This window comes from Marisediminitalea lipolytica, assembly GCF_001758465.1.
GTDB lineage: Bacteria > Pseudomonadota > Gammaproteobacteria > Enterobacterales > Alteromonadaceae > Alteromonas > Alteromonas lipolytica.
This window is the reverse complement of record NZ_MJIC01000014.1, coordinates 403,873-461,543: the sequence shown is the minus strand read 5'-3', so window position 1 is coordinate 461,543 and position 57,671 is coordinate 403,873. Positions and strand designations below refer to the sequence as shown.

Sequence of the window (57,671 nt, the reverse complement as noted above, 5' to 3'; positions counted from 1 at the left end):
CATAACCCGAATATTTTATTGCGGCGAGTCGGTGCTCCTGCCTGACTACCGTGGTCAGGGCGCGGGGGTCGCGTTTTTCGACCACCGCGAGGCGCATGCTAAATCTTTACCGGGCATTACCCATTGCTGTTTTTGCGCCGTCCAACGACCTGAAAATCACCCCGCACGCCCGGCAGACTATGTGCCGCTGGATGCATTCTGGCAACACCGCGGTTATGCCAAATGTGCCGATATCACCACCACTTTTAGCTGGAAAGAGATTGGCGAGTCAACCGAGTCAGCTAAACCCATGACTTTCTGGATGAAAACACTTGAACAGGACTAACCAATGAGCGTATTTACCCTGGCGACCGCCCAGTATGACATCAGTTTTTTTACTGATTGGGCGCAATTTGCCGACAAACTCGACAGCTGGGTAAGCAGTGCTGCAGCACAAGGGGCCAAACTGCTGGTTTTTCCGGAGTATGGCAGTATGGAACTGGCCTCATTGTTTGGCGAAGCGGTTTACAGTGATCTTGATAAACAGCTGCACGCCATGCAGTCTTTGTTGCCTGAGTGGCAGGCCTTACACGCCAGCCTTGCCGCCCGCTACGACGTTTTGATTCTGGCCAGCTCATTCCCAACGGCACGGCCCCAGGGTGGCTTTGTCAACCGGGCAAATCTGTTTGGGCCCGACGGATTGTTAGGCTATCAGGACAAACTGATCATGACCCGCTTCGAAAATGAACAGTGGCATATCAGCGCCGCAGAACAGATTAAGGTTATCGATACGCCGTTGGGGCGCATTGGTATTCATATCTGTTACGACTCGGAATTTCCCATGATTGCCAATCAACAGGTGGCCGCTGGCGCTGACCTGCTGCTGGTCCCCAGTTGCACCGACACCCAGGCAGGTTTTCATCGCGTCCGCATTGGTTGTCAGGCCAGGGCGCTGGAAAACCAGTGCTATGTGGTGCAATCCCCCACCGTGGGAGATGCTGACTGGTCTCCCGCCGTTGATGCCAATACCGGCCGGGCCAGTGTTTATACACCGGTTGACTACGGCTTTCCCGCTAATGGCATTCTGGCCCAGGGCGAAAGCGATGAGCCCGGCTGGGTTTTCGCCACAGTGGATCTCAGCGAAATCGCCCGAATTCGCAACGAAGGACAGGTATTTAACTACCGGGACTGGCCAAAACAATTCGCTCTCCAGGCCCCAGCCAGCAGTAGCGATTAATTTTCGTTCGAAAGTTTTAGGGTTAAAGCGCAAGAATGCATCTAGAACTACTGTAACAGACGCTCATCTGCGGGCGTCATGCAGTAGAGAACCGGTATTAATGCATAAACACTATTTCACGCGACTAACCGTTATCCTCGGGAGTTTACCGCTTTTCCTGTCGATAGCCGCCACAGCTCAGCAACCGGCAACTGAGCAAAAGAATAACCTCATTTCAGGATACGCCCATAGCGATTACTGCCTTTAACGGCAGCATACTGGAAGATCGCGGGATAGGGCTACACGGCACCAGCTCAATTTCAGACTCGGGCGTGGCTTATTCCCAGACCGATTTCACACTAACCTATCACTTTGCCAACAACCGGCTGTCGATGACAGGTTTTATCACCAACCTGGAAAACGAATCACGCAAAAGCAATGTGTTTGTCAGCCCGGGATTTTTAGGCCTGAGTGCCACCACAGGGTATACCCGGCCAAGGACTATCGGACTGAAAATTGATTACCTGTTTGAATAAACCCGGATTTACCAGTAATTGAGCAACTCAAAAGACTGCTCGGCCTGCTCGCTGAATGCCTGATAAATCCGCTTTCGTTGTGACCCTTCGGGAATAAACACCGACAACGGCGGCAGCGGATAAGCATCTAGCAACTCGATCCAAAGCTTATCGAGCGCAGCGATCCCAGGCACGATGTAGGTTTCCCCCCAGGACGTGGTATACACTATAAATACCTCATCCACCGTGGGCTTTAATCGGCTGGAGGTAAAATTAACCACCACCATGCACTTCATGATTTTCATGGGGCTAAGCAGTGCTTCCCGCGAAATGGCATTCACCCGCACCGGTGGAAATTGCGCGCTGAAATGCTTAATCAGCGCATGTAAATCCACATCCGTCACCGGCTCAGTATCGTAGTCCAGTAACATCGTGGTCTCCAAATCTGCAACCCGGTTGCAGACGCACCACAGCATTAGCTGAACGGGAGACTCAGCGTGATAAATGCGGGCTTTTGACTCTTCCTTACCACTTTGCCCCAATAAATCACCGTTATAGGCAGCCCAAATCACGGTGCCATTTTTACGCCGGTGTTGTTTAACAGTTATCACCGGGCAGGTCACCTTGTCGTCAAAGCCTATCCGCAAAAAGTCGAGTTTATGTGGCTTTTTAGAATAAAAGGTATCCAGCCGCCGCCCCAACACACCAATATCTTCGCGGCTGACGGCTTGTTCTTCCAGTTGCAAACGGGCCGACATGCGCCGGTAGCAGTGGATCAGAAAACGGTGGATTTTACGACTCAGCTGAACCAGTTCTGTCAGCGTCCAGTTGGCCGAGTTGTCCAGATGCTGTATTTGACTGCGTGACCAGCCCCATTGCTTTACCAGTCCAGCAATAATGCGGCGTTTAAAGGTCATGTCAGCATCGGAGACCGGCTTACTCAGCTGGCAATTACATTTGATATACAAACATTGTTGCAGCAACAGCACGATATCCGGCTCGTTAGCAGCCTGATAATGGGTGACCAGTTGATCAAACATCAGCGCGTAAGGGTCAATGTTAGCCACATTGCCGGGCGCTTCATCGCCATGGTGCACGCGTTTTTTGAGGAGGTTGCACAGGGGCTGATCGTGTTCCAGGTTTTCTAAAAACACTTCCAGCTTGGCCATTTTAAGCACCGATTTAAATGGCGAATCGATTGCCTTGCCCAACTGCCAGATGGCAGCCCCGAATAACTCTTTAATATCCAGTTTATCCAGATGGCCCAAATCCATAAACCAGGTGGGATCCGGTGAGCCGCCCTCTTCCAGCGCATTTAACAACGCGTAGTATTGCTGCTCAGTGGTAGTATCAGGTGTTAACCACCAGAATGGGGCCTTGCCTGCTACCACGATATTGGTGGTGTAAAATTCGGATTTTAAAAACACAGCCTGGGCCGAACCGGCACTTTCGCCCTCGGCAACACCAAAGTCGTTCTTGCGGACTTTTTCTATGTCGGATAAGAAAAAGTGGACTTCGATGTCATGACAACGCATTGCCCATTCTTCCACCGCGGTAAGCTTTGCCTGCATACAACGTAACGAATCGGCTGATAACTTATTGCCGTCCACGCATACCCAATAATCAAAGTCAGATTTTTCAGACTGAGCAATGGTGCCAATGCTGCCCATTAAAACCAGCGCATCAATGGCTCTCTGGCGTGGCCAGATGCCTTTGGGATCGTCAAACAGGGCTTGTTGATTGGCAAAACACTGAGTCAGCGCCGTTTTTATTTCGTCGCGAAAACTAAAATTATTTAACCCAAAGAACAGCTCCGCTTCAGGCTCAATATAACCGGGGAGTTCGGGATGATTAACATGCAGCAAAAAAGGAATAGCGTGAAACAACGGCCGACGTTCCGGAGGTAATAATGCTATGGCCCGTTCGATCCGGGCTTTGTTATAGCGTAAGACCCGAAGTAATCGAATGGTGAGGTTTTGTTGAACGCTAAGCGATGGCTGTGTACTCATTGCACCACGAATATCCTTAATGACACCTAAAGAATAGCCCCTTTATGCTAAAAAAGCTTGCTAATAATAGTGTGATTTCTGACATAAACCATCATGCTGGTTACGACTGTCCGAGCTGAATATCAGCCTGGCTGAGAGCACGCAATCACACATTTTGTTAAGTCCCTTGCGTAATATCAAAAACCGGCATTTAGTTTTTGATTTTGTTAGTGATTTAAATATTGAGTCAGTGCTATATTCGGCGCCTCGAAACACCAGGTCGACGTTAAAGGGACTAATGAAAAAACAACATGTACTTATCAGTGCTTTTGGTATTGCCTGCGCAAGTACCGGTTACCTTGCCGCCTGGCTGGCAGAATCGCCCGGACCGACAGAGCATCAGCCCATGGTTACAGTGATAAACGAGATGCCCACCGGTTCGGTTCAGTAATCTGGCACTGGCTAAACGATTATCTGAGTTGGGGTATCCGCTGCGGGCAAGCTATAACGTTGGTTCACCGCCCAAGCAGATAACGGTTTACAGCGAAGAGCTTTACTACCGGGAGACCCCTTTTCAGGACAACGAACACCGCGAACGTCACAAGCAGCTTCAGATGTTTATGCAACAACAGGGGTTAGCACCGGCGTCCAGATAAATCCCCGGTTGCAAAAAAGAAAAAGGGGAGCCGCGCTCCCCTTCCATAAAAATTACAGCGCTTGCTTCCAGGCTTTTTCTGGCAAGAGGTAAAGCCCTTTATCCTGTGTGCTGCCCTCACCCACGATGTAGCCAATCCCGGCCGCCATCACCGCCAGGGTCACATCAAACGCATTAAGGCTATCGCCATAGCCCGCGGTTAAATTGAACATCGAACCGTCCGCCAGCAGGAACAGCGTTTTATCACCTAACCGATAAGCGTTTACGTAAGGCATTGGCTCACTGTGAGAGGCATTTTGCTTAAGGTGAGGCACGTCAATTTCCTGCGCAACATGGCCCACATTAAGGATAAAAGTACCGTCTTTCATGCTATCCAGATGCGCCGCGCTCACTACACCATAAGCGCCGGTAGCGGTAGCAATGACGTCGGCCGTTTTTACCGCTTCGCTGAGGTCAACCACTGGCCAGCCATCGTACCTCGCCTGTAACGCCCGCGCCGGGTCGAGTTCAGCGACCTGAACCTGCGCACCGAATGCTTTGGCCGAAGCGGCCACGCCTTGTCCCACCAGACCATAACCAATAACCACCACCACTTTTTCATGCAGGGTTAAATGGGTGGTCTGAAAAAAGGTTTGCCAGGCACTTAACCCCACCATGTGGCGGTTGTGTAACCCTTCTTTCACCGGTAAATCATCCCAGTTAAAAATAGGATAGCGCGGTGCAACGCTGCCTAAGCGGTTAATGCCCGAGCCGGTGGCCTCCAGACCAGCAATAATAGCCGGTTGAATTTCGCCTTCATGCAAGCGTTTGGTGAGATCCGCGCCCATTTCACATAAATGGGTTGGCTCCCAGGCCAGCGCTTTATCAAACGAATCAGACCAGTCCGCATCACTCATATCCCGCCAGGCATGGGCTATCGCCCCCTTGTTTACCAGGTACTCAACCACGTCATCCTGCACCGTGGTGGGGTTACACGTGGTTAGAAAAACCTCACAGCCAGCGTCTAATAAGCCGGCCACCAGCGGTGCCATTTTTAAATCCAGATGCATGTTGCAGGCGAGTTTTACGCCAGCCAAATCGGGTAACGCCGCAATGGCTTTTCGGGTGCGAGGCATGTGGAGCGTGGCCCATGCCAGCTCCGCTTGAAAATCTTGATACATAGACATTACGCGTAAGAAAAAAATAAATAGTAACCGGTAGTGACACAAGGCAACAAGAGCTAACCGGAAAAGTAATATTGTAACTCACTTCAACAAAGAGAAATCGATTTACCAAAAATAAAAATAAAACGGTTTTAACGAACCCAATACGTGCTTTTCAAGAAGCATAAAATTTCAGAAACAAAAAAAACAACACAATATTTTAACAATACACAAAAATAATAATCAGCCCAAACAAATGGTTACATAATAACCAGTACTTTTTTTACACTATTATTGTGAATTCCAGTAACATAAACTTTACAAAGGAAAACGTTTTCACTAATATTCACCCAAGCTTAATCGATTAAGCTAAAACTTAAGTTGTTTGCTAAGTTTCCCTGGCTAAACAGACAACTTACGAAGCTTAGGGTTTGTAGAGAAAGAGAGAACGTAAATGACCACACCATTAAAACCAACGTTTGCTAAAAACCGACTGGCGGCTGCCGTTACGTCAGTCATGCTTGGTGTCAGTTTTACAGCCGTCGCGGCTGATGAAACAAAAGCACCTGAAGATGATGCCTTCGAAACCATTGTTGTCACCGGTACAGTAGGTGGACGCACACAGATTGAATCTGCGGTAGCGGTTACCAGTATCGATGACGAAGTGATTCAGAACTTTAAACCTAACTCTGAAGTTGAGTTATTCCGCCTGATCCCTGGTATCCAGGCCAACGGCGGCAATGGCCCGGGTGGTAATGCCAATATCGCGGTTCGCGGTTTACCGGTAGCAACCGGCGGTTCACCCTTCGTGCAAATTCAGGAAGACGGCCTGCCTACAGTGCTATTTGGTGATATGCAGTTTGGTAACAATGACTACTGGACGCGTTTTGATGCCTCAACAGCCCGGGTTGAATCTGTTCGCGGCGGTACCGCAGCAACCTTTGCTTCGCAGGCTCCTGGCGCCATCATTAACTACATTTCACATATCGGTGATGTGGAAGGCGGCTATGTAGGCCTTTCTACCGGTATCGGCTATGACGAAAAGCGCGTTGACTTTCGTTACGGCGGTTCGGCCTCAGACTCAGTGATCTACCACGTTGGCGGCTATATGAAAACCGGTCGCGGCCCGCTGGATGATGGCTTTAATACCTCTGAAAGCATGCAGTTAAAAGCGAACCTGACCAAATACCTCGAAGATGATGAAAGTTATGTTCGTTTCTATCTGAAAGCCGCTGATACACAAGAGCCGTTCTACACCGGCTCGCTGGCTTATGCCAATATCAGCAACAATAAGATTTCTGATGTCAGACCTTACCCTGGTATGGATGGTCGTTCGGCATCTAACTTCTCTACCCTGAACCAAAGCTTCCTGATCGTAAATAACGAAGGCGGTGTGGAACGGGTAAACATGTCGGGCATTACCACCGAAGCATTAGCATTGGGCAACGAAGTTCACTATGTGATGGAAAACGACATCATGGTGGATAACAAAATGCGCTGGACCGATATGAGCGGTGCTTTTACCGAGCCTTTCCATGGCCCGGGCATGACTTCCAATGTGATTGGCTCAACGGTTAACGGTTCAGTTGTCGATGCAATCCGTTACGCCAATGGCCCGATGGCAGGTGAGTTATACAACAAGCCCTATATTGATACCAACACTAACGTTCGCACTGATATCAATGATGTTGGCAGCTTTGTGAACGACCTGACCATCTCGAAAGAGTTTGCGTTAGATGGTGCTACGTTAAATGCCCGTGCTGGTTACTTCTACATGAACCAGAAAATCGCAATGGACTGGCATACCAACCGTAACTTTCGCGAAGCTGGCAGCAGCAACCCGGCGCAGCTGGATCTGTTTGATGCCGCAGGCAACCAGCTAACCGCCAACGGCCTGGCTGGCTTTAACGACAACTGGGGCGACTGCTGTGCTCGTGTATACGACCTGGAATACACCAATACGGCTCCTTATGTAGCGCTTGAGTTAGAACTGGATGACTTCATTGTGGATGGTAGCGTGCGCCGGGATACCATCGACGCTTCAGGTTATACCGTACAGTCGAGTGGTGAGTCTTTTGACACCGTTATTGATGGTGTAGCCATACCAACCCTGATGGCGGATGGTAAAGAAGAGTACCCGGACTATTCTGAAAGCTATACTTCATACACCTTTGGTGGTTTGTACAAATTTAACGAAGATACCAGCTTCTTTGTGCGTACTTCGAAGGGCAACCGTTTCAACTCAGACCGTCAGACCGTTAGCGGTAAAATTCAACCGGATGGTTCACTAACTCAGGCCGGTCGCGTAGCGGCTGTGGATGAAGTGAATCAACATGAGATTGGCGTGAAAAACCGTGGTGACCTGGGTGAAACCGACTACACCGTTGAGTTTACCTTACTCAAAGGTGATTTTACCCAAAGTAACTATGAGCCAACCTCAACGCCTGCCTGTCCTAACGGCGGCTGTATTCTGGATAACGAATACCGCACGGTGGGTTTTGAATTCTACGGCACGTTACGCTGGGATGCTCTGTCGGTAATTGCTAACGCTACCTATACTGATGCCGAGCAAAAGCCAAATGGCGGCACCTGGGGTCCGGCTAACGACATCCCTGAATTAACCTATGCGGTAACGTCTTCCTACGAAATTTCAGACCAGATCAGAGTGGGTCTGAACATGTCCGGACAGTACGGAAACCGTAACGGTGCCGGAGTTGAGACAGAAAACAAACCTATCTTTGGCGGTAACATTTCTTATCGCCCTACTCCTAACCTTGAATTCGCCATCATCGGGCAAAACCTGACCGACGAATTTGCCCTGCGAGGTTTAAGTGGTGTGGTAGATGCCGATAACGGTGTGATTTCTGCGCAACCGGTGTTAGGCAGAAACCTGAGTGCATCAGTGAGACTATTATTCTAATGGTAGAATATTAGCTATAGTCGATGAGCAGGTAGCAGTTTTGCTACCTGCTTTTTTCGATCGGCGGGAGGAAAATTGACCACGCAAGTAAACGCCTTGCTCGCAAGTGGGCAAACACAACAAGCAATAGCGCAACTGGGTCAGAAGCTTGAAAACAACCAGGCCACCGAATCGGAATGCCTGCTGCTAGGTCAGCTGCAGTTCGAGGAGCAACTGGTCCCCGAATCAATCAGCGCATTTGAAGCGTTTTTATTACATCAACCGGACAATACCGACGCCTTATTAGCGCTCGCTCAAAGTCAGTTACTGGCGGGTTTTAGCGCCACCGACACCTTCGCCACAATCACCCGGCTCAATCCGGCCCTGCGCAGTGCCTGGCATGGTTATGCACTGGCAGTCGCATCACAAGGTAATGTAGTAGAGGCACAGCAGTTCCTGGAGTCGAAACTGCAAGCGCACGCGGACTGGGTGGAAGGACATAAACTGCTAGCCACACTCAAATATACCCAGGGTGATGACGCCACTTTTTTAAACAGCTTCCAACAGGCAATCAACCAGCAACCGCAACATGCGCAACTCCACCAGCACTACTTTAATTTATTAGTGCAGAACAAAGACTGGGATAAAGCACAGCAGCTCATTAAAAACATGCGTGAGCAGCCGGCCCTTAGCCGCTTTGCTACGATAGCCAGCATTATTCTGGCGATTGAATCAAACCAGACAGAGCAGCTTAACCCGCTGCTACAGCAAGCTCAGCATATTGATGATACCGCGCTGGATTTAGCTCTGGTCAGATACTTTATAAAACAACAACAGTTTCAGACCGCTGAAAGCATCGCTATGCGTAGAGTCGCAAAGTCCTCAGCACTGGTTTTTATTCCCTATTTGTCACTTATCTGGCGGCTGACCGACAGCCCCTACTTTGCCTGGCTCGAGCATCATGATGAACTGGTTAAATCGATGCCGGTTCATTTGAGCGAAAACGAACTTATTGAGCTGAAAGCATGCCTGAACAAGCTGCATTCCTCACGCTCTCCTTTTATCGAGCAATCGGTAAGAGGCGGTACGCAAACCGATCAGCATCTTTTTTTACGTCACGAGCCAATTTTAAGAACCCTAAGAGACAAACTAAAACAGACTGTCAGCCGTTACGTGGCGCAGCTGCCTGAGCATGACGAGAAAACCCATCCGTTATTAGGCAAGCCCAGAGCGGCGGCCATTGATGGCAATGTAAAATTCTCTGGCAGCTGGTCGGTAAGGTTGCAACGACAGGGTTATAACGTTAGCCATACGCATCCAAAGGGCTGGATAAGTTCTGCGCTGCATTTACAGCTCCCTGGAATGAGTGATCCGGCCGCACCCGACGCAGGCTTCATCCAGTTTGGCACACCGCCGCCGGAGCTTAAGCTTAACTTAGCCCCTACTTTAAAAATGAAACCGGTTGTAGGTAACGTGGTGTTGTTTCCCTCCACCATGTGGCACTCCACCGTCCCCTTTGAACAAGGCGAACGCCTGGTGGTTGCTTTTGATGTGCAATCTCCGGCCCGTTAAAGAAGATAAACTATGAATAGTAATCCCTCGCAAAGCATTCAAAAAATTGTCATCGTCGGCGGCGGCTCAGCTGGCTGGATGACCGCAGCCTCGCTAAGTAACGTGCTAAAAGGTAAGTGCGACATAACCCTTATCGAATCCGATGAAATTGGCATTGTTGGTGTTGGTGAAGCAACCATCCCGCCTATCCGGGTATTTAATCAGACCCTGGGGATCAGTGAAGCCGAATTTCTGCAGCGCACCAATGGCACCTTTAAACTGGGGATCGAATTCGTTAACTGGGGCAGCAATGGCTCCCGTTACTTCCACCCGTTTGGTACTTACGGCCGTCAGTTCGATACGGTATCCATGCATCATTACTGGCTCAGCGCGCACCAACAGGGGCAGGCCAAACCGCTGGATGAATATGCCATGGCATGGCATCTGGCCCGCAAGGGTAAATTTATTCACCCGTCCGGCGATCCTAAGAATGTACTCTCCACCTTTGAATATGCCTACCACTTCGACGCCGGGCTGTACGTTAAGTTTTTAAGAGACTACGCAGAACAACGGGGCGTAAAGCGTATTGAGGGTAAAATCAGTCATGCGAGCAAGAACAAAGACACCGGCTTTATCTCCTCGGTGTCGCTTGAAAATGGCCAGGTGATTGATGGCGAGTTTTTCATAGATTGTTCCGGCTTCCGTGGTTTGCTTATAGAACAGGCACTGCACACCGGCTATGAGACATGGTCGGAGTGGCTGCCTTGCGACCGGGCCTGGGCCGTACCCACCGCAAGCAATGCAGACCCTATTCCTTACACCCGCTCTACCGCACACACGGCCGGCTGGCAGTGGCGCATCCCACTGCAAAACCGGGTCGGTAATGGCCATGTATTTTCCAGCGCTTTTATCAGTGAAGAACACGCCCGCCAGCAACTACTCGACAACCTCGACAGCGACACGCTGGCTGAGCCGCGGCTGATTAAGTTCGTAACCGGCAGGCGCAAGCGGTTCTGGAATAAAAACGTGGTAGCCATAGGCCTGGCCAGCGGCTTTATTGAACCCTTGGAGTCCACCAGCATTCATCTGATACAGGCTGGCATTGCCAAACTGCTGGCGTTGTTTCCTGATAAATCGTTTAACCAGCGCAGCATTGACGAATACAACCGTATCGCCATTGCTGAGGTTGAGCGGATCAGAGACTTTATAATCCTGCACTATAAACTGATGGAACGCCGCGATACCGAGATGTGGCGTTATTGTGCCGACATGGATGTACCAGACGAACTGGCAGAAAAAATAGCGCATTTCAGAGAGTTCGGGCGCATTACCAAAGGTGAAATGGACCTGTTTGGCAATACCAGCTGGCTGGCTGTGCATATCGGCCAGGGTAACACTCCACAGCGAACCGACCCGCTGGTCCATTATAGCGACGCTGATTACACTGGCTGGCTCAATAAGTTAAATCAGGTTATGACCCAGTATGCCCAACAGGCACCTGGCCATATGGCATACATCAATAACATGACTAAAAGCTAACCACTGCTTAGCTTTAAAACGCAAAAAGGCCGCAATATTACTTGCGGCCTTTTTGGTGGTAACGCCATATCAGCATCAACAGTTTATTACTTTAAAGGACTAACCCGGCCCTGGATAGTTGGGTTATCTTAGCGGGCCGGGCTGGTCGGAAAGGTTGATTCATCCATGAATCTTGCACCGTCCGTGCAACTCCCCGGAACAAGGGGCACTCTAGTTCCGTGGAGTAATCCTTGCGGTAAATCCGCCACCCGGAGCGAGCTGCATAGTCAGGCTATCGCGGTGAGTAACGGTTTTTGTGACTTTCTTAAAATCTTCGGCAAAACGGTGGGCATTGATGCCGTCCTGGAAGATAACAATGTCGTAGCGACCAGCTGGCAGGAAGTCCAGGTCGATGTTCATTTTACGAGAATGCTCGTCTGTCATCGCACCAACAAACCACTCAGAACCAGAGCGACGGGCAAAAGTAACGTAGTCTCCTATCTGCCCGTTCAGCGCGATAGATTCATCCCATACGCTGGGTACGCTGGCAATAAACTCGGCACACTCAGGGTTATCCAGATACTGCGTGGGGCTATCCGCCATCATTTGCAGAGGACTCTCAAATACCGTAAACATTGCCATCTGATGCACCCGGGTAGTCTGGCTCATGGGGCGGTTAAAGCGGATGGTAAAGTCGGCATGATCAGGAGCTTTACCACTGTATTGGATTTGCTCGTAGGCGGCTGGCCCAACAGCATTAGACATAGCCCCCGGGGTATAATCCATTGGTCCTGCTACCATGCGAATAAATGGCAGCGTGGTGTTATGCTCAGGCGTGCTATCCAGACTCCACTTATTCCACTCCAGGCCTTTTACACCTTCGCGAGAGATAACGTTAGGATAAGTTCTGCGCAGGCCTGCTGGCTTGTAGGCACCATGAAAATCCACTAACAGATGGCGCTTGGCAGCTTCATCGGCAATCTTCCAGTAGAAGTTAACCATTTCCTGATCGTCACGCTGAAAGAAGTCTGGCTTAATGCCCACTGCACCTAACTCGGCAAAGCGGTCCATAGCCTCATCAAACTGCTGCTCCAGGGTGAGCCAGGTTGTCCACAAAATAATGCCCACATTGCGCTCTTTGGCATAGGCAATAATTTCCGGCACATCGAATCCGGGCACTGAGCCCATCAAATCCCCCAGTGGATACCAGCCCTCATCAAGAATGACATACTCAATACCGTGCTCAGAGGCAAAATCCACATAAAACTTATACGTTTCGGTATTCAGGCCTGCTTCAAAATCCACGCCTTTTAAGTTGTTAGCGTTGTACCAGTCCCAGGCTACCTTACCAGGCTTGATCCACGAGGTGTCTGCCACTTTATTAGGGATTGCCAGCTGATAAGTGAGTTGGTTGGTTAGCAGTTCTGCATCGTTTTCTGCTATTGCCAGAACTCGCCATGGGTATGCTCGCTTGCCATCGGTTTTAGCAAGATAATCCGCTCGTTCAACAACAGGTTGGTTGCGGTCGATCCACTCTGGTTCGCCATCGACAACCCTGGTAGGTTGCTGTGGGAAGGTGCCTTTCAGGCCATCTTTGCCATCACCTAATAACCACAACCCGGCATAATCTCGTAAAGCGGTTTCGGTAATTAATACCTTTGCGGAACCTGCATCTACCAGCGTAGGCGTACTCGCCAAATCGGTTGGCTTAATCTCGCCTATCGCCTGATGGAGATAGCTGCGCTCATTGTGTGAATAAAAGCTCTCTTCCAGCGGATAGTAAACCGTGGCACTGGTTGAAAAGTTAAATTCAGCGGTCTCATTCAGCACCGTAACAGGTTGCTCAAAATCGGTAACAAACCGGTAGGCAACGCCATTATCATAGGCTCTGAATTCAACCGTATAGCCATTGGCAAAGGTAACTGTCATGGCCTTATATTCATCAACGACTTCTGCAGATTTTACTCTGACCTCAGGATAAAGCACCTGCGAGTGCGCCTGATAAGAAACATTGTCTACCGCAACGCCTGAGGAAAGTCCCGGTTTACCATCAATAGCTAAATCGATAACCGAAGGCGCAAGTAAGGGTTGCCCATTTAAGTTAATGGAGTAGCTAACCTGCTTGTCCGCATTAACGGTAACGGTGATATCGCCATCCGGCGAGTTAAGTTTATGCACAGAGCCAGCAACAGCTGCTTCAACAACCCCAAGGTTTGTCAGAACAACAGCTAACGATGCAAAAGTTTTCAAGTGGTTGACTGTTTTCAAGATCAACGGTCCTCTAATAAACCTCTTCAGCGATGCATTTCGATGAAGGTTAATCGATTAAGTTAAGATAAAGGTAAAACGTTTTCCCTTTTCTGTCAACAAAGTTTGTTAATTTTAGGTAAAATCATTTACAACTAGAGGAAAGCAGGACTAAGGTATAATTTCAATATGACTAAAAACTCATTGCAAAATCATTTTAGTTTCGCTTAATGCGTAAGCGCTATGCTATCCTCGGCACAGCAAGATGTTAATATTAGGTAAACATCATTTATTTACCCGGCTATCCGAGCAGTACTGAAGGTTAAAAAGTGACAACGATTAAAGATATAGCTAAAGCGGCAAACGTTTCCCCTGCCACTGTCTCCCGCGTGATTAATGATGGACCCAAAGTTGGCCTGAAAACTCGTGAACACGTTAAACAGGTGATGAAGACTATGGGCTATCGTCCTAACATTAATGCCCGGGCACTGGTTAATAAGAAAAGCACGTCACTGGGGTTGGTGCTGGCTGAATTGATGGATCCTTTCTTTGCCACCTACGCCAATGCCATCGAAACGGTTGCCCGGGAATCCAATTCGCAACTCTTAATGAGTTCAGGCTCATCCAGCGCCAGTAGTGAACTGGACGCAATAGAAACCCTGCTTGATCACAGAGTGAAAGCGATGATTGTTCACTCTAAATTCCTCGATGATAAAACGCTGGTCGACATTGCCCGCACGGTGCCGGGTTTTGTACTGATAAACCGTTATATCGAAGCAATCAGTGAACGATGTGTATGGCTCGACAACGTGCTTGGCGGATACAAAATGGCTGAACACGTGGTAAACCTCGGGCACCGAAAAATCGCTGTTGTCAGCAGTGATTTTGACATCGAAGATCCCCGGGACAGACTGCAAGGTATCAGAAATTTCCTGGCCGAACACCACATCCCGTTGCCAGACAGTCACATTGCCATCTCGTCACCAAACCAACAAGGCGGTGAAATAGCCATGCGTGAGCTGCTGGCTTCGCAGACGGAGTTTACTGCAGTGCTTGCCTATAACGATGCCATGGCCTCTGGCGTAATGAATACGCTCTATGACCATAATATGGATGTGCCTAACGACGTATCGGTAATGGGATTTGACGATGTTATTCTGGCTCAGTACTGTCGGCCAAAATTAACCACTATGCACTACCCTATTAGATTAATGGCAGCGACAGCGGCAACTATTGCAATGGACCTAGCTCAGGAAAAAGCGCCATCAGAAGAACGCTCGTACAAGTTTATTCCCACCATTATGGCCCGGCATTCAACAAAGAAAATTTAGCGAATACTGTTTTAAAATAAGGATTTATGCCGGTGTTTTTGCCTGCGTTTTATGGATCTATCTAGTCTTCTTTTGTTGTCTTGCTGCAATAATGATGGGTACAGATTCATGAGGATATTGAAAACCAGAATAATCAAACCAAACCCGATACTGACCGTGAGCCCCTGATAAATCACAAAGCACAGCACAAACAAAAAGCCCAGCAGATGGCTCACTTCCGCTTTGGTCATTTCCGCTCTTATCTGCATTAAGTCCGCATTTTTGTCTTTTAGCTTGATTGACTGGTTAAAATATCTGAACGGTGTTTTGGTCACAATCCATTTAATAACAGCCATGCCCAGTAAAGTATTCACCGTATGACTGCGAACAAAATTCAGGTTTTCGAGCTTCCGGTAAACTGGTGTTTTGATGAGTAGCGCGTTAGCTAGCAATGCCACTACCCAGGAAATAAAACAAATCGCGATCGAGAATTTTATGTAGTGAATAGTCATCCGTGAGTCACCAGGCAAAGTAAAAAGAGAAGTAGCATCCATCCCATCAGTTGTAGTCAGATAACCGTGCTAAACCACAAATAGCAATTACGCGAGAAAAAGAAAAGGACTATTTGTTAACCGCTTAAACGCTGGCAGACACCCTGAATGTAATCGTGAAGGTCACCCCTTGATTTGGCTGACTAACGCAATTGACAGTACCACCCAATGCGGTAGTGATAATATTGTAGATAATATTAAGCCCCAGGCCGGTGCCACCACTGCCACGTGTGGTGGTGAAGAAGGGATCAAAGATTTTGGGCAGATTTTCAGGGCTTATCCCTTTACCGTTATCTTTGTAACACAGGGTAAATATGTCATTTTCCTTTGACACCACTAAGGTAATAGTACTACCGCCGGCCCCCTGAAAGCCGTGGTTGATGGAATTGATCACCAGGTTGGTTAATACCTGCGCAAGTAGGCCCGGGTTCATTGTCACGTTATGATCGTCCTCACAGGTAAATTCAACCGTAACATTAGCTCGGCGAAGAACGGTCGCCAGGCTGAACAGGACTTCTTCTATATAGTGTTTTAGATTAATCTGGCGCTCTTCTTCGATGGTTTGATCGACCGCGACCTGCTTAAAGCTGCGCACCAGTTGCGCCGTGCGATCGATGTTAGTTTTCATGATTTCGGCGATTTCTCCCGAAATATCCAAAAACTCTTCAAAGTCATCCGGGGTCAGAGCACCTTGTTGGTATTTTTTTCTAAGCGCCTGGTTTTCTTCCATAAACTGAGTCACGCTGGTTAAAGTAATACCCACCGGCGTATTGATTTCATGCGCCACGCCTGCGACCAACTGACCAAGACTGGCCATTTTTTCAACCGCAATCAGTTTATTTTGCGCCAGCTTAAGGTTGGCAATAGTCTCAGACAGGTTTTCATTAGATAATTTGAGCTCCTCGTTTCTGGCATGAATTTCATCTTCTAAGGCTTTTTTCTCAGAGATGTCACGAGAGATGACATAAGCGACCATTTCGCCGTTAAGCATGATTTCTGTCACAATGATTTCAGCCCAGAACAGGGTGCCATCAGCTTTTTTATACTGCCACTCCTGCCGTTTCATCCCCTCATCTGAAATCTGCTCAGCGTTAGCCGTAATCACCTCTATTGATGACAAACCATTAGGCTGATACTCCGGAGAAATGTCCAGCGGCGTCAGGCCATAAACCTGAACTTTGCTTTTATAACCAAACAGTTCCAAAAAAGCCTTATTGCAATCAACCAGCTGATAGTTAACCAGCAAACTCAGGCTATCTAAAGATTCGTTAAACAAGGTTTCGAAGGTATTTTTTTGCTCGGCAATTTGCTGTGCCATGGCTTTTTTTTCAGAGATATCACGCCAGCTGACAAACCGCATTTCTTCGCCATTAGCGACCATGCTGGTCATGATGATTTCACACCAGAAAGGAAAGCCGTTCATCTTACGATGCAGCCACTCAAAACTTACCGTTCCCTCTTTTTCACATTGGGCAACTAAGGCCGAACCTTTATCCCGGGAAGACACGCCGTCGTGTTGAAATTCAGGCGAAAAATCATAAGGCGTGAGACCAATGACCTGCTCTTTACTGGTAGCCCCAATCATATTCACCATTGCCTGATTGCAATCCACCACAACGCCGTTTTTTAATATAGATAACCCGTCGGGCGAATTCCTGAAGATCAATTCAAACTCGTTCTGGTGCACTTTTACTCCAATTACGTTGGTGATGTTGAGCCTGATAAAGCGTGAAAAAAGAATGGTTAACAGGGTAATGTCACTTCAATAACTCTAGCAAAATTTTGCCAGTCTGCATGTACGGTGAGCTTTACCATGGCACTTACCAGTCTACGGCACTATTTCACATTAACGGGCTCTTTGGCACAACAGAAAATCTGGAATTTAACTGATCCGGGTATGGCAAATGTGTTTATGCCGCAGGATCAGGGCCCGACCATGATGCGCCGTATGATTGATCGCCTGATCAAACAAGAATCCTCTAGCTGAAGTTACGGAGAAAACGGTATTGAGCAACACGAGTATTAAAGTCAGGGTTAAGGCTCTGCAGTGGGAGTGCGACAACGTAATAAGGATCACTTTAGCGCCCCTGGAAGGGCTGTTACCGCCGGTTGAAGCCGGCGCGCATGTTGATGTTACAATCCCCGATGCACCCACCCGCCAGTATTCCTTAACCGCGGGGGGTACGCAAAAATCCTACGGGGGGTTGCTCGCAGCACATTCATGCGTCATGCTGATTTGCTGCTCCCGGGCAAAATCAGAGCGACTGGTTATTGAATTATCCTGAAGCTGAAAGCCAACGAAAAGGTATTTCCGTTGGCCACCCGCTACCTGGTCAGCTATTGATTTCCACGGGATGTTTTAGCAAATAAGGCTTCAAAGGCATCTACGGTTAATGGCTTTGCGAACAGATACCCCTGCGCATATTCAACCTTAAGCTCCTTGCAATACCTTGCTTGCTCCTCGGTTTCTACGCCTTCTGCCACAATCAGCAAATCCAGCTTATGGCCTACATTCACAATCGCTTCCATCAAGGCGCTATCATAGGCTTTCGACGGCGCATCTTTAAGGAAGGTTCTGTCTATTTTCAGATGACTTACCGGAAACTGCCTTAAGTAGCTCAGCGAGGAATAGCCAACACCAAAATCATCAATGGAAATCTCAACGCCTTTTTGCCGTTGCTGTTTAAGCGCTTCCAGCACGTCATTGTCGGCTTTAATTAAGATGTTTTCCGTTAATTCAATACCAATATCCTGTGGCGTAAGGCCGTGGCTTAATCTACAGGCATCCAACCGGGCAAAATAATCGGGCTCTACCAGTTCTCTGGCAGACACGTTTATATCAACCCGGAGATTAATCCCCTTCTTCTGCCACCGCTTAACCTGCCCGCAGGCCTGTTGCATTACCCAGCGCCCGATTTGCACTATCAGATCCGTGCGCTCAGCCAGCGGAATGAACACCGCTGGAGACACATTTTCTCCGCCGTGCGCTGGATGCCATCGCAACAATGCCTCGCAGGCAGTTATGGTGCCTGTCATCAAATCAAATTGCGGTTGGTACAAAAGCTCAAATTCGTTATTGACCAATGACTCGTGCAGCTGCGCCGACAATGTTCGCACTTCCTGCAACTGTTCACTCAGGGCAGCACTGAAGAACTCATAACGATTGCGCCCTTTGGCTTTGGCATCATACATAGCCAGATCGGCATTCTTGAGTAAATCCCCGGCCTCATTGCCATCACCGGGAAACATACTAATTCCCACACTCAGGGTGATACGCACATTTTCGCCGCCCAGCTCGAAGGCATCGTGAAAACAGTGGGTTAATTTTTCCGCCAGAAGCGCCGCACCCGCCTCATCAAGCGCATCGCTTACCACAACAAATTCATCACCACCAAAACGGGTGATTAGCCCCTTCCCTGCCAAACATTGCTGCAAACGCAGGGCAACGCCACGTAACAGCTCATCGCCCCAGCTGTGTCCAAGCGAATCGTTAACCTCTTTAAACATATCCAGGTCTAGAAACAACAAAGCAAATTGTTCTTTTGCCAGCGCTGCGCTGGTAATTCGACTCTGCAAGGTAGTTTCCAGATGGCGCCGGTTGGGTAATCCCGTCAACAAATCAGTAGAGGCCATTTGCGCCAGTTTTTCCGTAGCGGCATGCTGCTCACTCAGGTCAATATCGATACAGAACATCTCGGGCGAGTCGGTATGGGTTTTCAGCATGACATGAGACGAAAACACATGCACGGTGCTGCCGTCTTTATGCATCAGCGGTAGCTGTGCTGATGGAATGGGTATGCCTTGCTCCAGCCACTGACTATGCAATCGCAAGACTTCTGCTCGCATTGGCGGCGGAATAATAAGCGCTTCAAGCTTCTGTCCCAGTGCCTCGTCACGGGAGTAGCCATAGATATCTTCACTGGAATCATTCCAGTAAATGACATTCCGGTGCTTATCATAGCCCTGAATGGAGACTTTGGTCAGTGAGCAGATAAGCTCGAGAAACTTCTGCTCAGCTGCATCGTAAGAGTCGTCGAAGTCTGTCTTTTGCCAATCTTTTGAATGCATTGTTTTCCCGTGGAGCAGCAACCAATTTCAATAAATTTGAGTTACATCGTACGCTAATAATACAAACCTTAGCTCAAAATAGAACAAAAATGCCCCTGATATGTTAATAAAGTAAAACGCGGCTCGTCTGGCGATTAGCCATTATGGTCTGCCTAAAGAAAAACGAGCCACAAAGGGCTCGCTTTCTATTACTACAGGGTCGTTCGATTTTGTGCGATGAGTCCCCCCCTATAAAACACTGTTTTTAAGGGAGAGGTACGCTTAACCCTGGCTCTGATTTATTTGGCACCAGCGCCCGTTATTCAAATCCAATAACTAGGCTTTGATTAACGATGAAACGATACGCCGCGCACGATTCGGTGCCACATCCACGTGGATATCGATGGACTTTTTATCCGGGAATCGCTTCATGTTCCGATACTGCGCTTCGATAACTTCTTTGTCTTCATCAAAGGTGAACTTGGTCTGTGCAATCACTTTTTCCATTATCTCGTCAACATTTGAGCTGGGGTTACTGGCCATGGTCCAGAAATAAAAACAGCTCTCTTCGGTTTCCGGGGTCAGCCCGTGAAACCCGCGCATATGAAAACCACCTCGTTGTGGATCGCGTACCGATTCACTGTTGTGATCGACTGCACCGGTCCAGATTTCCAGATGTGACGGGTAAAATACAATTTCCTGCCAGCGATCGATGGACTCCCCAAACGGATACGCAGCGCTGTAGGTGTGAGGTGGCGCAGAATCCAGCATATGCCGCACAACCTTTACACTTTCGCCGTCCTGGGTCACTTCCATGGGCGCATTCATGTGGATCTTAGCATTACCACCAATGGTTTTAAGGTGTACATAACCCAAATGACTCAGATCCAACAAATTATCGTGAACCAGCTGATACGGCGCATCGTAATGATACACATCACCGTCGAAGTAATATCTTGGATCGCCATGAATTGGATACGGTGGTGGTTCGTTGGCGGGTTCACTGGTAATTTCGCTGCCAAACCAAATCCATACAATATCGTCCTGCTCTTTAACCACATAGCGGTGAATCTTCGCCCGCGATGGGATCTTGTCCTGACCTGGTATTTCGATACATTTTCCTTCGCCGTTAAAAAGCAATCCATGATAGCCACAGCGCAAACCAGTCGCCTCTACCGTGCCCGATGACAGCGGTAAAAATCGGTGGCAACACCGGTCTTCGAGGGCGTGAACCTGGCCGTCTTCGGTTCTGAACATCACTACCGGTTCATTTAACAACGTTTTGCCTAAGGGTTCCGCTTTCACCTCTTTGCTTAACGCGGCCACATACCACCGATCCAAAGGGAACGAATGGCGTGTGCCACGAGTTGGAGTTTCTTTGTCATCAGGATGCTGAATTTCAACAGTCATAAGCGCCTCTGTGTGGGTATTTAAAGTTCGATAGAAAGTGAAGATGACAAAGCCCGCGAGCAGCATGGGGTAAACTGCTTATGCTGTTGCTTCTCTTCTTCTGTAAGGAATGCGTCGCGGTGGTCAACTTTACCGTCCACCACGTTAAGAAGGCATATGCCGCATACCCCCTGCTCGCAACTTGCGTCAATTTCGATCCCCGCCTCATCCAGCGCTTCAAGTGCAGTCTGCTGTGCACTCACCTGGATACTCCGCGCGGATTTTGTCAGATGCAGGGTAAAGCTCCTGTCAGGCGTATTACCACTTACGTCATTGTGAAACATCTCTTTATGCAGTGATTCGGCAGGCCAGTGTTGTGCCTCAGCCAGCTCAAAAACCAGATCCATAAAACCAGCCGGACCGCAGGTATAAACGTGTTGGCCCTCCCGGTACTTACCAATCAAATCGTTAAGTTGCTGGCGGGTAGTTTGTCTGTCAACAGATGGTATAAGCACGGACTTACCCTTGAAGGGCTCGCTAAGTAAGTCTGACTGAAACGCCACCTGCTCCGCGGGTTTGTGTAAATAACAAATGGTGAAATCCTGACCACGCTCGGCCAGGCTGTATGCCATAGACAATAACGGCGTGATACCTATTCCCGCACCAATAAGCAGAACCGGGGCCGAGTGATCCCCAAGCTCAAACAGGTTGCGTGGTGCAGAGATCTCGACAATCTGACCGGCTTTGAACTCCCGGTGTATCTGCGCTGAGCCGCCACGGGAATTAGCGTCGTTAAGCACTGCGATGCTGTACACATTTTTGGCAGATGCAGCGCTACAAATGGAATACTGCCGGACTAAATTGTCATTGATTTTTACGTCGATGTGGGCGCCAGCGGTGAATGGTGGCAACGCCTCCCCGTTTATCGGAGAAAACGTTAATTTCAATACCGAATCAGACAACTTTTCATATTCAGCGACAATTACACTTATCATTCCACCCTCACAAAACCAACATATCGTTAACAAAAGTTACTCAATTAATAGTTGATATGTCAACCGTGTAAACTATATTTAGACCGAATAAAGAAGTAATATGTTGAATTTATGAGGTTTAAAATTAATGCCTGAAGAAAAATCCACTCACCACTTACGGCTCGATCTGGAGCGCTATGTACCGGGTTTAATTACATTTCTGGCCAACAAACTGTCTGCCAGCGCCTCAAATCTATACCGTAAAGAGTTTGGTGTAGGGATAGTGGAATGGCGGATTATGGCGCTGTTAGCAGTAGAGCAAAATATCACCGCTAACTATATCTGTAGTGTGATCGGGCTGGATAAAGCCTTAGTAAGCAGAACGGTTAAGCAGATGAAAAGCAGTGGCTTTATTACGCTGGAAAAAAGTAGTACTGACAGCAGATACTCGCTGATTGCGCTCACCAAGGAAGGCATAAAGCTCCACAACGATATTATCAAAGTCGCGTTAGCCCGGGAAAAACGGCTTTTAGAAGTCCTGTCGGATGACGAAAGTGACATGCTAATTAACCTGCTGCAAAAACTGAATAAGCAAGTAGGCGCCTTAAAGTAAGAGAGCCGGTTTATTCCTGTTAACAATCAATCATTAGCCCTATAGCGCTGATACTGTCTCACCGTCTCATAATGAGACACCTAAACCACTCCCCCTGTCTCATTGTTAAACGCCCTGCCGGGCAACTCATCGCAAAATAACCATAACACTTTGTTTTAATTGAATTATTAAATTCTGGAACGATTACTGCTATTTGTTAACCAAGTGTGAAGCATGTTCACACCAGGTTAATTAAAATATTAGAATAATGGTAAGAGGTATACGCTCTTACTGGCCGGGCCGGGGTGTTATTTCTCTTTGCATTGCTCACCTAAGCTCAGCAATCAGTATGCATAAGGAACTCACTATGACTACAAGTGTTATTGGCTTTTATGTCGCGCTGGCCGCCTGGGCCGCCCTTGGTATTTGGGGCTATACTGCGAAAAAATGGCTGCCCTTCTTTCTTTTTGGCCTGGCCTTTGCGCTTTACCTGAATGGTCGCTATGTCCTCACCGGCATCGAGAATGGTATTACCCATATGGCCGGCGTTTTCGATATTGTTGCGCATACCGGCGTTGCCGACGGAGAGAAACCGGCTACCTTAGTGCCTTGTAGCACTGGGGACAACAATTGCACAATCTCGCCAGAGTACAATACCCACCCGGCCTGGGTGGTGGCTTTCCACGAACGTTTCATGTCTGGCCCAAGCTGGCGCGGCCCGTTACTAATTGGCCATATTCTGATGAACACCATTGCACTGGTGATCATCACCTTGCAATTGTTCCGCCCCGGCGGCCAATTTCCCGCGCACAAAATGCTGGGCCGTATAGCGGTAGTCTCGGTAGTAATTAGTTTAACCTGCGCCGGCATTCTCAATGCAGAACTTATTGATGTACCCGGCTATGGTGGCATCTGGGCCATGACCGGCCTGTATTTTCTGTTGCTGACGCTGGTCGTTCCCATGGCCATAGGCGTTTATAAAATTGTGCAAGGCGATGCCGAAGGCCACCGCATCTGGATGTGGCGCACCGCTGGCGCAATCTGGGGCTCGTACTGGATATTCCGCGGCATCATGATGCTAATCGATCTGTTCGTTAAAGATACCGTCGGCCTTACCTTAAGCGTTTCTGCCTGGACAGCAGGCCTAATCGGCATCGCCTCAGCAGAAGCCATCCGCCGCTATCTTGATAACAAGAACGGTGTGCCCAATCTGGCCACATCCCACGGGCGTTCATTAGGTACCGCCTGAGCATCGTAATCTCTTTACCCTACACAATTGAGGCCACCAGCCAGTGACTGGTGGCCCAACGGACATCACAGAACAGATACGAATTCTTTGAGGATACAGACATGTTAGACCGTGTAACCACAGCAACTGAAACGACTACCGCCAGTTACGATCTGTATATTAACGGGCAATGGACAACGGCTACCAATAGCGCCGTGTTCGACGATTTTGAGCCTGCCACAGGCGAGATTATCGCCACTGTTGCCGACGCAGGGCAAGCTGATGTCGACGCTGCAATCAGTGCCGCCGCCGCTGCACAACCCGCCTGGGAAGCACTCCCGGCAGCTGAGCGAGCAGCTTACTTTTATCGTGCCGCCGAGTTATTCAGCGAAAAACAACAGGCGTTTGCCGAAATGTTAATTGCCGAAACCGGCTCCGCCTTTGGCAAAGCCATGTTTGAGTGTTCATTAGTGCCTGTGGCACTGCGACAAGCCGCGGCATTAACTACCACAGCCATTGGCGAAATCTTACCGTCCAATGTTCCCGGCAAAAGCAACAAGGTGATCCGCAAAGCAAAAGGGGTTATCGGCGTGGTATCACCATGGAATTTCCCGCTGTACTTATCCCTGCGTGGTTTTATTCATGCCCTGGCACTGGGTAACACCATTGTGCTTAAGCCGTCAGAAGACAGTCCGGTATCAGGCGGGCTGTTGCTGGCTGAGTTACTTAGCGAAGCAGGATTCCCTGAAGGTGTATTCAATGTTGTCACCACCAGTCGCGACGGCGCCTCCATGGTCGGTAATATCTTTGTTGAAGACCGTCGTGTAGCGGGCCTCACCTTTACCGGCTCGACCGCAGTGGGTCGTTCACTGGCAGCGGCCTGCGCTAGAGTGTCTAAATCCATCATGCTGGAAATGGGCGGGAAAAATCCGATTCTGGTGCTTGAGGATGCCGATATCGACCGTGCCGTGGATATCTGTTTCTTTGGTGCATTTTTGCATCAGGGTCAGATTTGTATGTCAGCCGATCGCATTATCGTTGCCCGTGGCATATACGATCAATTTTTAGCGAAACTGGTGGCTAAAGCTAAGCTTTTCTCCCCTTCTGCGCCCCATGAGCCAACCTGTGTAATCGGCCCAATCATTAATAACCGCCAGTTACAGCGCATTGTTAATCTGGTGAACGAAGCCAGCGCCCAGGGCGCCACCATTCACTGTGGCGGCAAGGCCGAAGGCCCTTATTTCCAGACTACAGTCGTCTCTGGCGTTACTGCACAAATGCGGATCTGGAATGAGGAAATCTTCGGGCCGGTTACCTGTGTCGTGGCGGCCGATGATGTACAGCAGGCCATTGCGATGGCCAACGACACCGATTACGGCTTATCTGCGGCCGTGATCACCAGTGATATTTTCGCCGGCGAACAGATAGCCGGGCAAATTAACGCTGGCATGGTGCATGTTAACGACTCCACCGTACATGACGAACCTCACTGCCCGTTCTCAGGCCTTAAAGCCTCGGGCGGCGGCGGTAAATGGGGGCCGAAAGGCGCTATTGATGCCTTTACCAATCAACGCTGGATCACCAGCCAGCATCAACCTTATCCCTACCCGTTTTAACCATGAGTTTAGCGGGCTGATTAATGCTGGCGTCGTTGTTTCACCTCCGCCAACGGGGCGTGAAACAACACAACACTCAATAACGATAAAAAAGGTTATCACGACTGGCACGCTGCCTGGCGCGCCGGCGTGGGCACCTCTACGCCAAAAAATGAGGAATACAGATGAAAATAACACGCAACAATAATAACAACCGTGGTTTAGCAGGCCTCTTGTCCATCGCCCTTTTGCTGGCCGCGGGCAGCGCTTCGGCACAATCTCAGGAAACCGGCTGGTATCTGGAGCTGGGACCCGCCCATGTTGAATTTTCGGAAGCCGCGAAAGTGGCGGTGGCGGGTAACCCCATTCCGGATTCAGACGCTATCCTGTCGAACAATCAAACCGTGGCGGCGGGTCTGGGATATCGCTTTGACAATAACTTTTCGGTAATCGGCATCATTGGTGTGCCGCCCACCACCAAACTCAAAGGCGCAGGATCACTCGCCGGAATGGACGTTGGCGAAGTCACCTACGGGCCTGCCTTCGTTGCCCTGAATTACCATTTCCCTACTACCGGTGCATTTAAACCTTATATTGGCGCTGGTATTAACTACACCGTCATCTTTGATACCGAAGATGGCAACGACATCAGCAATTTTGATGCAGAAGATACATCAGGTGCCTTGCTCAGAGCCGGTTTTGAATACCGCTTTAATGAAAATCACGGTTTCTTTGTGTCGGCCAATAAGATTTTTATTTCTACCACCGCCACCGGTACGGTGCCGGCTTTTGGCGGCGCACCGGTGAAAGCAGACATCGATCTTGATCCGCTAATCATTCACGCGGGCTGGGTACTTCGTTTTTAACTACAGGCTAATATACGTTTCGCAAAATAGTTTCACCAACTAGAGGTTGCCACAACCTCCTTCTGGCTGGCCCATACCTACAAAAGTGTATGGCGCCAGCTATTTTTTTACGATACATTAACAACTCATTAATTTATTAGCAGTCGAGGAGCAGCCATGCACGCAAGTATGTCGCTGGTGCGCCAGGAATTTCAGAACGGTGATCATACGCTGGCCAGTATGCTGGAGACACCCGTGTATGAATCCTGGCTGCGCTGCCTCGCGCAGAAACTGCCCATGGACGGTCCGGTGGATTATGATTTTATGTCTACCGACCAGCTCAAAGATGTCCTGCCCCGTTGGCAGCCGCTCATCAACAGCTCACGCAAACACCTTGATGCACTGCATAAATCCATTAGCGGGGCTGGCTGGTCGGTGTTATTTACCGACCAACAGTGCAATGCCCTGCGTGTGTATCAGTCTAAAAATGTTACCGAGCAGCGCATTGTTCAGGCGTTTCGTCAGGGCGCTAAATTATCAGAATCGAATATCGGCACCACCGCAATGTCTTGTGCGTTGGCGGCCAAGCGTTTTGTGCGGGTATGTGGCGAAGAACATTACCGTTCAGCCCACCGTAATTTTAACTGCGCCGCCGTGCCAGTGTTTGATGCCATTGGTCGCGTATGCGGTACGGTCGACATTACCAACGAATCGCCATTAGCGGATGTTGGCGCTTATTATCTTTTAGAAGCTTGCGCCCGCAATATTCAGATAGAACTTATACGCGCAATCCCGGATGCCATTGTAATACAGCTGCGCGCTGGCCATCAGCCCGTGGGGGCTGACCATCTTGTCCTGGCTTTTTCTTACGACCAGCAACTGGTTGGCGCAAATTATATTGCGCAGCGTTTTTTGCGACTGGATTTACAACATCAACAGGTTCAGTTTAACGACTTATTCGTCGACAGTTTTTCCACGCTCTTCGATAAAGGCCTGCTAAAAGGTTATCCATTTTCCCTGACATTACTGGGCGGCATCAGCCTGCAAACCGAAGTCCTTGATTTACCTGGTCAGTCCGGAGCTTCGGTGCCGGTATCAACTACCGTCGGTAAAGTGATTGATCAGTCACCCGCGCGAGACTATGGCGATAGCCGGATACAAACGTCAGTGGATAAAAGTCTGCGGGTAATAGGCCGGCTACCGGTGTTGTTACTCGGTGAATCCGGCGTGGGTAAAGAGGTTATCGCCCGCGAACTCCACGATAATAGCGCGGCTGCCAGCGGTGCCTTTGTTTCTCTTAACTGTGCCTCCATCCCCGAAACACTCATCGAGAGTGAATTATTCGGCTACGAAAAAGGCGCCTTTACCGGGGCTAATCGTGATGGTCGTATTGGTAAAATTCAACAGGCCAACGGTGGAACACTGTTTCTGGACGAAATAGGCGATATGCCAGTTGCCCTGCAAACCCGCTTGCTCAGAGTACTTGAGACCAGAGAAGTCGAACGCCTGGGCTCGGCCAAACCCTTGCCGGTAGACTTTCAGCTGATTTGCGCTACTAATAAAGACCTTGCCGCATCCATTGATTGCGGGGATTTTCGGCAGGATCTGTTTTACCGGATTAACGGCTATGAAGTGCGTATTCCGCCACTCAGAGAGCGCCCGGATATTCAGGGCCTCGCTAAACGCATATTGCAGGATGTATCCAATGGCACACGGGAATTCAGTCACGCAGCGCTGGAGTTCATCGCCGCCTACCCCTGGCCAGGCAATGTACGTGAATTACGCAACGCCATCGTTTATGCCGATACGCTGGCTGAACCGGATACGCTCATCGACATGGAAGATTTACCCGATAACCTGCAGCATCAGATGAACGATCAGGCGCAGCTTTCGCCAGCAGAGTCCAATAGCGGCATGATCAACGAGGTTTACGAAAAAACCATCCGGCAAGCAATTGATATGTGTGACGGTAATATCACTCAGGCCGCTAAAAAACTGGGCATCAGCCGGGCGACTCTGTACCGACGTATTGGCAATAAAAGTACGTAACCTAAGACAGTTATGTCTCCCCACTAATTCGTCACATCCTGAATTAGACGTTTCAACCGATGTGAACAGGTTTGACTACGCTACGTTGGTACCGGTTAGTTACAAGCACGACGGATAACAACGTGCTCGTTGTGTAATAAATTTTCCGTCCCTTGTATGGTGGTATCATCGCCAAATAGCATCGGGTCTGAGGCAGACTCTACCCCAACCCAACTATTTTTACCTGCCGATTTAGCGGCGTACAGGCAACTATCGGCAATCGTCATCAGCGATTTAAAATTGATGTGCTGGCTGGTCGCCTGCGGCACCAGAGGAAAACACACGTAGCCAATCGAGCACGTTTGTTTAAGCGTATCCGTTTCACTCACCGTGAAATGACAGGAATTAATAATTTCCAGCATTCTCTGCGCCAACAACGTTGCTTCTTCTCTGTTAATAAACCGGGCCACAGCAACGAATTCCTCGCCTCCCCAACGTACCACATAGTCAGACTGACGAAAAACCTGCTTCATTCGCGTAGCAAGTTGGATCAAAACACTATCGCCCACATTATGGCCATAAGCATCGTTAACCGCTTTAAAGTCATCAAGATCAATCATAAAAACGACAATATCGGCCTGTTCAGGTTTAGCAGCTTTGCCGGCATGCCAATCAAAATATAGCCGCTGAGAATGCTCTAAATCAGTCTCAATATAATTTTCTAAATACCGCCGGTTATGTAACCCGGTGAGCTTATCGGACAGGCTAATAGCCTCTACTTCCCGATAGGCAGCAGACAACTCCAGATTTTTATCTTCAAGTTCCTGGGTACGCTGAGCGACTTTTTGTTCCAGCTGACTATTAATCCGGCGCTGAATCAAGCGCCCGTAGAGTAACAATAACAGCAAGAATACACAGATAATCGAAAAGGTTGCGGTCATCCACAAAATGCGAGATGTCTGCTCAAGCGCCTGCTCTTTTTCGAGCATTTCAATTTTATGGGCGCGGCGCACAAATTCAGCCTGAGCCTGCACTTTAGCAATTCCTTCTACACGTGCGTCATTCAACCGCTGGTCATCCAGCTTTTTCTGTCTTTGCAGGGCTGCAAACGCTTGTTCCAACGAGTTAGTAGCTAAGTGAACCTTTATCTGTAAAGCTTCAAAGTCAGACTCCTGCGCTCGTTCTTTATTTTGTCTGGCTTGTTCAAGACCGGCGTAAATCAATGATAACGCTAAGGCATAGTTTTGTTTCCGGTACTCAAGTTCGGCAGCAATTTCATAGGAATCGACCAGCAGACTGCGATAGTCGTTTTCGCGGGCGCGCTCTATTACTCCATCTATGAGTGTTTTAGCTTTTTCAAAGTTGCCACTGTCCATTTCTAACTGGGCCAGTGATGATAAGGCCCAATCAATATCCCGTGGAGCCTGAATTTTCCGAAACAGTTCAAGCGCTTTCAGGATATAGGGCCTGGCTCGTTCCTGGTACCCCATAGCATTGAGCAAATAGCCTATTTTATTATTGCTGTACGCAATGTCTTTGGGATCGCCCAAGGCAAGATCCAGTTTCAGCGCATCTTCAAAATAGGTTAAGGCGGTGTCCAGATCCCCCATACGCCGGCGCAGATCGCCGATATTATATAATGCACTGGCTACACCCGATTTATCATTGAGTTTTGTTTTCATTTCCAGTGATTGTTGGTGAGCTTCAAGTGCTTCTTCGTAATACCCCATCTTTTCCAGCACAATCCCGATGCTGTTAAATGCCGAACTAATCGCTTCCTTGTCGTCTATCTGCTGAGCAATCTGCATCGACAAGTACACATATTGAAGCGCCTGAGAATAATTGGACTGAAAGCGATAAATCATACCCATTCGGAGATATGCTTCGCCCAGCCGCGGCTGATCGCCAACACTGTTAAAGTACTTTATCGCTTCGGTGAGTTTATCTTGCGCCAGCTCATAACGGTTTCTTTCCATGGCATTGCGCGCTTGCTGAAAAAGCGCCTGTCCTTCAAGGCCTTTATCACCAAGTTGTTGAGCAAGAATGATAAAACGCTCAGCCAGCTCATCAGCTAACTGCATTTTGCCGGCAAAACGTGCATCAACAATTTGCGTGGTCAGCGCTTCGGCTGATTGTGCCAGTGCAGATTGAGCCGCACCGGCCCCCACCAGGAACAGCCAAATCACGCAAAGAAACCACCTGAGAACAGATCGAAATGACATGAAAAACCTTAAGGATATGTTGAGAGCTGTCATATTAATTTATACATGTTGCTGATGATTTGAACAATCACCGGAGGGAATTACTTGATATTTACAAGTATTAATAAATCATCGCCTGCTCCATCTGCAAATATTGCTAGGTAAAACGTATGCTAATAGGAGCGAGAGTCTGTAAACCTCTGGCTGTCGATGTCACTAACTTCAGAAGCTTACCCAGTGCCGGGCATAAAAAAAGCGAACCTTTAAAAGGTTCGCCATTAATAATCAGCAAGTATCAGTCACAAACTTAATTCGAAACTGACAATAAGCCTTACTCTTCAATATAACTATCCAGTGGCGGGCAGCTACACATCAGGTTACGGTCGCCGTATACGTCGTCGATACGGTTTACGCTTGGCCAGAACTTATTACGGGCAACGGTGGGTACCGGGTATGCCGCGGTAGTGCGGTCATAGCTGCGGTTCCAGTCGTTATCGCAGATATCAGCCAGGGTGTGCGGCGCGTTGTGCAGTGGGTTGTCGATAGCATCCCACTCGCCGCTTTCTACTTTGGCGATCTCTTCACGAATATGCACCATGGCTTCGATAAAGCGGTCCAGCTCAAACTTAGACTCAGATTCAGTCGGCTCAATCATCAGCGTACCGGCTACCGGGAAGCTCATGGTTGGCGCGTGGAAACCGTAGTCATTTAAGCGCTTGGCGATATCCAGCTCAGTTACACCTGAAGCTTCTTTCAGCGGGCGCAAATCGATAATACATTCGTGCGCTACGTGGCCGTTACGGCCTTTGTACAGTACCGGATAATGACCTTCCAGTGAACGAGCCACATAGTTAGCGTTCAGAATGGCCACTTCGGTGGCTTTACGCAATCCGGCACTGCCCATCATTTTGATGTACATGTAGCTGATTGGCAGAATTGAGGCGCTGCCCCATGGTGCTGCCGAAACCGCACCACAATCTTTACCAGCACCTTCGATGCTTACCACACTGTGGTTAGACAGGAATGGCGCTAAGTGTGCTTTTACGCCAATCGGGCCCATACCCGGGCCGCCGCCACCGTGCGGAATACAGAACGTTTTGTGCAGGTTTAAATGCGATACATCTGAGCCAATATAACCAGGTGCTGTAATACCTACCTGTGCGTTCATGTTGGCACCGTCCATATACACCTGACCACCGTGCTGATGCACGATATCGCAGATTTCTCGTACGGTTTCTTCGTATACGCCGTGAGTAGACGGATACGTAATCATGGCACAAGACAGGTTATCACCCACCTCTTCGGCTTTAGCGCGAAGATCAGCCAGGTCTACGTTACCGTTTTTGTCACAGGCTACCACTACCACTTTCAGGCTTACCATTTGCGCTGAAGCCGGGTTAGTGCCGTGAGCAGAGCTTGGGATCAGACACACATTACGGTGCCCTTCACCACGGCTTTCGTGGTAACGCTGAATGGCCAGCAGGCCAGCGTATTCACCCTGCGCACCAGAGTTTGGCTGCATAGAGAGGGCATCGTAACCGGTAATATTGATTAGCCAGTCGCTAAGCTCGCTAATCATTTCCTGATAACCTGCCGCCTGATCAATCGGTGCAAACGGGTGTAACTGGCCAAATTCCGGCCAGGTTACCGGGATCATCTCCGCGGTTGCATTAAGCTTCATGGTGCACGAGCCCAATGAAATCATCGAATGATTAAGCGCTAAGTCTTTATCTTCCAGGCTCTTAATGTAACGCAGCATCTCGGTTTCTGAGTGGTAGCTGTTAAACACTTCGTGAGTCAGGTACTCGCTGGTACGCACTAAGTCAGCCGGGATTGACTGGCTGCCCTGCGTAGTAACTTCGGCATCGAGAGCATCAATGGTTAAACCGTGGTCATCACCCAACAGCACATTTAACAGGTTTAAGATATCGCTACGAGTGGTGGTTTCATCCAGTGCAATACCCACTGCGCCTTCCAGATCCGCACGCAGGTTAAGACCAAGTCCTAAGGCTTTTTCGATTACCGCGGCTTTATCATCCACCAGCACGGTCAGGGTATCAAAATAGGTGCTGTGCTTAAGGGCTAATCCTTTTTGGGTTAAGCCCGTTGCCAGAATGTCGGCAAAACGGTGAATGCGGCTGGCGATGGTTTTAAGCCCTTCAGGGCCGTGATATACCGCGTAGAACGAGGCCATGTTTGCCAGCAATACCTGCGCAGTACAAATGTTAGAGTTCGCTTTTTCGCGGCGGATATGTTGCTCGCGGGTTTGCAGTGCCATACGCAGTGCCTGACGGCCGCGCGTGTCTTTACTCACGCCGATAATACGGCCAGGCAACGAACGCTTATAGGCATCACGGGTGGCAAAGAACGCGGCGTGCGGACCACCGTATCCCATGGGTACACCAAAACGCTGAGCACTACCCAGCGCTACATCCGCGCCTAGTTCACCCGGCGATTTAAGCAGCGCCAGGCTCATTAAGTCAGCGGCAACGGCCACAATGCCTTTTTTAGCCTGTACGGCGGCAATAATGTCGGTTAAATCTTTTACTTCACCGGTGGTACCCGGATATTGCAGTAACGCACCAAATACTTCGTGATCGGCGGCTTGTTCAGCCGGGCCGGTGATAATGCCAAAACCAAACATCTCAGCGCGGGTTTCTACCACGTCCAGGGTTTGCGGGTGAACGTCATCGGCAACAAAGAACAGGTTAGCTTTTTTATTTTTCGATACACGCTTGGCCAGCGCCATGGCTTCGGCGGCTGCAGTACCTTCGTCAAGCAAGGACGCTGAGGCCAGCTCTAAGCCGGTTAAATCGATAGTTAACTGCTGGAAGTTCAGGATTGCTTCTAAACGACCCTGGGCAATTTCTGGCTGATACGGGGTATAAGCCGTGTACCAACCCGGATTTTCCAGCACGTTACGCAAAATTACGTTAGGTACGTGGGTATCGTAGTAACCCATGCCAATAAACGAGCGGTTAATTTTATTCTTGGCGGCAGTGGCTTTAAGGGCTGCCAGTGCTTCAACTTCGGTGGCACCTTCGCCAACTTCAATGGGTTTATCCAGACAAATACTGTTAGGTACAGTCTGATTAATCAGGTCGTCTAAAGAGCTGGCGCCCACTTTTTCCAGCATTTGCTGAATTTCGTCTTCGCTGGGTCCGATATGACGGCCGATGAAGTCATTTTTTTGCTCTAACTGAGCCAGTGAAATTGAAGCGTTTGACATAATTTGTTAAGCATCTCAATGGATTAGAGAGTAAATTAATAAAGGGGCTTAATACCGCCCCTTTGTATAATGTGTTCAGAGCGACCTTATTCGTCGTCTTCGATGCTGGCTGCGTAGCCTTCTGCATCAAGCAGCTCTGCGATTTCAGCTTCGTCGTCAGCCTTAATCTTAAATAACCAGCCATCGCCGTATGGGTCTGAGTTAACCAGTTCCGGCGAGTCTTCCAGATCTTCGTTAATGCCCACTACTTCACCAGTGATTGGCGTGTAAACGTCTGATGCCGCTTTAACAGATTCAGCCACAGCAACGTCGTCGCCTGCATTAACCTGATCGCCTACGTCCGGTAAATCAACAAATACCATATCGCCTAATAAATCCTGCGCGTGCTCAGTAATACCTACGGTATAAACACCATCGCCTTCCGGGCGAACCCACTCGTGAGACGTTGCGTAGCGTAAATCATTTGGGATAGTACTCATGTGTATTCCTGCTCTTCGTTAAATTGTTATAAAACACTTTTTCCATTGCGGACAAAACTGGGCTTAACCACTTCTACTTTAACCCACTTTTTACGCATTTCCACTTCTACTGTGGTGCCATTTGTCGCAGGGATACGCGCCATGGCGACAGCATGTCCAAGAGTTGGAGAGAAGGTGCCAGAAGTGATAATACCAGCCTCGCCTTCTTCGGTTTTTACATTAAGGCCTGCACGCAGCACGCCTTTTTCTTTCATTACCAGGCCAACCAGTTTTTGGGTGCCCTGCTCGCGTTTGGTTTCAAGCGCTGCGCGTCCCACAAAGTTACGCTCGGCAGGCTCCCAGGTGATGGTCCAGCCCATGTTGGCCTCAAGCGGCGTGATGGTTTCATCCATATCCTGGCCGTACAGGTTCATGCCAGCTTCTAAACGCAGGGTGTCACGCGCGCCCAGGCCACAAGGTTTAACCCCGGCGTTCAGCAGGCTCTGCCACAACTCCGGCGCTTTATCTTCCGGCACCATAATCTCGTAACCGGCTTCACCGGTGTAACCCGTGGTAGCAATAAACAGGTCTTCGGCCTGTACACCGTAAAACGGCTTCATGCCGGCTACCGCTTCGTTTTGCGCGGTTGAGAATACTTCTGCCGCTTTGGCTTTAGCTTCCGGGCCCTGCACCGCAATCATGGCAAATTCAGGGCGTTCGGTAATGGTTACGGCAAACCCTTCGGTTTGCTTCAGTAACCAGTTCATGTCTTTTTCGCGGGTCGCTGAGTTAACCACCATGCGGTAGTTGGTCGCGTCAAAGTAATACACGATCAAATCGTCTACCACGCCGCCTTCTTCATTCAGCATACCGCTGTACAGCGCTTTGCCTTTTTCTTTTAACTTTTCAACATCGTTTGCCAGCAAGTGACGCAGATAGTCTTTTGCCTGAACACCAGTAACATCCACGATAGTCATGTGTGACACATCAAACATACCCGCAGCCTGACGTACAACATGATGCTCTTCAATCTGTGAACCATAGTGAAGGGGCATATCCCAGCCATGAAAATCGACCATTTTGGCACCTGATTCCAGGTGTTTGTTGTATAACGCGGTGCGTTGGGTTGTTGCGCTGCTCATAGTGGCGAACTCTTAAAGTTAATTCGATAGTTAAAGTATAAGGAGGGGGCGCAAGCACAACAAATTGGAAATTCTTATCAATACATTTAAAATACTTATATACACAAGCTTGAATATCAGAATTCCTAATCTTTATGATGAAGCAACTCTCGCTGGATAACCTGCGCACTTTCGTGGGTGTAATAGAACAAGGCGGCTATGCGAAAGCCGGGGAATGGCTTGGGCGCTCGCAGCCAGCCATCAGCCTGCAGATAAAAAAACTGGAAGAACAACTGGGTAAAAAATTATTCACCAAATCCGGTCAGCGCCATTTGCCGAGTTCCGACGGCAACTGGCTTTATCCCAAAGCCAAGGAAATACTTGAACTCAACGACAGTATTTTCAGGAGCCTCGACCCTACGCCCCTGCGTGGTCGGCTGCGTTTAGGGATCCCCAACGAATTCGCCTCTACCCTGCTCCCCGGTCTTATTGGCGAGTTTTCCAAGCGTTATCCGGATGTCTCGCTGGAGGTGACCTCAGCCCTGAGCCGCGAACTGCTCCACCCGTCACGGCGCAGCGACTTCGACATGATCCTGGCGTTGGTGAATCCGGAACAGGACACCGATGGCGACGTCGTACTGGAAGACGAAGTGGTGTGGGTGGGCGACCCTGCTCATCCGCTGACCAACCAGAGCATCGCTCTGGTGCTGGCCCCCGATGGCTGCATTTACCGCAGCCGGGTAATAAACCACTTAAAGCAACAAACCAAAGCCTGGAAAATCAGCTATACCAATGCTGACTTATCGGGGCTGGTAGCCGCTATACAACAGGGGCTTGGTATTACTGCACTGGCACGTTCAAGTTTGCCAGCCAATTTAACGGTATTACGGCATCCTAATCTGCCACCGCTTGGCGGGATAAACGTCTGTTTGTTTATGCAATCTACCCAGCATCCCGTGGTAAGCCGCACCCTGGCAGATTTTATAACACGTCGATTACGGGAACGATAATCACTTACATAATTGGGGGGTTGGTTTGTTTCGACTATACTTTTCGAAAAACCAGATCGCCAGGACATTATGCTAAGTACACCTATCGACAGCGTGTTGGATAATGAAGATTATTCGTTACTCACCAAAGCCATTACCCAGGAGGAAGCGGCGCAGCTAAATCCGGTGTTTACTTTGCTGTCCGATCACCTCAACACAGACAACGCTTTTTTAGTGTGCCATAACCGTATTCTTTGGAATCACCTCTATCCTGTTGCCGATAGTCAGCTTAGTGACGAACTTATCGAATCCTTACTTCCGCAATTTCGCGCAGAAGAACAATGGCAATGCCCCTCGGGTATTCTTGACTTTGAATTAACAGGCGCAGGTGAACTTGCTGTTATCAGCCAGTACAGCGAAGGCCTGAACCTGCAATTAAGCTTATGTGTTGTACTGGCGCCGGGTTCGCCAATATCGCCGCATATGTTTGAGCAACTTCGCCATTATGCCGCGCTGCTGATAACCCTATGCGAACACATCACCCGTCAGCGTGTAACAGAAGCCAGACTGCAAAAGAAAAAACGACTACGATTTATTTTAGATGCCACCCGAGCAGGCACCTGGGAATGGGAGATTCCCACCGGCAAAGTCCAGTTTAACGAACGCTGGGCGAACTTAATTGGTTACACCCTGGAAGAACTCGAACCACTAAGCATTGAAACCTGGTACCGAATGGTTCATCCCGACGACCGCGAACGCTCCGAAAAACTGTTGCAGGCCTGTTTTGCTGGCCAGACTGAGTACTACGACTGTGAATGCCGCATGCGGCACAAAAATGGCGACTGGGTCTGGATCCACGATCGCGGTAAAGTCATCGACTGGGATGCCAACGGTAAACCTGCATTTATGGCCGGTACGCATACCGATGTGAATGATAAGAAAAAATTCGAACTGGCGCTGGCGGAAAAAGCCGAGTTCCAGCAGCTCATGTTTGATCATCTGCCGGTGTATTTATTTGTAAAGGACACGGATTACCGCATCGTCACCGCCAATCACAAGTTTATTTCGCTATATCCACCAGAACAGCGTGACAGCATTATTGGCTCAACTACGCTGGAAGATTACAGTAAGGAAGATGCCAGTGCTTTTTTACGGCAGGACATTCTGGCCTTTGCCGCAGGGAAAAGTGAAAACGAAGAACAAATCCAGTTCCCCAATGGTGAAATCCGTACGCTGTGGACTAAGAAAATTCGCTTCGAGGATATTCACGGGCAATCATTTATCTTAGGCGTTGCTACCGATATAACCCCCCTGAAAGCCAGCGAGCTGGCTATGCAAATAGCTAAAAATGAGGCCGAAAAAGCCAACCAGGCAAAAAGCGAATTTCTGGCAACCATGAGCCACGAAATCAGAACCCCAATGAATGGCATTATGGGCATGTTGCAACTGGCATCAAACAATACAACTAACCCAAAGCAGCAACAGTACCTCGAACTTGCCAGTAACAGTGCGCGCGCTTTACTGGCAATTCTGAATGACATTCTGGATTTTTCTAAAATCGAAGCGCAAAAGCTGGAGCTCGAATCCAGCAATGTTTATGTCGATACATTGGTTTACCGAATTGTTCAGGAAGTACTGCCAAGCCTTAATAATAAGCCCATCGAATTACAGATCGACCTCAGCGGACTGCCTTTTGTGTATCTCACCGGGGATGAGACCCGGCTTGGACAAATACTGACGAACCTCTTATCCAATGCGATTAAATTTACCAGCGAAGGCAACGTCTGCCTGAGCATTCGCGCTCTGTCTCTCGATAACGATGAGGTAATGCTCGAGATCGCGGTTTCCGATACCGGCATTGGCATGAGCCCGGCGCAGCAGCAAGCCTTGTTTAACCCGTTTACTCAGGCTGATACATCGACCACCCGACGTTACGGCGGCACTGGCCTGGGATTATCCATTGTGCAGCGTTTAACCGAACTGATGAAAGGCAAAATCACCGTTACGAGTGAGCTTAATGCTGGAAGTACTTTTACCGCAACGGTAATGCTGTCAACACCGGTAAGAGCCATGCCCACGCCCAAGGTTGGCGGTGTTTTGATCCTGAGTCCCAAGCACGCTCAGGCAAGTGTTTTGTGCAAACAACTAGCCGCCTGGAAGGTTCGTTTTGTGCTGCTGGAAACCCTCGACGAATTGGCCGAGCTGTGCACAAAAATGCCACCCAATATGGACTGGTTTATCTTAGATAAAGCCTTGTATCCGGCCTTGTCGTTAATGCTGAGCGATGCCAGCAATGCCGCCATTGCGGCACAGCTTCCCACTAACCGCGTTTTGTTTGGCGAACTCCCCGAAACTCAGTTTGCCAACAACGATGTCGATACCTACAAAATACTCAACAAACCGCTGTTACGCCGCGAATTGCTGCAGGTATTTGGTAGTGCCGGGGTACTTGAAGAACCAACGGCCGTAGAGATGCCAGAGATTGATTTTGCCGCGGTCGCAAAGGAAGGCCGAATCCTGCTGGCCGAAGATAACGCTATCAATCGTGAAGTCGCCCTTTGTATGCTCCAGGATGCCGGATTTACGGTAATCGAAGCAGAAGACGGCATGCAGGCTGTGGAACTGCTTAAACATAATAACGATATATCGCTTATTCTGATGGATTGCCGGATGCCGGTAATGGATGGGTTTGCCGCCACCTTTGCGATTCGCAAGGGCCTTGCCGGCGAAGATAAAAAACACGTTCCTATTGTCGCCTGCACGGCAAATGCAACAAAGCAGGATCAGCAGGAATGTTTACAAGCGGGGATGAATGCGTACTTATCCAAGCCGATTCAAAAGAAAACCTTGCTGGCTGCAATCTACTCGATTTTACAGCCAGACTACTCGATTTAATTAAACTGGCTGTTCTCAGACCCAACAGCCAGCTTTCATGAGTGTTAATCAGTCGTAAGATAATCAGGCAGTTTAACCTTACTTCTGGAGAACATTATGTCTGACATCACACTCACTAAGCTCAACGAAAACCTGCTGGTAAACATTTGTGGCGGCTCAAGCATTGCTGCCCCCGAACAAACACCGGTGCCATTGCCATGTCCGGAGCCTGTTCTGGATGACAAAATAACCCTGCCGTTTAAGCCAAAAATGCTGGGTTAATATACTACAACTCCCTGGCCGCCTGTAGCCAGGGAGTGCAATTACTACAGCGCTAAAGGAACCAGTTTACCCAGCGGCGCAGCCAGCGATTCCGGCGGAGAGGTAAACCAGGCCGGGCCAGTGTCGGTAATATACAAACAATCCTCCAGCCTCACACCAAACTCACCGGGAATATAAATGCCGGGTTCATCAGAAAAACACATGCCCGGTTGTAACCTGGTGGTTTCGCCTTTCACAAAATTAACGCTCTCATGGCCTTCCATACCAATGCCATGACCGGTGCGATGGGATAAACCAGGCAGCACATAATCAGGGCCGTAGCCCAGCGACGAATAATAAGCCCTTACGGCATCATCTACGCTTCCAGCTGGCTCACCCACCTGCGCCGCAGCAAAAGCGATTTGCTGCCCCTTGCGCACCGTTTCCCACACCTGCTGCTGTTTTTTATCCGCTTTACCAAAAACAAAAGTCCGGCTGATATCAGACTGATAACCGTGCACCGAACAGCCGCAGTCCATCAGCACTACCGAACCATCATTAATGACCTGCTGCTGTCGGGTACCATGGGGATAAGCACTGGCTTCATTAAACAGGGCAAGACTCCAGGGCTGACTGCCGCCTAAGGCCACCATCGCCTGATTCATCATGGTTTTCACTTCGGCCTGCGACTGGCCTTTTTGCAGGCGCTTATACGCATAACCATAAGCGGCCAGCGTGATCTCGTTGGCCTTGTGCATTAAGGTGAGTTCGTGGTGCGATTTTACTATTCGACAACCCCGGGTCACCGGTTCGGCCGCAACGGCATTTAATCCGGCGTTCGTTGCAAGAATGCCATGGGACACAAAGAAGCGAACCGAGTTTTCAAAGCCAACCCGGCCTTTTTTAATACCACGTTCAGCCAGGATTTGGGTAACCAGCGCAAAGGGGCTTTCGTGTTCCTGCCACACCCGGACATCCTCGCCCACTGCCAAAGACTCACGAATACTGGGTTCTTCAAAAAACGGGCAAACCACACCGATTTCCCCGGACTGAGGGATCACCACCGCGGTTAAGCGCTCGCTTCGCCACCACTGAATCCCCGTGAAATACACCATGGCAGCGCCGGGTTCCAGCACAATGGCGTCAATATCATAGCTTGTCATTAACTGCTGCGCCCGGGCGATACGTTCCCGCCGCTCCTGGGCACTGATGGGTTTTACGTCTGTAGCCAGCGATGTAAGCGAGTTCTCAGACGTTTGCGTACTGGTAGCCTGACTGCCCTTAGCCAACATCAAGCCCAGACTGCCCGCTGAGGCGATTTTTAAAAAGGTACGTTTATCCATATTATTTTTCTTCACTGTCAGATGAACGGGAAACTGCGCTGGTGCTGGCATCAATCTCGATTAGCCGGGTCTGCCGGCCATTCAGGTAAGCCACTTTTTCACCATCAAAATAGGCGTCTTCTTCCAGCATTACCCGAATTTCTTTGCCCCAGCTATCCAGCATCACTGCATTGTTAAGCTCGATACTGTAAAGCGTATTTTTATGCAACGGATAATCGCCGTCGCCCGTTACACCATTTTGCTGATCCCACATTCCCAGCGTGGTACCTGCGGCGTGACCATGAAACCCCAGTGGATGGGTATAGATAGTGGGTTTTAATCCGGCGTCCCGGGCTTTTTGTAAACTGGCCGCCAGTACCTCATTCCCCGTTCGCCCTACAGCAAATTCACCGGTAAAAATATCCTGCAGCTGGTTTGCCTTTGCCAGCGCCAGCTGCAAATAGTCAGGTGCTTTCGTTTCGCCGGGTTTTAAAATATATGCGTGCTGCTGCGTATCCGTGTTTAAGCCAAGATAGGTAATGCCAAAATCAACGTGCAATAAATCCCCCGGCAAAATTACCGTTGCCTTATCCTCGTCAAAGGTGGTTTCATGATCAAGTGGCAAATTATCGCTGCGCTGCACAGACACCGACGGATGAAACCAGGTATCCAGTTTTAATTCTGCGACCCGCTCGCGAAACCACCACACCAGATCTTCGGTTGTAGTGACGCCGGGTGTAATGGTTTGTGCTGAGAAGCCTTCAGCAATGATCTGGTGCGCCACCGCCACCATTTTCTGATACTCAGTGATTTCTTCCGGGATCCGGGTTTCCAGCCAAGCCACCGCCAGTGGTTCTGCTGATACCACCCGCGACCGGTATTTTGGCGGCAACGCCTGCATAAGATTTTCATTGTCGGTAACGGTTAACCCGTCGGCGTGGGCCCAGACAGAAGATTGGTTAACCCCAATGGTAGCTGGTTGATAAGTCTCGATGATAGCGTTGAGTGCCTGCCACTGGTCAGGCTGTTGCTGTTTGTCCCAGGCCCGCTCAAACAAATTACCCACCTTATAGGGTGCCACGGCCAGCGTGTGCACTTTACCGTTGTGATCTTTTACTATCACCAGCATAGTCGTGCGTCTGGCCGTTTGTAACCAGTCGGCCGGTAAAAAGGTTTTTAGCACCGGATCTTCATTATATTCACGACTGATCATCAGCCACATATCAATGCCCGATGCGGTCATTAATCCTGGTAGCAGCTGCGAGATGCGCTTTTCCAGCAGACTGTCCTGCAACACCGCTCGTTGTTTTAAGGAAAGCAGTTGACTGCTGGGATTTGCCTGTACGCTCATGCCCATCAAGCCACACAACAAAATAATACCGCTCAAGACTCGCATAACCTGCATGCTCCTGATAACTCAAATTCAATGGGTTACTGTAAGCGGGGAATTGCGGCGTTGCAATGCTGGCACGACACGGTATCGTGCCAGACAGCTAAACGGTAAGGCTAAAGCGGCAGAATTACCAACCCATGGCCTGGGTGATAAAGCGTTGTTTAATAGCAGGGATTGCATCGGCAGTGCACATACCTACACCCCGAATTAACTTTTTCAGCGGATGACTACCGCCGAAGAGCTGTTTAAAACTTTCCATAGCAGCAATCATTTTTACTGCCTCACTTTTACGGGCTCGCTCAAAGGCGCGAAGCTGACGAGCCTGATAAAACGCCGCGTGCTCTGCTGCCAGCGTTTGCAGACTTTCGGCCAGCGCAAAGGCGTCCTGTAATCCCAGGTTAGCGCCCTGGCCAGCCAGCGGGTGAATTGTATGCGCAGCATCACCAATTATTACCAGTCCGTCACTCAGCCATTGTCTGGCGTAGCGCATTGTTAGCGGAAAATGCATACGTGCACTTTCAACCGATATTTCGCCCACGTCGCCTTCTATAGCCACCTGTAAGGCTTTGGCGAAATCACTATTAGACAAGCTCAGTAATGCATCGGCATGCTGACTATTTTGCGACCACACGATGGAACACAGGTTAGCATCACTTAATGGTAGCAGTGCCAGCGGGCCCTCGGGGGTAAACACCTGACGAGCCACTTTGCCGTGGGGCTTACTGGTTTTAATGGTCGCGACAATAGCGGTATGCCCGTAATCTTTAAAGGTCAGCGGGAAATTGGCGTATTGACGAATCGCCGAATTAGCGCCATCGGCCCCTACCAGTAAGCGGCAGGAAACCACTTCGTCGTTATCCAGCATTAACATGCTTTCGGACTGACCGGCGAGTACTTTAGTGATGCGGGTTGCAGGCAACAGCTGAACATTTTGCTGCTCACTGACCTGGCTGTGCAGTGCATTTACCAGCGACTGGTTTTCAACAATATGGCCCAGCTCAGTGGTACCCATTTCTTCACAGGTAAACTGAATACGGCCAAAACTATCCTGATCCCACACCTGCATTTGGGTATAAGCGCTCAGGCGCTCCTGAGCCAAATGTTGCCAGACGCCTAATGATTCCAGTTTCTGTTTGTTGGCAGCATTAATGGCCGAAACACGCAGTTCAGGCTGCTCGGACAGCGGCTTGGTAATAGGCGTGGTATCTATCAGTACCACCGACAGTTGTACCTCTTTTAAGGCACGGGCCAGCGCCAGTCCCACCATGCCAGCCCCAACAATAGCAATATCAGCCTGATACATATTTCGTGTCCTGTGTAAATAACGGGAGATGTAGCTTCATTCGGCAAACCCCATGGTTTGGCGCACAAACCGGCGCGATAATCCCGCACAAAACTCCATGGCCAGCAATCCGGCGTTACGGCCTGCAACCAACGGCGGCAAACGGTTGGAAAACAATCGGACTAACCCGTCGGTAAGACCGATGGTAATAGATTTATCCTGCTCACGCTTCAGGCGATATTCATTAAGCACGCCAAAGCTACCGGGGTCGGCCGCATCGGCAAGTGTTTCAGCCAAATCCAGAACATCTCTGAGACCCAGGTTAAACCCCTGCCCGGCAATGGGATGAAGGGACTGCGCGGCGTTACCTACCACCACGGCCCGGTGCTGGGTAAAAGCGTTAATCTGATTCAGCACCAACGGATAAGTGTAGCGCTTGCCAACGGTGTTAATCACGCCGTGGCGATAACCTGTCTCTGCCTGTAAACGGGTAATAAACTCGCTGTCAGACCATTCAAGCGCCGCCCTGGCTTCCTCATGGCTGAGCGTCCACACCAGCGAGTAACAGTTAGCATATTCAGTAAACTCGCCGTCGGCAAAGGGCAACAAGGCCAGCGGGCCATTGGCAGTAAAACGTTCGTGAGCCCAGCCATTATGCGCCTCGCTGAGTGCCACATTGGCAATTAACGCCGACTGACCGTAATCGTCGCTGCTGCGTTCAAAGTTAAGCATTTCAGCTAAACCAGAACGTCCGCCATCGGCTATTACTAATAACCGTGCGCTCAGAGTTTGGTCGTTGTCCAGGGTTAAACTTATGCTGTTAACGTGCTGCGCGACTGCCTTTACGGTTACTCCCTCAAGCACGTCTAATCCGGCGCAATCCGCCGGGAACAACTGTTGACCAAGGGCGTTGATACCAACCACCTGACCAAAACTATCCAGTCCGTAGTCTGCGGCGTGCAGCCGGGTTTGGCCAACAAATCCCTGATCCGAGACTAAAATATGCTGGATCGGCGTGGCATAAGCTTTTTTAAGATCGATGCCAAGGCCAGACAGCGCCTGTTCGGAACGCTTGGCCAACGCGATCACCCGGGCATCAAAGCCTGGGTGGCTGGCGGGATCCTTGCTAAACCGATTAGCGTCGATAAGCGTAACGCTATGCTGCCCCTGCTTAACCAGAAAACGGGCCAGCGTGGAGCCAACGGCGCCGCCGCCTACGATCACAATATCTGCGTCTTTACTGTTCGCCACTGCCTTATAATGTTCCTTTATCTGTCAGCCTGGGTTCTTTGCCATCAGGGCTTCGATGGCGGCGATGGTTTTGGGTACCCCACCGGTAAGCATGTCATAGCCATCGTGAGTAATTACGATATTATCTTCGATGCGGATCCCAATGCCCCGGTACTCAACGGGAATATCGTCCTCAACCGGAATGTACAGACCCGGTTCAACCGTGATTACCATACCGGCTACCAGCGGTCGGGGTTGCCCTTCTTTCAGGTAATCCCCCACATCATGCACATCCAGCCCCAGGTAATGCCCCAGACCATGCATAAAAAAGCGTTGCCAGCTTTTATTTTCCAGCGCATCCTCAACCGATTCGCTGAGTAGCCCCAACCGGCAGAGTCCGCTGGTCAGCACGCGGATAACTACCTGAGTTACCGCCGGCAGGGTCACTCCCGCCTTAAACTCAGCCAACGCCGCTTCCTGCGCATCCAGCACCAGTTGATACAGCTGTGCCTGAGGCTGGCTGAATTTGCCATTGGCCGGAAACGTACGGGTAATATCGGCAGCATACCCCTGTAATTCGGCCCCGGCATCGATCAGGATCAACGAACCGTCTGCTATTTGCGCGTTGTTTTCGGTGTAATGCAGAATACAGGCATTGGCACCGCTACCTACAATGGTGCCGTAAGCGGGTTGACGCGCGCCGCCCATGGCAAATTCGTGGTGTAGCTCGGCTTCCAGCTGATACTCGTAAGCACCGGGTTTAACAAACCCCATGGCCCGGCAATGAGCGCGGGCAGAGATATCCGCCGCTTGTTGCATTACAGCGATTTCGTCGCGGGATTTTATCAATCGCATTTCATGTACTAACGGACGGTAGTCCACCACGCTGGCCGGTGCTCGATTTTGTTTGGGCGTATTGCGCAGTGTTGCCAGCGCGGCAAAAACCGCTTCGTCTGCATGGTCAAACTCACCCTGGGCAAAAAACAACTGTTCGTGACCTTCCAGCCACTCGGTTAACACCCCGGCTAAATCGTCGATAGGATAAGCTTCATCAAGCTTAAAGGTTGCCACCGCCTGCTCCGGCCCCAGGCGTTTGCCCAGCCAGATTTCCATATTGGGATCTTTAGGCTGGCACAGCATGGCGCGGTAATCACCGGCGTAGCGCTCATGATTGGATAGCAGCAACCAGGCATCCGGTTCGTTAAACCCGGTCAGGTACCAAAAGTCACTGTGCTGACGAAAAACGTATTCAGTATCCCGGCTACGGGTAACCAGTCTGGCAGAGGGCACCACCAGCACACTGTTAGCCGGTAACTGCTGAAGCAGCCGGGTTTGGCGCTGGCGATACTGCTTAGCGGTAATCATTAATGCACTGAGGGCGAGTCTTGCTGATCTTCAAGCAACGACTGACCCAGCTCGTTAAAACATAACAGCGCAGAAATACGTACGTATTCCACCACCTCATGCAATGCTTGTTCGGATTCTTCGTCATCGTTCATGGGTTCTTCCATACGGGCGATGTCCGAAAAATCCTCTAATGCCTCGCGAACGTCTTCAGAGCAGTTACTCAGCTTTTGCTGATAAAGTCCAAAGCCCGCCATAAATCCCTGCACCCAGTTGATCAGGGCCAGGCCGCGATCATTAATTGGCTGGGTGTCATCCGGCAACATCAAACGCAGTGCAAACTGACCATCAACCAGCTGCTGACAGGTCTCGTTAAACAGGTTTTGCAGTTGCTCAGAAACCGTTTTAGCCAGGGGTTGGCCCTGGTTCATGGTGTCTTGCAGCACAACCAGCCATTGCTGTTCACTCAGAGACATACCGCCGCATAACATGCCACACATCATGCCATGGATTTCCGCGCCATCCACAACCATATCGTTATCGGTCAGGCATTGGGTTAACGTATCAAACTCAGTGCTCATAAGGTGTTCCGTAAATAATTTGCCCAATGCTACCAAATGCACTGGTTTAAATCCAAAATTCCCTGCCTCTGCCAGGCCATCCCGCATAAATAATCAGCCAAATGGATACAAAGTAATCATTTGAATATCATATGTCTTCTCGCTGCTGGTAGTTCACGATAGTTTCTACTATGATCCCAATTCGCAGGTTGCTTACCACACACTTGCATAGCGGCGCAGAGGGCGTACACTTAGTACCTTTGTATTCGCTAACAACAATGTCTCCTGGGGTGTTTGCCAGTCTATTCATGTCCCTGGCCGATGCTATTTAAAAAGGAAGTTGATTCGTTGCTATTGTGCAGGCTCGGCTCGTACCGAGAAGCCTACGGTGATGATGATGCTTCCGCCCTGAACTTTTCGGTTCTAGGGCGAACAATAGACAGCGGCACTTTGGGAGACGCCATTTACGACGGATTAATTAATGGCAATAATAAATTTTGGCTCGGTCAATATTGATCACGTTTATCAGGTTGATCACTTCGTCAAGCCAGGCGAAACCATCGCCTCGACAGATTATAAGCAGCTCTTAGGTGGTAAAGGCGCTAACCAGTCTATCGCTCTGGCAGCCGCAGGCGCAGAAGTCAGACACGTCGGCAAAATCAATCAGGCAGACAGCGCTTTTAAACAAACGCTTATTAAGCACGGCATTGATTGCCAGTTTTTACAATGTGTAGATACCCCTTCCGGTCACGCCATTATTCAGGTTACCCCATCCGGCGAAAACGCCATTGTGCTGTTTGGTGGTGCAAACCAGGAAATTGGTAATAAAGACATCCTGCATGCACTGGACAAAACCCGCCCGGCGGATTGGGTACTCACCCAAAACGAAACCAGTGGTTTAACTGAAATCTTGCAGCAAGCGAAAGAAAAACACATAAAAGTGGCTTTTAACCCGGCGCCTATGAGCGAGTCGGTAAAATCGCTTCCCCATGAGTGCATCGACCTGCTGATTGTAAACGAAGTAGAAGCGGCAGAACTTTCCGGCGAGCAGGTATTGGATGCCATCATCAGCCATTTCAAAACGCAGTGGGCCCATGCCGAAGTCATTATTACGCTGGGCAAAGCCGGTGTCATCATGCTTAAAGATCAGCAAACCATTCAGGTGGATGCCTTTATTGTTGATGCCGTTGATACCACCGCAGCCGGCGATACCTTTATTGGCTTTTTCCTTGCCGCTTACAGTCAGCATGCTGATGCCCGTCAGGCCTTAAAACGCGCCTGTGCTGCTTCGGCAATAGCTGTTACCCGCGCAGGTGCAGCACAGTCGATCCCAGAAGCAAAAGAAGTGGATCGCTTTTTAGCCAAGCATACTGGCTAAGTTACCTACAGACAGAATTAACGAGTTTACTATGACGCATAAAATAATTATCGATACAGATCCGGGCATCGACGATGCAATGGCAATCTTCTTCGCTTTTCAATCGCCAGAAATTGAAGTGCTGGGACTTACCACGGTTTACGGTAACATACCAGTAAGCATGTCAGCCCGTAATGCCCTTACCCTGTGTGACATCGCTGGTCGTCAGGACGTTCCGGTAACCAAAGGCGTAGCATTACCCTGGGTTGGCCCGGAGTCAGAATACGCGCACTTTGTGCATGGCGATGACGGCTTTGGCAACATTGATTATCCGCCATCCACCCGCGAAGTTGATCCCCGCAGTTCAGCCGAATTTATCGTGGAAATGGCCCGCAAGTATCCGGGAGAAATCACCCTGGTGGCCATTGGTCCACTGGGCAATATCGCCCTGGCGCTACGTTTGGAGCCTGAGCTGCCTAAGCTGGTAAAAGGTATCAGCATTATGGGTGGCGCAGCGTTTGTACCGGGCAATGTAACCCCGGTAGCCGAAGCCAATATCTGGAACGACGCCTACGCCGCAGACATTGTGTTCTCAGCCGACTGGGAAGTAAAAATGTTTGGCCTGGACGTTACCCTGTTTGCCCCTACCGATCCGGCTTTTGTGGATATTCTGGCCGAGAAAAACCCGGTAATGGGTGGCTTTATGCAAAAAGCAGCACAGTTCTACATTGATTTTTACTCGCAGAACCGCGACGAGAAAGTGTGCTTCTTCCACGATGCGTTCCCAATTGCACATTTGGTTAAGCCTGAGCTGTTTGAGTTTACCCGTGGCAATATCCGTATTTCCACCGACGAACTCAACCGTGGTCAAACCGTAGTAGCGCCGGTAGGCACAACCGCCAGCCCGTTATGGACCGAAGCTCAGTTTGTCCAGGCCGCAACCGGTGTTAAACACGAAGAACTGTTCCAGCTCTTTATTGACACCTACGCGCGCTAATTGCGCTGACAAAGATAGCCAGCCCTGAGATTAATCAGGGCTGCACAGCCTGCTAAAGAGTAGTATACAGTGACTAACCTTGATCGCCGGGAATTACGTAAATCGTTGCGTGCTAAGCGCAATGCGTTAAGCGCTGCCCAGCAGCAACAGGCTGCTGCCCTCGTGAGCCAGCAAATTCAAGCCATCCTGCCTGCGCAGGACTTTTGCGTGGCAACCTATCTGGCCAACGACGGCGAAATTGATTTAGCGCCTACTATTACCGCTTGTCAGCAACGCGGCTCGGTAACCTTACCGGTATTACACCCGTTTACCGGTAAACACCTGCTGTTTCAGCATTATACCGGGCACACTCACATGACCTTTAACCGCTTTGGCATCAGTGAGCCAGCCCCCGACAGCACCGCTATTCGCCTGCTCTCTCAGCATGACTTACTGCTGATGCCGCTGGTAGGTTTTGACGCCGCGGGGAATCGCCTGGGCATGGGCGGTGGCTTTTATGACCGCACGCTGGCTAATGTTCATCACTTAGCCAAACGCCCTGTACTGGTAGGCGTGGCGCATGATTGCCAGCAGGTTGAGCAGTTACCGGTTGAAGCCTGGGATATCCCGCTGGACTTAATTGTGACGCCCACACAGATAATCCGCATTTCCTGATAGCGGTATTTCGCTGCTGTATATTCATCTTTTCCCTGCGCCAGCCTCTATAATTCCCTATGCGGATGCGCGTTATTTCGGCTAAAATACGCCCTCTTTTTTTTCAGCGGGTATTAGCATGGATCAGAATGCAAAAAAGCAGGCGGTGGGCCGCGCTGCAGTTAAATATGTAGAACCAGATACCATCATTGGCGTGGGCACCGGGTCAACCGTGAACTGTTTCATTGATGCACTGGCCGACATTAAACACCAAATCACCGGTGCGGTATCAAGCTCAGAAGCCTCAACCGAACGCTTAAAAGCGCTGGGAATTGAGATTTTTGAACTCAATGAGGTAGACAGCCTGTCTGTGTATGTTGATGGTGCCGATGAAATTACCGAACACAAGCACATGATTAAAGGCGGTGGCGCTGCCCTGACCCGCGAAAAAATCGTAGCCGCGGTTGCCAAAACCTTTGTGTGTATCGTAGATAACAGCAAGGAAGTCGGTGTACTGGGTAAGTTTCCGTTACCGGTTGAAGTAATCCCCATGGCGCGCTCTTATGTGGCCCGCGAGCTGGTTAAACTGGGTGGCGATCCGGTGTATCGCGATGGCGTGGTTACCGACAATGGTAACGTTATTCTGGATGTCTTTAACCTGGAAATTTTAAACCCGGTTGAGCTGGAAAAAACTATTAACAATATACCGGGTGTCGTTACCAACGGTATTTTTGGTATGCGCGGTGCTGATGTGGTGCTGGTAGCAACCGATGACGGCGTAGTGACTAAATAGCGCCAGCGTTACAGGTACAGTTACAGGTAAAGGCTTTAGCAAATTCGCTGAGCCTTAACATAACCAAAAACGACAAAAACGTTCCTAGATATTCCAAAGTGATGCAACAAACACTTTCTTATATCGCGGACTTTGTGTTATTTTACACGTATAGACGTCCAGATGTCTCTTAAAATTCCCTGACTGAGAGCGATGTAATGAGCAAATTTTCACTATCTAAAGATAAAATTAAGATTTTACTGCTGGAAGGCGTGCACCAAAGTGCCCTGGAAACCTTGCGGTCAAATGGTTACACCAACATTGAGTATTTAAAAACATCGTTACCGGAAGACGAACTCATCGAAAAGATGAAAGACGTACACTTTGTTGGCATTCGCTCTCGTACTCACATTACTGAAGCAGTAGTGGAAGCCGCCAGTAAACTGGTTGCGGTTGGCTGTTTCTGTATCGGTACCAATCAGGTTGATTTAAAAGCCACCCAGGCGCGCGGCATCCCGGTATTCAACGCCCCGTTCTCAAACACCCGTTCAGTGGCTGAACTGGTGCTCGGTCAACTGATCCTGCTACTGCGCCGCGTGCCGCAGAAAAACGCTGAAGCCCATCGTGGTGGCTGGGATAAGAGCGCAGAAGGTTCTTACGAAGCCCGTGGTAAAACCCTGGGTATTATCGGTTACGGCCACATTGGTACACAGCTATCGATTCTGGCTGAACACCTGGGCATGAAAGTCCGATTCTTCGATATCGAAGATAAGCTGGTACTGGGTAACTCCGAGCAGGTCAAAGCGCTGGACGATCTGTTAGCTATGTCTGATGTAGTTTCCCTGCACGTACCAGAAACCCCAGAAACCAAAAACATGATCGGTCAGGCACAGCTGGCCAAAATGAAGAAAGGCGCTATTTTAATTAACGCTTCACGCGGTACCGTAGTAGATATCGATGCATTAACCGCAGCGCTTAGCTCTGGTCACATCGGTGGCGCTGCTATTGACGTATTCCCGGTTGAGCCGAAGTCAAACAACGAAGAGTTTGAGTCTCCGCTGCGTCAGTTCGACAACGTCATCCTGACTCCGCACGTAGGCGGCAGCACTCAGGAAGCACAGCAAAATATCGGTATCGAAGTAGCGGGTAAACTGGCTAAGTACAGCGACAACGGCTCTACCCTTTCAGCAGTTAACTTCCCTGAGGTATCACTGCCAGAAAACGTTAACCGTTCGCGCCTGTTGCACATTCACGAAAACCGCCCTGGCGTATTAACCCAAATCAACCAGGCGTTTGCAGCCAAAGGCATCAACATCGAGGCTCAGTACCTGCAAACCAACGCGGATATCGGTTACGTCGTTATTGATGTGGAAGCCGACAGAGCACAAGACGCTCTGGACGAACTGACACAGATCGACGGCACCATTAAAACCCGCGTACTGCACTAACAGATTATCGCCCGGCACTAATGCCCGGGTTCATCTGAACAAAAAAGGTTGTCTTTAACGAGACAACCTTTTTTCGTTTTGCGCCTTTTCGACGGGGTAATATCAGTAAAAAAATCCCCTTCGTACCGGAAGTTGAATAGCAACTATACGGTATCTCCAACTACTAACTTCCACACTAACAAAGCGGATGAATTTAGTGAGCCGGTCTTTTATGGAGATCCCGGCTCAAGGCCGGGATGACGAGAGTGTGGGCCGGGACAACGAGAGACAATACGCCACATTAAACCCAAACATCCCCGTCGTACCGGAAGATGCGACGCAACTATCCGGTATCTCCCTGGCGCTCCTATTCAATTCAAAACGACGCCATATGCAGGTAAAAATGCCTCTTCAAAAATTAACAACTTACAATCTCTGAAGTGTCGGGATGCCGACAGCACCCAAAGGGGAGATGGCTCCCCTTTGGAAACCCCCAGTTCTTACTCACGAGAAGCAGACTGAAATTAGCCAGGTAAAACCTATCGCCCAGAGAGGGCGTCCTGCCCTCGCTGGGCGGAGGCGTCTTCCATGACACCTCTACGCTTTTACTTAATCTGGCCAACTTCAGTCTCTCGCTCAATAAGAACCAAAAGAAAAGCGGGATGTTTTGACTACACCAACGTATTAAGGAGATCCCGGCTCAAGGCCGGGATGACGAGAGTGTGGGCCGGGATGACAAAATTAAATGGGCCGGGAAAACGGAATATATTGACCGGGATAACGAGACAATACGCCACATTAAACCCAAACATCCCCGTCGTACCGGAAGTTGCAACGCAACTATCCGGTATCTCCTTCGACTAACTTCCATATTTATAAAACCAATGTGTTGGGTAAGCTAACCTGTTTTGGAAATGCCGGCTGATACAAAAAAGGCCATCTCCAGGAGACAGCCTTTAAAACAATCGATAAAAAGTAACGCTTAGAAGAAGTTATAAACCAGGGTTACCGCCGTTTCGGTATCCAGTTTTTCAACACCTTCATCAACATTGCTGTTGTGGTCCAGACGAATTGACACTTTCATTGATAATGAGCCACTGATGCTGGCAGTTAACGCCGATTCTGCACGTGATTTGGTGTTCTCAGAACCTACCTCAGTACTTAATGTTTGCGTAAACTTGGCGGTGTCAGAGATAAACCATTTGTACGCAGCAGAACCACGAACAATGAAACTGCTGGTATCTTCACCATCCTGAGTTTCAGACCATGCGTAACCAGGACCGATGCTGTATTCAAAAGCTGTTTTCTTGGTTTCCCACATCTTTTGTGACCAACCGCCGGCTAAGGTAGCCTGGTAATCAAAGTTGCTCTGGCGGTCATCTTCGTATGAGCTGAACACGAACAAACGGTGATCAGGATTTTCCAGCTTGTAGTTACCCTGTGCAGAGGCAAAGAATTTTTGCGCTGATGTACGTTCTACTTCTTCACCATCCTGTTCGACGGTTTCTTTCTTGTACAGCCCCTCAACCCGGTAATCGTTGCTCCAGCTTTCCAGCTCTTGCTGAGCAGAAATACCGGCAGTCATTGAAGAGGTTTCAGTGTTACCTGTGGTAACAATAAGACCAAACTCGCCATCCATAGTGAATGGTTTTGGTTCGTCCTGAGCAACTGCGCTTGCGGCAACACAAGTACCAGCGATGGCAAGAAGTAGTTTTTTCATGGGGGAGTCCTACAATTGATTCAAAGTCCTGTATGCCCGTTTGTCCTAGCTTACGGGCTATAGGGCGCTATGTTAAAGCATCTCAGGGCAAATGTAATTAATCGGATGGGTTAAATTCAGAAAAATCTATAGACAATGGTTACCGCTGTTTCGGTACTCAGAGAATCAGAATCAGTCGCGGGCTTAGTGTTGTGCTGCACAATAAATGATAGCTTCAGTGCCAGGGATTCAAACAGGTTAGCACTTAAAGACGTTTCAGTACGGGATTTAACGTTTTCATCGCCCGCTTCAGTAGCGACAAACTGGCGGAACTTAGCCCCCGTTGGCCAGATATAATGGTATTCAGCCGAAGCCCTGATAATAAAACCATCGACCGAATCGGCCTTTTCGCCATTATCAAATTTGGCAAACGCATAACCCGGCCCCACGCTGTAGCGAAAGTTACTGATTTCATTTTTCCAGACTAACTGCGACCAACCCGCCGCCACCGAGGAGCGGTATTCGTAGCCGTTAAAACGGTCGTCCTCATAATCACCATAAACAAATAAACGGCGATTTTCCTGCATCAGTTTATAGTCAGACTGAAAATACGTATACAAGCGCTGTGCTGTGGTTTGGTCCTGCATTTCTTCGTCGACTTCGACTTCACTTTCTTTATACAGAAACTCTATCCAGTAGTGATTAACAAAGCGCTTGGTTTCGTGCTCGGATTTAAGACTACTTTTAATCGACGTAGCGTTGGTATTGCCGGACGCAAAAATTACCCCTAGCTCGCCATCAAGCGTAAAGGTATCGTCCTGCTCTTCGTCGTATTCAACAAAGTCGGCGTGATAAAGCGTACTGATAAGGTCCTTATCAGCCGCTGAGGTTGACATACAAAACAGCGCCATAAGTAATGGCGCTGTCCTGCTTAAAGCTCGGTGTAACATGGAAGCAGTTTTTTATATTTTGTTTTTTGCCTAAATGAACTACATAACGGAAACTGCGACTTTATTCGTCTCTTTCTGGGCAAAAAGTATCGCGTTTTGTAGTACTTCATCATCTAACGGCAACAGACGGACCATATCGGGGGTAATAACCTCAATGTCAGGGTATTTTTCCCGCTGAAAATGGACCACTGAAAGCCTTATCGCACAGGTTAACAAAGACACGTCTAAGTCGCTAGCCAATTTAACTCGGTTATGGGCAAATTTAACCGGATAAAACAACGGCATAGGCAGTTGCCACTGCTCCATGATAGCGCCGCTGCACTCGCTGAACATAAAACCGAAATGGGAAATCTGCTTATCCCATGGCGTCCCTGGCGAATCATCCTTGATATACTCTTGATATTTAACAGGATTACACTTCGCTACAACCAGCTCACTGAGATTTTGCAGGATCCCGGTGACAAAAAAACGGTCGCTACCGCGCACGTTCATATCCTTAGCCAGATATTTTGCCAGCATGCCGGTAAAAACCGATTGCTGCCAGTGCTTATCGATCATCAGATACTGATTATCAAAATGTTTAAACGCTATGTTGGCCGTTTCGGCCAGTACCAGGTTATACAGTGCTTCACCACCAATAACGCTTACCGCTTTGGCTATGGAATCTATTTGCGATGGAAACCTGAACAGCGAACTGTTAGCCAGGCGCAGCAATTTGGCAGTGAGTGACGGGTCAACGCTAATCAGCATTGCAATATCGTCCATATCCGAACGCGGATCATCCAGCACATTGCGCAGGCGCAAACAAATGTCCGGCAATGTAAACGACTGCGTAGCGTATTCAATATATTGGTTCATTCCCCAGAGACCTTCCCTCGATCAGTAAGCTAAGTATATCAGCACCTTAAAAACCTGCCGTTCTATTCATCAACGTCTGAACCAAACATGTCCTGTTGCTGCGGCGGGTTGTCTGCAGACTGTGACGATTGCAACTGGCGGCGTTGATAATTGCGCTTGCGACGCTGACAGGCATTCAGAATCACCCGCCGGGTTGCATCATCGATTTGCAACCAGTACAGACGCTCCTCGCGGGAACGAAAACAGCCCTTACAATACCCTTTAGGCCCACTTTGGCATACGCCAATACAAGGGCTGGGGAGGGTAAAAAACTCAAGCTGAGCCGGCTGCTTGCTGTCTGCCATGGTGCGATAATTTAATAATCAATAATAATAGCTTAGCACGCCTTTTGCGGCGTAAAGTATAGAATTTAATCGGTTAGTGTATATTCGATAGTCGACACCACCCTGACCCGTTTTATATGCGGATGCTGGCTGTCCCGGTCAAAGATAGAAAACTGTCCCTGATTAGCCCGCTTGATTTTACCCAGCACACTTTGAGAATCTTCTGCGAACTTTTCTGCTACCTCACGTGCGTTTAGCGTAGCTTCCTCTATCATTTCCGGTTTAACGTCGTTTAACCGCGTAAAAATATATTCTGTACGAGCATTGTAGTTCTCGGTGCTCAACGCCACGCCCTGACCCAGCAGATCGGTTAGGTTTTGTTGCACAGCCCGTACCTTCAGTACATCAGTAGAATAAACCGTTACTGTTTGCGTACCACTGTAGCGAAACCGCACGCCCTCGTTACTGCCATAACGCTGTGCCAGCTTATCGGTAACTTCGGGCAAACCTATGGTAATTTCCCCGGCTTTAATCCCCTGAGTAATCAGATAGGCCTTCACCTTTTCGCTTTTAACCGACATGGTTTTATAAAGCGTGGCTAAGTCATTATCTGCCTCAATAAACTGCAATGGCCAAATTACCTGATTGGCAACGAACTCTCGCTCAGACAAGCCTTTAACCACCACTGAACGCTCCCATTGCTTAGCCTCAACTAAAGCCTTGCCGCCAAGACCACCCAGGGCAGCTGCGCCCATAAAAATCCCCAATGCTAAAATACACGCCGCACTTTTATCCATTTCATTATCCTTTGCTTACCGATGTTTCATTATCCCTACTATAAAAAGACTTTGTGGCGAAATCAGGTCCTTCCAACGATAAAACGGGGCGAATGAAACATATAACAAAAAATCCCGTCATCCCGGGAGGCCCAACGGGCCTACCCGGGATCCCCTGACATGTTATTAGGGTGCTTATACTGCAAAAAGGTTGTCCCCAGTGAGACAGCCTGTTCCGGAGATCCCCGCTCAAAAGCGTGCGGGGATGACGAATAACCGGAATGCCAGTGGCATTCCGCAGTATGAGGAACGACACGCCATGGATGGCGTGGCTGGAATAGCTCACAGGGATGTTTGTTACTCCTAAGCTTCCCTAATCAATCCCGTCATCCCGGGAGGCCCATCGGGCCTGCCCGGGATCTCCTGACATGTTATTGGGGTGTTTATACTGCCAAAAGGTTGTCCATAGTGAGACAGCCTGTTCCGGCGATCCCCGCTCAAAAGCATGCGGGGGTGACGAAGTTTTTTGCCCTCTACAAAAGCACACGGGATGGCGGTATTTTTTAATTGGGGAGATGACAGAGTATTTTGGGGAAGGATAAAGGCACGCTTTATTTGGTTCTTATTATCGCGAGATACTGAAGCTGGGCAGATGAAGTAAAAGCGTAGAGGCATCATGGATGATGGCTCCGGCCAGCGAGGGCAGGACGCCCTCTCTGGCCGATAGGTTTTACCTGCCCAGCTTCAGTATGCTTTTCGCGATTTAAGAACTGGGGGAGTCCAGAGGGGAACCACTTCCCCTCTGGGTGCTGTCGGCACCCCGACAAAATGCCAATACTTCATCGCAATTAAACTGGTTATTTTAGCTAAGGCAGTCTGCTCAGGCGATCCCCGCTCAAAAGCATGCGGGGGTGACGAATAACCGGAATGCCAGTGGCATTCCGCAGTTTGAGGAACGACACGCCATGGATGGCGTGGCTGGAATGGCTCACAGGGATGTTTGTTACTCCTAAGCTTCCCTAATCAATCCCGTCATCCCGGGAGGTCCAACGGGCCTGCCCGGGATCTCCTGACATATTATTGGGCTGTTTATACTGCAAAAAGGTTGTCCGTAGTGAGCCAGCCTGTTCCGGAGATCCCCGCTCAAAAGCATGCGGGGGTGACGAATAACCGGAATGCCAGTGGCATTCCGCAGTATGAGGAACGACACGCCATGGATGGCGTGGCTGGAATNGCTCACAGGGATGTTTGTTACTCCTAAGCTTCCCTAATCAATCCCGTCATCCCGGGAGGCCCATCGGGCCTGCCCGGGATCTCCTGACATGTTATTGGGGTGTTTATACTGC

47 protein-coding genes and 1 other RNA gene (1 of these 48 running past the window's edge) are annotated in these 57,671 nt (G+C 49.4%); 25 read left to right on the top strand and 23 right to left on the bottom strand.

Annotated elements, in window-relative coordinates; translation table 11 throughout:
• The 3 genes from BFC17_RS13075 to BFC17_RS13065 all read left to right on the top strand — a co-directional run.
• Positions 1–325, top strand: the 3' portion of a protein-coding gene (locus BFC17_RS13075) for a GNAT family N-acetyltransferase (RefSeq protein WP_070176915.1). 272 nt of this gene lie to the left of the window's left edge; only the last 325 of its 597 coding nucleotides appear in the window; its start codon lies beyond the left edge, outside the window; the stop codon is at positions 323–325.
• A gap of 3 nt (positions 326–328) precedes the next feature.
• Complete coding sequence (locus BFC17_RS13070) at positions 329–1,216, top strand: carbon-nitrogen hydrolase family protein (protein ID WP_070176914.1); 888 nt, start codon at positions 329–331, stop codon at positions 1,214–1,216.
• 311 nt (positions 1,217–1,527) lie between these two features.
• Complete coding sequence (locus BFC17_RS13065) at positions 1,528–1,731, top strand: hypothetical protein (RefSeq protein ID WP_070176913.1); 204 nt, start codon at positions 1,528–1,530, stop codon at positions 1,729–1,731.
• 8 nt (positions 1,732–1,739) lie between these two features.
• On the opposite strand, the gene BFC17_RS13060 is transcribed toward BFC17_RS13065, so the two are convergent.
• The gene (locus BFC17_RS13060; protein ID WP_070176912.1) at positions 1,740–3,719 is read right to left on the bottom strand and encodes a class I adenylate cyclase; all 1,980 of its coding nucleotides are present in this window, start codon (positions 3,717–3,719) and stop codon (positions 1,740–1,742) included.
• A gap of 277 nt (positions 3,720–3,996) precedes the next feature.
• Between BFC17_RS13060 and BFC17_RS22570 the strand changes: the two genes are divergently transcribed.
• Together BFC17_RS22570 and BFC17_RS22565 are read left to right on the top strand one after the other, a co-directional pair.
• Positions 3,997–4,149, top strand: coding sequence for a hypothetical protein (locus BFC17_RS22570; protein ID WP_175439570.1), 153 nt, complete (start codon positions 3,997–3,999; stop codon positions 4,147–4,149).
• A 28-nt stretch (positions 4,150–4,177) separates the two neighbouring features.
• On the top strand, positions 4,178–4,354 hold the full coding sequence (locus BFC17_RS22565; RefSeq protein ID WP_175439569.1) for a hypothetical protein: 177 nt from the start codon (positions 4,178–4,180) through the stop codon (positions 4,352–4,354).
• Positions 4,355–4,406: 52 nt separating this feature from the next.
• On the opposite strand, the gene BFC17_RS13055 is transcribed toward BFC17_RS22565, so the two are convergent.
• Positions 4,407–5,513 carry an adenosylhomocysteinase gene (locus BFC17_RS13055; protein WP_070176911.1) on the bottom strand — a complete coding sequence of 369 codons (1,107 nt, stop codon included), beginning with the start codon at positions 5,511–5,513 and terminating at the stop codon, positions 4,407–4,409.
• A gap of 436 nt (positions 5,514–5,949) precedes the next feature.
• Between BFC17_RS13055 and BFC17_RS13050 the strand changes: the two genes are divergently transcribed.
• The 3 genes from BFC17_RS13050 to BFC17_RS13040 all read left to right on the top strand — a co-directional run bounded on the left by BFC17_RS13050 (position 5,950) and on the right by BFC17_RS13040 (position 11,484).
• Positions 5,950–8,415, top strand: a complete 2,466-nt coding sequence (locus BFC17_RS13050; RefSeq protein WP_070176910.1) for a TonB-dependent receptor domain-containing protein — start codon at positions 5,950–5,952, stop codon at positions 8,413–8,415.
• A gap of 75 nt (positions 8,416–8,490) precedes the next feature.
• Positions 8,491–9,966, top strand: coding sequence for a putative 2OG-Fe(II) oxygenase (locus BFC17_RS13045; RefSeq protein ID WP_070176909.1), 1,476 nt, complete (start codon positions 8,491–8,493; stop codon positions 9,964–9,966).
• A 12-nt stretch (positions 9,967–9,978) separates the two neighbouring features.
• Positions 9,979–11,484, top strand: a complete 1,506-nt coding sequence (locus BFC17_RS13040; protein WP_070176908.1) for a tryptophan halogenase family protein — start codon at positions 9,979–9,981, stop codon at positions 11,482–11,484.
• Between the two features lie 210 nt (positions 11,485–11,694).
• On the opposite strand, the gene BFC17_RS13035 is transcribed toward BFC17_RS13040, so the two are convergent.
• Positions 11,695–13,713, bottom strand: a complete 2,019-nt coding sequence (locus tag BFC17_RS13035) for a glycoside hydrolase family 97 protein (protein WP_070176907.1) — start codon at positions 13,711–13,713, stop codon at positions 11,695–11,697.
• 326 nt (positions 13,714–14,039) lie between these two features.
• Between BFC17_RS13035 and BFC17_RS13030 the strand changes: the two genes are divergently transcribed.
• Positions 14,040–15,041 carry a LacI family DNA-binding transcriptional regulator gene (locus BFC17_RS13030; RefSeq protein ID WP_070176906.1) on the top strand — a complete coding sequence of 334 codons (1,002 nt, stop codon included), beginning with the start codon at positions 14,040–14,042 and terminating at the stop codon, positions 15,039–15,041.
• An 11-nt stretch (positions 15,042–15,052) separates the two neighbouring features.
• On the opposite strand, the gene BFC17_RS13025 is transcribed toward BFC17_RS13030, so the two are convergent.
• Both BFC17_RS13025 and BFC17_RS13020 read right to left on the bottom strand, forming a co-directional pair.
• Positions 15,053–15,532, bottom strand: coding sequence for a glycosyl-4,4'-diaponeurosporenoate acyltransferase CrtO family protein (locus tag BFC17_RS13025; RefSeq protein WP_070176905.1), 480 nt, complete (start codon positions 15,530–15,532; stop codon positions 15,053–15,055).
• A gap of 124 nt (positions 15,533–15,656) precedes the next feature.
• Positions 15,657–17,258, bottom strand: coding sequence for a PAS domain-containing sensor histidine kinase (locus tag BFC17_RS13020; protein ID WP_083271720.1), 1,602 nt, complete (start codon positions 17,256–17,258; stop codon positions 15,657–15,659).
• 126 nt (positions 17,259–17,384) lie between these two features.
• Between BFC17_RS13020 and BFC17_RS22560 the strand changes: the two genes are divergently transcribed.
• Both BFC17_RS22560 and BFC17_RS22420 read left to right on the top strand, forming a co-directional pair.
• Entirely contained in the window at positions 17,385–17,558 is a 174-nt protein-coding gene (locus BFC17_RS22560) for a hypothetical protein (protein ID WP_175439568.1), read from the top strand.
• A 19-nt stretch (positions 17,559–17,577) separates the two neighbouring features.
• The gene (locus tag BFC17_RS22420; protein WP_139142074.1) at positions 17,578–17,856 is read left to right on the top strand and encodes a hypothetical protein; all 279 of its coding nucleotides are present in this window, start codon (positions 17,578–17,580) and stop codon (positions 17,854–17,856) included.
• A gap of 52 nt (positions 17,857–17,908) precedes the next feature.
• Here the strand turns inward: BFC17_RS22420 and BFC17_RS13015 are convergent, their stop codons facing one another.
• The 3 genes from BFC17_RS13015 to BFC17_RS13005 form a co-directional block, all read right to left on the bottom strand.
• Positions 17,909–19,639 carry a sensor domain-containing protein gene (locus tag BFC17_RS13015; protein ID WP_070176903.1) on the bottom strand — a complete coding sequence of 577 codons (1,731 nt, stop codon included), beginning with the start codon at positions 19,637–19,639 and terminating at the stop codon, positions 17,909–17,911.
• A 315-nt stretch (positions 19,640–19,954) separates the two neighbouring features.
• Positions 19,955–21,028 (bottom strand): aromatic ring-hydroxylating oxygenase subunit alpha, encoded by a 1,074-nt coding sequence (locus BFC17_RS13010; protein ID WP_070176902.1) that lies wholly within the window; start codon positions 21,026–21,028, stop codon positions 19,955–19,957.
• 20 nt (positions 21,029–21,048) lie between these two features.
• Positions 21,049–22,002, bottom strand: a complete 954-nt coding sequence (locus tag BFC17_RS13005) for a PDR/VanB family oxidoreductase (protein ID WP_070176901.1) — start codon at positions 22,000–22,002, stop codon at positions 21,049–21,051.
• 127 nt (positions 22,003–22,129) lie between these two features.
• Between BFC17_RS13005 and BFC17_RS13000 the strand changes: the two genes are divergently transcribed.
• The 5 genes from BFC17_RS13000 to BFC17_RS12980 all read left to right on the top strand — a co-directional run bounded on the left by BFC17_RS13000 (position 22,130) and on the right by BFC17_RS12980 (position 28,290).
• Positions 22,130–22,594, top strand: a complete 465-nt coding sequence (locus BFC17_RS13000) for a MarR family winged helix-turn-helix transcriptional regulator (RefSeq protein ID WP_070176900.1) — start codon at positions 22,130–22,132, stop codon at positions 22,592–22,594.
• Positions 22,595–22,940: 346 nt separating this feature from the next.
• Positions 22,941–23,822, top strand: a complete 882-nt coding sequence (locus BFC17_RS12995) for a DUF2306 domain-containing protein (protein ID WP_070176899.1) — start codon at positions 22,941–22,943, stop codon at positions 23,820–23,822.
• Positions 23,823–23,923: 101 nt separating this feature from the next.
• Positions 23,924–25,417, top strand: coding sequence for an aldehyde dehydrogenase family protein (locus tag BFC17_RS12990; RefSeq protein ID WP_070176898.1), 1,494 nt, complete (start codon positions 23,924–23,926; stop codon positions 25,415–25,417).
• 164 nt (positions 25,418–25,581) lie between these two features.
• Positions 25,582–26,262 carry an OmpW/AlkL family protein gene (locus BFC17_RS12985; RefSeq protein ID WP_083271719.1) on the top strand — a complete coding sequence of 227 codons (681 nt, stop codon included), beginning with the start codon at positions 25,582–25,584 and terminating at the stop codon, positions 26,260–26,262.
• Positions 26,263–26,418: 156 nt separating this feature from the next.
• Positions 26,419–28,290, top strand: coding sequence for a sigma-54-dependent Fis family transcriptional regulator (locus BFC17_RS12980; protein WP_070176897.1), 1,872 nt, complete (start codon positions 26,419–26,421; stop codon positions 28,288–28,290).
• 95 nt (positions 28,291–28,385) lie between these two features.
• Here the strand turns inward: BFC17_RS12980 and BFC17_RS12975 are convergent, their stop codons facing one another.
• The 4 genes from BFC17_RS12975 to gcvT form a co-directional block, all read right to left on the bottom strand.
• Positions 28,386–30,455, bottom strand: coding sequence for a diguanylate cyclase domain-containing protein (locus tag BFC17_RS12975; RefSeq protein WP_070176896.1), 2,070 nt, complete (start codon positions 30,453–30,455; stop codon positions 28,386–28,388).
• A gap of 346 nt (positions 30,456–30,801) precedes the next feature.
• Entirely contained in the window at positions 30,802–33,699 is a 2,898-nt protein-coding gene (gene gcvP / locus BFC17_RS12970; RefSeq protein WP_070176895.1) for an aminomethyl-transferring glycine dehydrogenase, read from the bottom strand.
• Positions 33,700–33,785: 86 nt separating this feature from the next.
• Entirely contained in the window at positions 33,786–34,178 is a 393-nt protein-coding gene (gcvH, locus tag BFC17_RS12965) for a glycine cleavage system protein GcvH (protein WP_070176894.1), read from the bottom strand.
• A gap of 26 nt (positions 34,179–34,204) precedes the next feature.
• The gene (gene gcvT, locus BFC17_RS12960; protein ID WP_083271717.1) at positions 34,205–35,299 is read right to left on the bottom strand and encodes a glycine cleavage system aminomethyltransferase GcvT; all 1,095 of its coding nucleotides are present in this window, start codon (positions 35,297–35,299) and stop codon (positions 34,205–34,207) included.
• Between the two features lie 137 nt (positions 35,300–35,436).
• Between gcvT and BFC17_RS12955 the strand changes: the two genes are divergently transcribed.
• From BFC17_RS12955 to BFC17_RS22555, 3 genes are all read left to right on the top strand, one after another.
• Positions 35,437–36,288: a LysR family transcriptional regulator gene (locus tag BFC17_RS12955; RefSeq protein ID WP_070177197.1), complete on the top strand. Its 852-nt coding sequence runs from the start codon at positions 35,437–35,439 to the stop codon at positions 36,286–36,288.
• 69 nt (positions 36,289–36,357) lie between these two features.
• Positions 36,358–39,162, top strand: a complete 2,805-nt coding sequence (locus tag BFC17_RS12950) for an ATP-binding protein (protein ID WP_070176893.1) — start codon at positions 36,358–36,360, stop codon at positions 39,160–39,162.
• Between the two features lie 96 nt (positions 39,163–39,258).
• On the top strand, positions 39,259–39,423 hold the full coding sequence (locus BFC17_RS22555) for a hypothetical protein (RefSeq protein WP_175439567.1): 165 nt from the start codon (positions 39,259–39,261) through the stop codon (positions 39,421–39,423).
• Positions 39,424–39,467: 44 nt separating this feature from the next.
• Here the strand turns inward: BFC17_RS22555 and BFC17_RS12945 are convergent, their stop codons facing one another.
• From BFC17_RS12945 to BFC17_RS12920, 6 genes are all read right to left on the bottom strand, one after another.
• Complete coding sequence (locus BFC17_RS12945; protein WP_070176892.1) at positions 39,468–40,745, bottom strand: M24 family metallopeptidase; 1,278 nt, start codon at positions 40,743–40,745, stop codon at positions 39,468–39,470.
• Position 40,746: 1 nt separating this feature from the next.
• Positions 40,747–42,120: a M24 family metallopeptidase gene (locus BFC17_RS12940; RefSeq protein WP_217494023.1), complete on the bottom strand. Its 1,374-nt coding sequence runs from the start codon at positions 42,118–42,120 to the stop codon at positions 40,747–40,749.
• A 124-nt stretch (positions 42,121–42,244) separates the two neighbouring features.
• The gene (locus BFC17_RS12935; RefSeq protein ID WP_070176890.1) at positions 42,245–43,420 is read right to left on the bottom strand and encodes an FAD-dependent monooxygenase; all 1,176 of its coding nucleotides are present in this window, start codon (positions 43,418–43,420) and stop codon (positions 42,245–42,247) included.
• A gap of 36 nt (positions 43,421–43,456) precedes the next feature.
• Positions 43,457–44,650, bottom strand: coding sequence for a 2-octaprenyl-6-methoxyphenyl hydroxylase (gene ubiH / locus BFC17_RS12930; protein ID WP_217494022.1), 1,194 nt, complete (start codon positions 44,648–44,650; stop codon positions 43,457–43,459).
• Positions 44,651–44,674: 24 nt separating this feature from the next.
• The gene (pepP, locus tag BFC17_RS12925; RefSeq protein WP_070176889.1) at positions 44,675–45,994 is read right to left on the bottom strand and encodes a Xaa-Pro aminopeptidase; all 1,320 of its coding nucleotides are present in this window, start codon (positions 45,992–45,994) and stop codon (positions 44,675–44,677) included.
• Entirely contained in the window at positions 45,994–46,554 is a 561-nt protein-coding gene (locus tag BFC17_RS12920) for a UPF0149 family protein (RefSeq protein WP_070177195.1), read from the bottom strand. The genes pepP and BFC17_RS12920 overlap by 1 nt, the downstream gene beginning before the upstream one ends.
• Before the next feature lie 258 nt (positions 46,555–46,812).
• Between BFC17_RS12920 and ssrS the strand changes: the two genes are divergently transcribed.
• The 6 genes from ssrS (at position 46,813) to serA (ending at position 51,740) form a co-directional block, all read left to right on the top strand.
• Positions 46,813–46,994: non-coding RNA, 6S RNA (gene ssrS / locus BFC17_RS12915), on the top strand.
• Positions 46,995–47,014: 20 nt separating this feature from the next.
• Positions 47,015–47,911: a ribokinase gene (locus BFC17_RS12910; protein ID WP_070176888.1), complete on the top strand. Its 897-nt coding sequence runs from the start codon at positions 47,015–47,017 to the stop codon at positions 47,909–47,911.
• A 31-nt stretch (positions 47,912–47,942) separates the two neighbouring features.
• A complete protein-coding gene (locus BFC17_RS12905) occupies positions 47,943–48,887 on the top strand; it encodes a nucleoside hydrolase (protein WP_070176887.1) in 945 nt (314 codons plus the stop codon).
• Between the two features lie 69 nt (positions 48,888–48,956).
• Positions 48,957–49,541, top strand: a complete 585-nt coding sequence (locus BFC17_RS12900) for a 5-formyltetrahydrofolate cyclo-ligase (protein ID WP_070176886.1) — start codon at positions 48,957–48,959, stop codon at positions 49,539–49,541.
• A gap of 118 nt (positions 49,542–49,659) precedes the next feature.
• Positions 49,660–50,313, top strand: a complete 654-nt coding sequence (gene rpiA, locus BFC17_RS12895) for a ribose-5-phosphate isomerase RpiA (RefSeq protein WP_070176885.1) — start codon at positions 49,660–49,662, stop codon at positions 50,311–50,313.
• Between the two features lie 197 nt (positions 50,314–50,510).
• A complete protein-coding gene (gene serA, locus BFC17_RS12890) occupies positions 50,511–51,740 on the top strand; it encodes a phosphoglycerate dehydrogenase (RefSeq protein WP_070176884.1) in 1,230 nt (409 codons plus the stop codon).
• 961 nt (positions 51,741–52,701) lie between these two features.
• Here serA and BFC17_RS12880 read toward each other — a convergent pair.
• From BFC17_RS12880 to BFC17_RS12860, 5 genes are all read right to left on the bottom strand, one after another.
• Positions 52,702–53,439: a DUF481 domain-containing protein gene (locus BFC17_RS12880; RefSeq protein WP_070176882.1), complete on the bottom strand. Its 738-nt coding sequence runs from the start codon at positions 53,437–53,439 to the stop codon at positions 52,702–52,704.
• 116 nt (positions 53,440–53,555) lie between these two features.
• Positions 53,556–54,314 carry a DUF481 domain-containing protein gene (locus BFC17_RS12875; protein ID WP_229680937.1) on the bottom strand — a complete coding sequence of 253 codons (759 nt, stop codon included), beginning with the start codon at positions 54,312–54,314 and terminating at the stop codon, positions 53,556–53,558.
• Positions 54,315–54,407: 93 nt separating this feature from the next.
• Complete coding sequence (locus BFC17_RS12870) at positions 54,408–55,226, bottom strand: HDOD domain-containing protein (RefSeq protein WP_070176881.1); 819 nt, start codon at positions 55,224–55,226, stop codon at positions 54,408–54,410.
• A 62-nt stretch (positions 55,227–55,288) separates the two neighbouring features.
• Entirely contained in the window at positions 55,289–55,570 is a 282-nt protein-coding gene (locus BFC17_RS12865; RefSeq protein WP_070176880.1) for a DUF1289 domain-containing protein, read from the bottom strand.
• Between the two features lie 65 nt (positions 55,571–55,635).
• Positions 55,636–56,346, bottom strand: a complete 711-nt coding sequence (locus BFC17_RS12860; protein ID WP_070176879.1) for an SIMPL domain-containing protein — start codon at positions 56,344–56,346, stop codon at positions 55,636–55,638.
• Positions 56,347–57,671 lie beyond the last annotated feature (1,325 nt).

Bases quoted from the DNA above. Each gene is read 5' to 3' on its own strand.
- BFC17_RS13070 (WP_070176914.1), top strand. From the start codon at position 329: ATGAGCGTATTTACCCTGGCGACCGCCCAGTATGACATCAGTTTTTTT.
- BFC17_RS13060 (WP_070176912.1), bottom strand. From the start codon at position 3,719: ATGAGTACACAGCCATCGCTTAGCGTTCAACAAAACCTCACCATTCGA.
- BFC17_RS22570 (WP_175439570.1), top strand. From the start codon at position 3,997: ATGAAAAAACAACATGTACTTATCAGTGCTTTTGGTATTGCCTGCGCA.
- BFC17_RS13055 (WP_070176911.1), bottom strand. From the start codon at position 5,513: ATGTATCAAGATTTTCAAGCGGAGCTGGCATGGGCCACGCTCCACATG.
- BFC17_RS13050 (WP_070176910.1), top strand. From the start codon at position 5,950: ATGACCACACCATTAAAACCAACGTTTGCTAAAAACCGACTGGCGGCT.
- BFC17_RS13040 (WP_070176908.1), top strand. From the start codon at position 9,979: ATGAATAGTAATCCCTCGCAAAGCATTCAAAAAATTGTCATCGTCGGC.
- BFC17_RS13025 (WP_070176905.1), bottom strand. From the start codon at position 15,532: ATGACTATTCACTACATAAAATTCTCGATCGCGATTTGTTTTATTTCC.
- BFC17_RS22560 (WP_175439568.1), top strand. From the start codon at position 17,385: ATGGCACTTACCAGTCTACGGCACTATTTCACATTAACGGGCTCTTTG.
- BFC17_RS13015 (WP_070176903.1), bottom strand. From the start codon at position 19,639: ATGCATTCAAAAGATTGGCAAAAGACAGACTTCGACGACTCTTACGAT.
- BFC17_RS13010 (WP_070176902.1), bottom strand. From the start codon at position 21,028: ATGACTGTTGAAATTCAGCATCCTGATGACAAAGAAACTCCAACTCGT.
- BFC17_RS13005 (WP_070176901.1), bottom strand. From the start codon at position 22,002: ATGATAAGTGTAATTGTCGCTGAATATGAAAAGTTGTCTGATTCGGTA.
- BFC17_RS13000 (WP_070176900.1), top strand. From the start codon at position 22,130: ATGCCTGAAGAAAAATCCACTCACCACTTACGGCTCGATCTGGAGCGC.
- BFC17_RS12995 (WP_070176899.1), top strand. From the start codon at position 22,941: ATGACTACAAGTGTTATTGGCTTTTATGTCGCGCTGGCCGCCTGGGCC.
- BFC17_RS12990 (WP_070176898.1), top strand. From the start codon at position 23,924: ATGTTAGACCGTGTAACCACAGCAACTGAAACGACTACCGCCAGTTAC.
- BFC17_RS12985 (WP_083271719.1), top strand. From the start codon at position 25,582: ATGAAAATAACACGCAACAATAATAACAACCGTGGTTTAGCAGGCCTC.
- BFC17_RS12980 (WP_070176897.1), top strand. From the start codon at position 26,419: ATGCACGCAAGTATGTCGCTGGTGCGCCAGGAATTTCAGAACGGTGAT.
- gcvP (WP_070176895.1), bottom strand. From the start codon at position 33,699: ATGTCAAACGCTTCAATTTCACTGGCTCAGTTAGAGCAAAAAAATGAC.
- gcvH (WP_070176894.1), bottom strand. From the start codon at position 34,178: ATGAGTACTATCCCAAATGATTTACGCTACGCAACGTCTCACGAGTGG.
- gcvT (WP_083271717.1), bottom strand. From the start codon at position 35,299: ATGAGCAGCGCAACAACCCAACGCACCGCGTTATACAACAAACACCTG.
- BFC17_RS12955 (WP_070177197.1), top strand. From the start codon at position 35,437: ATGAAGCAACTCTCGCTGGATAACCTGCGCACTTTCGTGGGTGTAATA.
- BFC17_RS12950 (WP_070176893.1), top strand. From the start codon at position 36,358: ATGCTAAGTACACCTATCGACAGCGTGTTGGATAATGAAGATTATTCG.
- BFC17_RS22555 (WP_175439567.1), top strand. From the start codon at position 39,259: ATGTCTGACATCACACTCACTAAGCTCAACGAAAACCTGCTGGTAAAC.
- BFC17_RS12945 (WP_070176892.1), bottom strand. From the start codon at position 40,745: ATGGATAAACGTACCTTTTTAAAAATCGCCTCAGCGGGCAGTCTGGGC.
- BFC17_RS12940 (WP_217494023.1), bottom strand. From the start codon at position 42,120: ATGCGAGTCTTGAGCGGTATTATTTTGTTGTGTGGCTTGATGGGCATG.
- BFC17_RS12935 (WP_070176890.1), bottom strand. From the start codon at position 43,420: ATGTATCAGGCTGATATTGCTATTGTTGGGGCTGGCATGGTGGGACTG.
- pepP (WP_070176889.1), bottom strand. From the start codon at position 45,994: ATGATTACCGCTAAGCAGTATCGCCAGCGCCAAACCCGGCTGCTTCAG.
- BFC17_RS12920 (WP_070177195.1), bottom strand. From the start codon at position 46,554: ATGAGCACTGAGTTTGATACGTTAACCCAATGCCTGACCGATAACGAT.
- BFC17_RS12910 (WP_070176888.1), top strand. From the start codon at position 47,015: ATGGCAATAATAAATTTTGGCTCGGTCAATATTGATCACGTTTATCAG.
- BFC17_RS12905 (WP_070176887.1), top strand. From the start codon at position 47,943: ATGACGCATAAAATAATTATCGATACAGATCCGGGCATCGACGATGCA.
- rpiA (WP_070176885.1), top strand. From the start codon at position 49,660: ATGGATCAGAATGCAAAAAAGCAGGCGGTGGGCCGCGCTGCAGTTAAA.
- serA (WP_070176884.1), top strand. From the start codon at position 50,511: ATGAGCAAATTTTCACTATCTAAAGATAAAATTAAGATTTTACTGCTG.
- BFC17_RS12880 (WP_070176882.1), bottom strand. From the start codon at position 53,439: ATGAAAAAACTACTTCTTGCCATCGCTGGTACTTGTGTTGCCGCAAGC.
- BFC17_RS12875 (WP_229680937.1), bottom strand. From the start codon at position 54,314: ATGTCAACCTCAGCGGCTGATAAGGACCTTATCAGTACGCTTTATCAC.
- BFC17_RS12870 (WP_070176881.1), bottom strand. From the start codon at position 55,226: ATGAACCAATATATTGAATACGCTACGCAGTCGTTTACATTGCCGGAC.
- BFC17_RS12865 (WP_070176880.1), bottom strand. From the start codon at position 55,570: ATGGCAGACAGCAAGCAGCCGGCTCAGCTTGAGTTTTTTACCCTCCCC.
- BFC17_RS12860 (WP_070176879.1), bottom strand. From the start codon at position 56,346: ATGGATAAAAGTGCGGCGTGTATTTTAGCATTGGGGATTTTTATGGGC.